Here is a 55,123-nt window from a genome sequence, read left to right on the forward strand (position 1 = left end):
CTTCGATGAGGTCGTCGAGCCGGACGGGATGGGTCTTGCCGACTGGTTTCGCCATAGAGGCAACCCTAGGTTGACAGTAGGGGAGTGTCAACCGTCGGTTGACAGTTCGACAGGCGTCATGATGATCGCCATGACGACGACGAGCGGCCCGACCGCACCCGGCACTCTCACCGCCGACGACCTCCAGCACGCCGTCCGCCTCTCCCTGACCACCCTGCGCGCCGCCGCCGCGACCGGCGCCGCCGACTGGCAGCGCCCGGCCGGCACTCTGACCTGGAGCTGCTGGGAGACCGTCGAACACCTCGCCGACGACCTCTTCGCCTACGCGGCCCAGCTCGGCCCGGACACGCCGCCGCTCGACACCGAGGTGCCCTTCCTCTGGGAACGGCGCCGCGAGGGCGGCCCCGCCAACGTCACCTACGCCGACCCCAAGGCCGGGACGTCCGGGCTGCTCCAGGTCCTGGAGTCGTGCGGTGCGATGCTGACCGCCCTGGTCCGCACGGTCCCCGCGGACCGGCGCGCGTACCACTGCTTCGGGACGTCCGGCGCCGAGGGCTTCGCGGCCATGGGCATCGTCGAGACCCTCGTCCACACCCATGACGTCGCCACCGGCCTGGGTGTCCCGTTCGACCCGCCCGCCGGTCTGTGCGACCGCGTGCTCACCCGGCTCTTCCCCGACGCCCCCACGGACACGGACCGCTGGCCGACCCTGCTGTGGGCGACCGGTCGAGGCGAACTCCCGGGGCGCGAGCGGCTCACGTCCTGGCGCTGGTTCGCGGAACCACAGGCCTGAGGGCCGGGGGTGAAAAGGAGGACGACCGGGGCCGCCACCCCCCACAGGAGAGGCCCCGGTCGCCGTCCGCCGGAGCCGCAGCACGGCCCCGTACTCCCTACAGCGCCATGGATGCGTTTTCTGTCACACCGTCCCGACCCCCTAGAAGGTTGCAGGTTGTACAAAGACCGGACGAACATGGACGCGGCGACGGCGAAGGACGTAGCGTGCTGGTGCGCGCCGGACGGTGCTGCGGTGGTGACCAGCCGTGATGACGAACAGGGTGGGGAGTGCTCGGGGACGACGCGGAGCTGACGGCCGCGGTGCTCGCTGCGCAGAACGGGGACGAGGACGCCTTCCGTACTGTGTACCGCGCCGTGCATCCCCGGCTGCTGGGCTACATACGGACGCTCGTCGGTGACGCCGACGCCGAGGACGTGGCCTCGGAGTCCTGGCTCCAGATCGCACGCGACCTCGACCGCTTCGGCGGCGACGCGGACCGGTTCCGGGGCTGGGCGGCCCGCATCGCCCGCAACCGGGCGCTCGACCACATCCGGATGCGGGGCAGACGCCCCGCCGCGACCGGCGACGAGACCGAACTCACCGACAAGCCCGCCGACTCCGACACCGCGGACGAGGCACTGGAAGCACTGGCCACCGGCCACACCATGAATCTGATCGCCCAACTGCCACAGGACCAGGCGGAGGCCGTCGTCCTGCGCGTCGTCGTCGGCCTGGACGCCAAGAGCGCCGCCGACACCCTGGGGAAGCGCCCCGGCGCGGTACGGACCGCCGCGCACCGCGGCCTCAAGCGCCTGGCCGAACTCCTCGGCGCCGAGGGCGACGGAAGCGGAACCCCGCTCGGGGGCGTACCGCCGCAGCGCGGTCGCAGGCCGGGGGCCTCGGCGCCCGGTGGTGTGACGCAATCGCGTGCGCGGACGCAGAAGGACATGTGATGGCCGACGAGCGGTACCAGTGGCTCGACCAGGAGGCCGCGGAGCGACTGCTGCGCGGCGAGCCGGTCGACGCCGTCGACGATCACACCCGCGAGCAGGCCGAACGCCTCGCCCGGGTCCTCGCCTCGGCCCGGCCCCTGCCCCTTGCAGGTCCGACCCAGGCCGTGTTCCCCGGCGAGGAGGCCGCCCTGGCCGCCTTCCGCAAGGCCGCCGCCGAACGCGGTACCGCCGCGTCCCCGGCCGTCTTCGCACCCACCGCCGCCGAGCTCGACGGGGTGCGGCTCGGGCCGGTGCCCGCAGCCCGGCAGTGGGGACGCTCGCTGCGGTACGGACTGGCCGCCGCGGTCGCCGCCGTCGCCGTCGGCGGGGTCGCCGTCGCCTCCGGCACGGGCATGCTGCCCTTCGACTCCGATCGCCCGACGCCGGCCGGCTCCGTGTCGGCCGTGGAGATCCCCGACCCGGTCGTCTCGGGATCCGCGGACGACGGCTTCGGTACGCGTACGCCGTCGGTGCCGCCCGCGGGCGAGGGCCGGACGCCCGGCGCGTCCCCCTCGCTCACCACGCCCCCGGCCACGGCCGGCTCCGGCGGCACGGACGGTACGGGCGGCGGGCACGACGCCACCCCCGAGGCCGGGAAGGCCACGGACCCCGCGGACCGGACCGGCGCGGACCTCTCCGCCAAGACCGTCAAGCTCTGTCAGGACTTCCGCGCCGGACGCCTCGACGACACCACCCGGCGCCGGCTCACGGAGTCGGTGCGCACCGGCGAGACCGTACAGCGCTTCTGCGACCGCGTCCTGACCGGTGGTACGACCGGCGGAACGACGAGCGGCGCCACCAGGGAGCCGTCCAGCGACTCCTCGGGCGGCAAGGACGACGGCAAGGGCGACGACGGCTCCTCCGGAGAGGGCGAACGAGCGGGCGCCACCGCGGGCGGCGGCAGGGACCGCGGCGACGGGCGCCGCGACAAGCGGGGAGACGAGCGGGGCGACAAGCGCGACGACCGCCGCGACACCGCTCGCGATCAGGGTTCCGGCCGCGCCCATCACGGCGCCGAGGACGGCGCGAAACAGCGGGTGTAACACTTTTCGGCCCGTCGGCGCAGTACTCAATGAGCCGACTGGTCATCGGCCGCGCAGAGAGCCGGGGTTCCCCCCGTACCTTCGGCTCCGCGCACCCGGCGCGGGTGGGACACGTTCCCCCGGTCCCACCCGCGCCTCTTCTCCGCCCCCGCTGCTACCAGTGGACGACGACCTTGTCGCCGACCTTCACCTCGTCGAAGAGCGCCGCGAGCTTCCCCCGGTCCCGGACGTTGACGCAGCCGTGCGAGGCCCCGTTGTAGCCGCGGGCCGCGAAGTCCGACGAGTAGTGCACGGCCTGGCCGCCGCTGAAGAACATCGCGAACGGCATGGGCGTGTGGTAGATCGTCGAGACGTGGTTGCGGCTCTTGGAGTTGACCTTGAACGTGCCCTCGCGGGTCGGGGTGTTCTCGGAGCCGAACCGGACGTCCATCGACGAGACGACCTTGCCGTCGATCATCCAGGCCAGCGTCCGGCTCTCCTTGCTGATGCACAGCACCCGGCCGGTCATGCAGCGCGCGTCCGGCTTGTCCAGCTTGTTGGTGGTGGACGGCTTGAGCTCGTCCGCCGTCGGCTTGTGCGTCATCGCGAGCAGCCGCTGCCAGGTGGTCTCGTCGACCGAGCCGGTCTGCGGCAGCTCCCGCTTCTTCTGGAAGGCCTTGACCGCGCCCCCGGTCATCGTGCCGTAGAAGCCCGTGGGCGCCCGGTCGAAGTAGCCGATCTGCCGCAGCCGCGCCTGCAGCTCACGCACCTGCGCGCTCTCGTCGCCGTCCTTCATCAGGACCTTGCCGACCGGCTGCGCGGAGGTGGGGGAGGAGGAGGGCTTGTCGTCCGTCGTCGGCGTGCCGCTCGGCGAGGCCGAGCCCGACGGCGTGGCCGGGGCCGGCGCCGAGGAGGAGGACGCGCTCGGCGGCGCGCCGGTCGTCGACGGCGAGGTGCCACCGCCGCCCGCCGCCTGCGCCGTACAGCCGGTGGCGAGTGCCACCGCGGCCGCGGCCATGAGTGCTCTGTGTATGACGGACGAACGGCGCATCGGAAGCCCCCCGGAATCAGACTGTGTACCTATTGGATGCTTCCCACGCCCGCTTGGTTGCGCACCCGACGCAAGTACGGAGGATGCTGTGAGGAAGGTCCCAGCGTGCGGCGCTCCACCCGTCGCACGGCCGCCGCTACAGTCCGTCGCGAGGGTCGTTACCGCTGAGTAGGTCTATCGGGAGGCACAGCAGATGGCGCGCGAGTCGGAGTCGGGGCTGCCCATTGAGCCGGTCTACGGGCCGGACGCCCTGGACGGGTGGGATCCCGCCGAGAAGCTGGGCGAGCCGGGCTCGTACCCCTTCACGCGCGGTGTGTACCCGTCGATGTACACCGGCCGTCCCTGGACCATGCGGCAGTACGCGGGCTTCGGCACCGCCGTGGAGTCCAACGCCCGCTACAAGCAGCTGATCGACAACGGCACGATGGGCCTGTCCGTCGCCTTCGACCTGCCGACCCAGATGGGCCACGACTCGGACGCCCCGATCGCGCACGGCGAGGTCGGCAAGGTCGGTGTCGCCATCGACTCGATCGACGACATGCGCGTGCTGTTCGGCGGGATCCCGCTGGACAAGGTCTCCACCTCGATGACCATCAACGCCCCCGCCTCCCTCCTCCTTCTCCTCTACCAACTCGTGGGCGAGGAGCAGGGCGTCCCCGCGGACCAGCTCACCGGCACCATCCAGAACGATGTGCTCAAGGAGTACATCGCGCGCGGCACGTACATCTTCCCGCCCAAGCCCTCGCTCCGGCTGATCGCGGACATCTTCAAGTACTGCAAGGCCGAGATCCCGAAGTGGAACACCATCTCGATCTCCGGCTACCACATGGCCGAGGCCGGTGCCTCGCCCGCGCAGGAGATCGCGTTCACCCTCGCCGACGGCATCGAGTACGTCCGTACCGCCGTCGCCGCCGGCATGGACGTGGACGACTTCGCGCCCCGCCTCTCCTTCTTCTTCGTGGCCCGCACCACCATCCTCGAAGAGGTCGCCAAGTTCCGGGCCGCCCGCCGGATCTGGGCGCGGGTGATGAAGGAGGAGTTCGGCGCCAAGAACCCCAAGTCGCTGATGCTCCGCTTCCACACCCAGACCGCCGGCGTGCAGCTCACCGCCCAGCAGCCCGAGGTCAACCTGGTGCGCGTCGCCGTCCAGGGCCTCGCGGCCGTCCTCGGCGGTACGCAGTCGCTGCACACCAACTCCTTCGACGAGGCCATCGCCCTGCCGACGGACAAGTCCGCCCGCCTGGCCCTGCGTACGCAGCAGGTCCTCGCGTACGAGACCGATGTCACCGCCACCGTCGACCCGTTCGCCGGCTCGTACGTCGTCGAGAAGATGACGGACGACGTCGAGGCGGCCGCGCTGGAGCTGATGCGGAAGGTCGAGGACCTGGGCGGCGCGGTCAACGCGATCGAGCGCGGCTTCCAGAAGAACGAGATCGAGCGCTCCGCCTACCGCATCGCGCAGGAGACGGACAGCGGCGAGCGGGTCGTCGTCGGCGTCAACCGCTACACGATCGACGTCGAGGAGCCCTACGAGCCGCTGCGCGTCGACCCGGCGATCGAGGCCCAGCAGGCCGCGCGCCTGGCCGCCCTGCGCGCCGAGCGCGACCAGGCGGCCGTGGACGCGGCGCTGGTCGAGCTGAAGAAGGCGGCGGAGGGCACGGACAACGTCCTCTACCCGATGAAGGACGCGCTCAAGGCGCGGGCCACGGTCGGCGAGGTCTGCGACGCGCTGCGCGAGGTCTGGGGCACGTACGTCCCGACCGACGCGTTCTGACCTCCGAGATCCTCCGAGATCCTCCGCGATCCTCCGCGCCCCTCCACGATCCTCCGCGATCTTCCGCGATACGAAACAGGCGGGCGGAGTCTCGCACCCCCGTGCGAGACTCCGCTTCATGCTGGGTGTCACCGATCTTCCGACGTATCTCGTAGGCCTCGTCCTCATCATCCTTCTCCCGGGGCCGAACTCGCTGTACGTGTTGTCCGTCGCCGCCCGCAAGGGCACGCGTACCGGATACAAGGCAGCCGCCGGCGTCTTCACCGGGGACGCGGTCCTCATGACGCTGGCCGCGCTCGGCGCGGCCTCGCTGCTCCAGACCACCCCGCTGCTCTTCATGATCGTGAAGTACGCGGGCGCGGGCTATCTGGCGTGGATGGCGTACGGGATGCTGCGGGCGGCCTGGTCGATGTGGCGCAGCCGGAACGAGGCGCGCGACGACGAGACGGCGCAGGCTCCCCTCGCTCCGGAGGAGAACCCGTACCGCCGGGCGCTGATCATCAGCCTCTTCAACCCGAAGGCGATCCTCTTCCTCATCTCGTTCTTCGTGCAGTTCGTGGACCCCGGGTACGCCTACCCCGCGCTGTCCTTCCTGCTGCTCGGCACCCTGCTCGAGATCGGCAGCTTCCTCTACCTCACCATGCTGATCTTCGGCGGGACGCGGCTCGCCGCCACGTTCCGGCGCCGCAGGCGCCTCTCGGCGGGCGCGACCTCCGCCGCGGGCGCGCTCTTTCTCGGCTTCGCCGCGAAGCTCTCCCTCAGCAGCGCCGCTTGACCCTGACACCGTGTGAGGCCGTGTCGTAGGAGTCGTCATGTTCACCATCGGAGACTTCGCCCGGCACGGGCGGGTGTCGGTCCGGATGCTGCGCCACTACGACGCCATCGGACTGCTCCGCCCGGCCCGTGTGGACCCGCACAGCGGCTACCGCTTCTACGAGGCGGACCAGCTCGCGCGCCTCAACCGTGTCATCGCGCTCAAGGAGCTCGGCTTCACCCTCGAACAGGTGGGGTCGATCCTCGACGAGCAGGTCGGCGCGGAGGAGCTGCGCGGCATGCTGCGGCTGCGCCAGGCCGAGCTGGAGACGGCCCTGGCGGAGGCGGCGGGACGGCTGGCGCAGGTCGGCGCGCGGCTCCGAGCCATCGAGAGCGAGGGACACATGTCCACGCAGGACGTCGTGATCAAGAAGGTTCCGTCGGTGCGGATCGCCGAGCTGAGCGGGGTGGCGGCCGGGTTCGGCCCCGGCGAGATCGGCCCGGTCGTCCAGCCGCTGTACGACCGGCTGTGCGCGAGCCTGGAGGCCGCGGGCGTGACAGGGTTCGGCCCGGGGATCGCGTACTACGAGGACGCGGGCGCCGGCGACGGCTCGGTCGTCGTGCACGCGGGAATGAAGGTCCCGGCCGGGACGCAGGAGGTACCGGGTGTCGACGTGGTCGTGCTGGCGGGCCTGGAGGAGGCGGCCACGGTGGTGCACCGGGGTCCGATGGACGACATCCTGCCGACCGCCCAGACCCTGGCCACCTGGATCGACGCCAACGGCTACCGATCGACGGGCTACGCCCGGGAGCTGTATCTGGAGTGCCCGGACGACCGGGCGAAGTGGGTGACGGAGATTCAGGAGCCGGTCGTCCGCGCGTAGGAGGGCCGTAGGCGCTCGTCGCGCCGAGGGGGTGGGCCCCTGGAACCTCTGGCTCCAGGGGCCCACCCCTTCACTCACGTCACCTCGCCAGCGCCCGCTTCAGGCGCAGTGCGCGGCGGGCCAGCCGGCGGACCTGGGGGTGGCGCGGGACCGGGAGGCCGCCCGGGAGACCCAGGACGGTCAGGCGGCGGCGCTTGAAGTAGTGCCGCGTGCGTTCCGCGAGCGGCCCCGACAGATGGCGTACGGCCGTGCTCCGCAGATCCGGCCGGATCTTGGGCTGCATGGCGAAGCCGACCGCCGCGACCAGGTCGGCCAGCGCCGTCGCGTCCGGGGCCTTGTCCGGCGTGCCGCCCTCCAGGTCGGGGACGAGCGTGTCGACGAGGGTGAGCGGGATGCGGTTGCTGTTCTGGTACGGGGTCAGCCGCTCCAGGACCTCCCGGGTGCCGACCCGGGCCACCGGGATCCCGTAGAAGGCGTGCGCCGTCATCAGCGCGGTCGAGAAGCAGCCGACCACCAGCGCCGGCCGCAGCTCCCGGTACACCACCTCGGCGAGCACCGGCCGGTCGAGGACGGTCAGTTCGGCGCCGAGCGCCTCTGCCTCGCGCGCCAGCCTCCGGGTCCACGCGTCCGGCGCCGTCGGATGCGGCTTGAAGACCAGCCGGCGGTGGCCGCGCGCGATCGCGCCGCGGACCATCCGTACGTGCAGCTCCTCCTCCTCGGCCGGGGTGAGCAGCGAGAGCGCCGCCAGGTACTGGCCGAGCAGCAGCGCCGGGCCGTCCTCCTCGGCCGCCGCGGCGGGGTCCGTCCGGTCGCTCAGCTCGGCGACCACCTTCGTGAACGCCTCAGCCGGCACCACCTCGGGGGCCGCCCCGAACTCCGCGAGCAGCAGCGGCGCGAGCCCGGGCACGAGATCGAGGTGGAGCAGCCGGCGCACCCGCTCGCCGACCAGGGGGTCGATCTTGTTGCGGGTCGGGCCGTAGCTCATCAGCCCGTCGGCGTACACGTCGAGCGGGGCCTCGGAGAACAGCCGGGCGATCGTCAGGGCCGGCGCGACCTGCACCGACTCCACGACGAGTTCGATCCGGTCGTCGCCGAGCTCCCACAGCAGGCGCAGATGGCGTTCGAGCAGCGGCAGGTCGTCCGCCCGCGGCGTCCAGCCCGAGGGGTGGAGCGGGGAGATCGCCTCGTTCCACGACAGCACGGCGTCGAACCGGCCGCGCAGCCGCTCGAAGCCGGGCATCTCGTCCAGCGCCGGCGTCGTCTCCGGCACCGCCGCGTTGTTGCCGACCAGCAGCAGACGCCGGTCGGCCGGGCCGAAGCAGCCGCTGTCCAGGGCGGCGGCCAGTGTCGTCGCGCCGTAGAGCGTGGAGGCGTAGAAGATCTGGGTGGTGCGCACGTTCCGGGTGGTGCTCATGCGGCGGCCTCCGAGCCGGTCACGGCGGGCAGGGAGCTCGCGCCCACGCGGCGGCGGCGCAGCTTGCGCAGCACGGCCGCCCGCTGCTCGTCCATCGAGCCCAGCGCCTCACCGAGCACGTCCTGCGGCATCCGTCGCAGGGCGGCCGCACTCATCGAGCGCAATTTCTTCGCCACCGCCGGTTCATATCGTTCGAGGGCCGAAATGTGGTGCGAAATAAGAGCGCAATAGGTGCGGACCGCCTTGGGAAGAAGTCGGTCCGCGTCCACGTCGTTCGCCGTTTCCTCGATCACCTGGTCGAATGCGCGGATGAAATCCAGCTGCCGGACATCGCCGATCTGCGTGAGCGAGGTGGAGACACCGCGGCGATAGAACATCCCGAGCGTGCTCACCGCGGCGAAGGAATCCGCCTCCCGGTGCAGCTTCCAGATCCACGGCCGGTCCTCGGCCGTCCGCAGCCCCGGCGTGAAGTGCAGCAGCCCGCGGTCGAGCAGGCGCCGGTGGTACATCCCCGCCCAGGCGTACGGATAGTCCACCGAGGTCGTCCGGTCGGCGGGCAGGATCGCGTCGCGCGGGCGCAGCACCTCGCCGCGCCGCCCGATCGGGGCGCGCTTCACCGACCGGCCCCGTCCCTTGCACACCACGTGGTCGGTGCGGAGGAAGTCGCAGTCCAGCTCGTCCATGGCGTCGACCAGCCGCGCGAAATGGCCGGGCGCGAGCCAGTCGTCCCCGTCGAGGAAGGCGAGGTACCGGCCGCGGGCCGCGTCCAGGCCGGTGTTGCGCGCGGTGGCAAGCCCCTCGTTCTGTGCGTGTCTGATGAGGACGGCCCCCGGTACCTCGCGTACGGCCCGTTCGAGGAGCTCCGGGGTTCCGTCCGTCGAGCAGTCGTCGACGAGAAGGAACTCGAAGTCCTCGCGGGCGTTCGCGCGCAGGCTTGTGAGGGTGTCGGGGGCATATGTCTGCACGTTGTAGAACGGCACGACGACGGAGAGCTTGACCACCCGGCCGACGCTAGGCGCCGCCCCGGCATTCGTTCTGGCCGACAGAGAGATGTTCGGTGAACACAAAGCGGCGGGCGGCTTAACCGCCCCCGATCCCGTCCATTTTCAGAAGGGGGAAGGGCTCTGTTCACCGTTTGTTGTGGCTCAGTTGGGCCAGCAAACGGAATGCCCTTCTAGCGTCCTCGACGTGCCAGCAAGTACCAAAGAAGCGGTACGCGTCGCCGTACTCGCCGACTCCGACACCCGGTGGAAATGGGGCGCGCTCACCGCACGTCGCATCACGGCCGCCGAGCCCACCGGTTTCGTCCTGCGCGGCCGGGCCACGCCCACCGCGCGCCAACTCGCCGAGACCGGGGTGTCCACGACGCCCCCGCGCGAGGTGACGGGCGCGGAGTTCCTCAGAGAGGTACGGGATGGGGGGTACGACCTCGTCGTCCTCTCCCTCGTCGGCGGCACCGTCCGGGCCGTTCTGCAGGGAATCGCCGAACTGGCCCTCGAACGACGCCCGGTGATCGTCACCGGCTATGTGGGCGTCGTCTACGAGAAGCTCGCCGACGGGCTGCTCCTGCGCCACGGCGCGGACGTCGTCCTCGCCAACTCCCGTCACGACGCCGAGCGTTTCCGCGCGGTGTACGAAGGAGTGGGCGCCGACGCCTCCTCGGTGGTGGAGGCCGCGCTGCCGTTCCTCGGTGGCGCGCCCTACGCCCCCGAGGCCGGCCGGGACACCCTCGTCTTCGCCGCCCAGCCGTCCGTGCCGGTGACCCGCGCCGACCGTACGTACCTGCTCCGCAGGCTCGTCGAGCACGCTCGGCAGCACCCGGGGCGGGAGGTGCTGCTCAAGCTCCGCTCCAAGCCGGGCGAGCACACCACGCACCTGGAGGAGCTGCCGTACCAGAAGCTGGTGCGCGACATGGACACCCCGTCCAACTTCCGCCTGGTGTACGGGCACATGGGCGAGGTCCTGGACCGCACCGACCTGCTGGTCACGGTCTCCTCGACGGCCGCCCTGGAGGCGCTGCACCGGCGCATCCCCACGGCGATCCTCACCGACATGGGCGTGCGCGAGGTCCTCGGCAACCACCACTTCATCGGCTCGGGGCTGCTGACCTCCTTCGACCGGCTCGACAAGGACGTGCGACCCGAGCCGGACGAGGAGTGGCTCGCACGGCAGGGCGTCGCCGCCGGGGGTTCGTACGAGAAGGCCTTCGACGCGGCCCGTGACCGGGTCGCGGATCTGCTCGCCGGGCCCGCGCTGCCCCCCATCACCCCCTACTACACAGCGGAGACGGCCCCCGGCTACCTGCCCGGGATCCTCGCCCGCCACCGCCTGGACGTGACCGCGCCGGAGACCCGCGACAGCGGGCTGCGCCGGATCGTCCGGGAGGCGGCGCGGGGCGCGTACCGCCACGGCGTCCAGCGCGTGGCCCCCGTCATCCGCCGTCTTGGAGAACTCTGATGACCACGACCGTGCTTGCCGTCGTCCCGGCGCGGGGCGGTTCCAAGGGCGTCCCCGCCAAGAACCTCGCCCCGGTCGCGGGCGTCCCGCTGGTCTCCCGTGCGGTCCGCGCCTGCCTCGGCGCCCGACTGGTCACCGACGTCGTCGTGTCCACCGACGACGTCGGGATCGCGGACGCGGCCCGCGCCGCTGGCGCGGAGGCGATCCACCGCCCGGCGGCGATCGCCGGCGACACCGCCACCAGCGAGTCGGCGGTCCTGCACGCGATGGACGCCTTCGAGGCCACGACCGGGCGGCGCGTGGACGTGGTCCTCCTGGTCCAGTGCACGAGCCCGTTCCTCACCTCCGAGGAGGTGAACGGCACCGTCGAGAAGATCACCGACGGTGGCGCCGACACGGCCTTCACGGCGGCCCCGACCCACGGCTTCCTGTGGCGGGAGACCCCCGAGGGCGGCACGGGCGTCAACCACGACAAGGCGCACCGCCCCCGCCGGCAGGACCGGGAGGCCGAGTACCTGGAGACCGGCGCCGTCTACGCGATGGCCGCCGAGGGCTTCCGTACCCACGGCCACCGCTTCTTCGGCCACACCGCCCTCGTCGTCACCGACCCCGCCCGGGTCCTGGAGATCGACGACCCGCACGACCTCGCCCGCGCCCGCGCGCTCGCGCCCCTGCTCGACACCCCCCTCACGCCCCGCTTCGGCGAGATCGACGCCGTCGTCCTCGACTTCGACGGCACCCAGACCGACGACCGGGTCCACCTCGACGCCGAGGGCCACGAGTTCGTCTCCGCGCACCGCGGCGACGGCCTCGGCATCGCCGCCCTGCGCCGCGCCGGCATGCCGGTCCTGATCCTGTCGACCGAGCAGAACGCCGTCGTCGCCGCCCGCGCCCGCAAGCTCAAGATCCCCGTCCTGCACGGCATCGACCGCAAGGACCTCGCCCTCAAGCAGTGGTGCGAGGAACAGGGCATCGACCCGCAGCGCGTCCTCTACGCCGGCAACGACGTCAACGACCTTCCGTGCTTCCACCTCGTCGGCTGGCCCGTCGCGGTGGCGAGCGCGCACGACTCCGTACGGGCCGCCGCCCGTGCGGTGACCCTCACCCCCGGTGGCTCCGGAGCGGTCCGCGAGATCGCGGCCTGGCTTCTCGGGCCCGAGCTCGACACCCCCAACTCGTAAGGAACGGCAAGAATATGAACACGCGCACTCGTACGTTCGGCAGCAAGACCGCCGGCCCGGGCCACTCCGTCTACGTCACCGGCGAGATCGGCATCAACCACAACGGCGAGCTCGAGAACGCCATCGCGCTCATCGACGTCGCCGCCGCCGCCGGCTGCGACGCCGTGAAGTTCCAGAAGCGCACGCCGGAGATCTGCACCCCGCGCGACCAGTGGGACATCGAGCGCGACACCCCCTGGGGCCGGATGACCTACATCGACTACCGCCACCGGGTGGAGTTCGGCGAGGACGAGTACCGCGCCATCGACGAGCACTGCAAGAAGCGCGGCATCGATTGGTTCGCCTCCCCGTGGGACACCGAGGCCGTCGCCTTCCTGGAGAAGTTCGACGTTCCGGCCCACAAGGTCGCCTCCGCCTCCCTCACGGACGACGAGCTGCTGCGCGCCCTGCGCGCCACCGGCCGTACGGTCATCCTGTCGACGGGCATGTCCACCCCGAAGCAGATCCGCCACGCGGTCGAGGTCCTCGGCTCGGACAACATCCTGCTCTGCCACGCCACGTCGACGTACCCGGCGAAGGCCGAGGAGCTCAACCTCCGCGTGATCAACACGCTGACGGAGGAGTACCCGAACGTCCCGATCGGCTACTCCGGCCACGAGACGGGCCTCCAGACCACGCTGGCCGCCGTCGCCCTGGGCGCCACCTTCGTCGAGCGCCACATCACCCTCGACCGCGCCATGTGGGGCTCCGACCAGGCCGCCTCCGTCGAGCCGCAGGGCCTGCAGCGCCTGGTCCGCGACATCCGCACCATCGAGACCGCGCTCGGCGACGGCGTCAAGAAGGTCTACGAGTCGGAGCTCGGCCCGATGAAGAAGCTCCGCCGGGTCCAGGGGCTCGTCGCCGCATGACCGGCCAGCTGGCGTTCGTCGAGAGCCCGGTCCAGCTCCTGAACGTCCTGGAGTGGGCACACGCCCAGTCCCTCACCGTCGGGGGCACCACCGCCCCCGACGGCCCGGGGGCCGCCCGTCCGGCCGCCCCCACGCTCGTCGTGCTCTCGCCGACCGACCCCATGTCGCGCGGCCAGCTGCGCCGGATGGCGCAGCTGGCCCGCGACGACGGGTTCACCGTCCGCTGGCATGAGGCCCGGGACGGCCGCGGCTCCCTCTTCCGCACGCTGCGGGACCTCGCCCCGCTGCTGCGGGCGGCGGAGCGGGTGATCGTCGGGGACCCGTTCTCCCGCTACGTCCAGCTGCTGCTCACCCTCTTCGCCCCGAAGCAGCTGACGGTCGTCGACGACGGCACCGCCACCATGGAGTACGCCGCGCAACTGGCCCGTGGCGAGCGGCTGGTGCGCTGGCACCGGCGCGGCAGCAGCCTCGGCCCGCGCGAACTCGTGCTCGCCCCCGTCTCCGCCGCCGCCCGGCGCAAGCTCGCCCCGACCCGTCGCCGCGCCGTCGAGATCTTCACCTCGCTGCCGGTCGAACCGCCGGCGGGCACCACCGTCACCGAGAACACCTTCGCCTGGACCCGGGCCCGCTTCGGCCCGCCCCGCCTCACCCGGGGCGCGGACCTGGTCGGGACCTCGCTGGTCGAGACGGGCGTCGTCGACCCCGACCGGTACGCGCGGGCCGTCGCCGACCTCGCCCGTACCCACGGCGCCACCCGCTACTTCGCCCACCGCCGCGAGAGCGCGGAGAAACTGCACCGGATCGCGGTGGAGACCGGTCTGGAGATCGTCCGGCCCGATCTGCCGCTGGAACTGATCGCCCGGCGCGGCCCGATCGGCCGCACGGTGGTCAGCTTTCCCTCGACGGTCGTGCACACCCTGCCGCTGGCCCTCGCCGGCACCGGGGTGAAGGTCGCGGTCTGCGAGATCGCGCCCGAGTGGCTCAGGGAGAACGTCTCCCCGCGGGCCCAGGGCTTCCTGGCGGGGGTCGCGGGCACGGCCGCCTTCGAGGTGGACCGGCTCACGGCGCGCGCCGCACAGTCCGCGGAACGGTTCGAATTCGGGTGAGCTTACCCACAAGGGATGGTCGTCATGCCTCGTGAACCCACTTTCTTTCCCCTATCGGGCTGAACTTTTCGTGATCAACGGGCAGTTGATCTCTGAAGGGGCCTACCCTTCAAAAGGTGAACCAGTTGAAGTCCCGTGAGCCCGGCTCCGTCGCCCTGCCCGGAACGCTGTCCGCGTCGCTGCGCGCCGAACTGATCGCCTTCCGCCGCGACTTGCACATGCACCCCGAGCTCGGCAACCAGGAGTTCCGCACCACCGCGGCCCTCAAGGCCCGCCTGGAGGCCGCCGGACTGGCGCCGCAGGTACTGGCGACGGGCACGGGCCTCGTGTGTGACATCGGCACCTGGGACCGCGGACGGCCCATGCTGGCGATCCGCGCCGACATCGACGCGCTGCCCATCCCGGACGTCAAGACCGTCTCGTACCGCTCCACCGTGCCCAATCGCGCGCACGCATGTGGCCATGACGTCCACACGACCACTGTTCTGGGCGCCGGGCTCGTCCTCGCCGAGCTCGACCGGCAGGGGCTGCTGCCCAACGCCGTACGGCTGATCTTCCAGCCCGCCGAGGAGGTACTGCCCGGCGGCGCCGCCGACGCCATCGAGTCCGGGGTCCTGGACGGGGTCGGCCGGATCATCGCGGTCCACTGCGACCCGAAGGTGGACGCCGGCCGGATCGGGCTGCGCCCCGGCCCCATCACTTCCGCCTGCGACCGGCTCGAGGTGACCCTCGACGGCCCCGGCGGCCACACGGCCCGTCCGCACCTCACCACCGACCTGGTCACCGCCGCCGCCCGGATCGCCACCGACGTCCCGGCCGTGCTCGCCCGCCGCGTGGACGCCCGCTCCGGCCTCGCGGTCACCTGGGGCCGCATCGAGGCCGGCCACGCCTGCAACGTCATCCCGCAGCACGCCGAGCTCTCCGGCACCGTCCGCTGCCTCGACCTGCCCAGCTGGCGCGACGCCCCCGACCTGGTGCACGCGGCGATCGACGAGATCGCCACCCTCCACCGCGCCAAGTCGACCATCAACTACGTCCGCGGCGTCCCCCCGGTCGTCAACGACCCGGTCATCACCGAACTGCTCCGCGACGCCATGACCGCCCGCCGCGGACCGTTCGCGATCGAGGACACCGAGCAGAGCCTCGGCGGCGAGGACTTCTCCTGGTACCTGGAGCACGTCCCGGGCGCCATGGCACGCCTCGGCACCCGTACCCCGGGCGACACGACTCGCCGGGACCTGCACGCGGGTGACTTCGACGTGGACGAGCGGTCCATCCAGGTGGGCGTCGAGCTCTTCACCGCAGCGGCCCTGATCGACGCCGCACCGAAGGGCTGACACGCCGGATTCGAGGCCGCGCAGAAGCGCCGACCAGTCGAAAACAGGCCTCGTCCGTTCGGTCAACCCGCCTCATCCGTTCGGTCCAGCGGCCCGCGCGCCGTCGCGCGGGCCCGGCCCGTACCGCGGTACCACGGTGTATAACCGGCCGTGCCGGGTCGGACGCCCTACGTCGTCCGCCTGGCCGGTTCGCGACGATCCGATAACGACTCATGAACGGGTCTTTAACTGACATCTACGCGCGTTACGATCCACGCGAAACCAGCGCCGGAAGAGGCGCTTTCGGTCAGTCTCGAAGGGACCCTCCTCTTGCGCCGGGTATCCAAGATCGTTTCCGCGTCCGTCGTGACCGCGGCCCTCGCTCTCACCGCCACCGCTTGTGGTGAGTCGTCCACCGAGTCCGGTTCCGACTCGGGCACCATCAAGGTCGGTATGGCCTACGACGTCGGCGGCCGTGGCGACAACTCGTTCAACGACTCCGCCGCCCGTGGCCTCGACAAGGCCAAGGCCGACCTCGGTGTCGAGACCAAGGAGCTCACCGCCAAGACCGGTGAGACCCCGGCCGACCGCGAGCAGCGCCTCACGTCCCTCGCCGAGGGCGGCTTCAACCCCGTCATCGGTGTCGGCTTCGCCTACAAGGACGCGATCGACAAGGTCGCGGCCAAGTTCCCGAAGACCACCTTCGGCCTCGTCGACTCGGTCTCCGAGGCGAAGAACGTCGACTCGATCGTCTTCACCGAGGAGCAGGGCTCGTACCTCGCCGGTGTCGCGGCCGCGCTGAAGTCCAAGGACGGCAAGATCGGCTTCATCGGTGGTGTCGACACTCCGCTGATCAAGAAGTTCGCCGCCGGCTTCCAGCAGGGCGTCAAGGACACCAAGCCGGACGCCTCGGTGACGATCCAGTACCTGTCCACCGGCACGGACTTCTCCGGCTTCGGTGCCCCGGACAAGGGCAAGGCCGCCGCCAAGGGCATGCTCGACAAGGGCATCGACGTCATCTACGCCGCCGCGGGCGGCTCGGGTGCCGGTGCCATCGAAGCCGTCGCCGCCAAGCCGGGCACCTGGGCGATCGGTGTCGACTCGGACCAGGCCAAGGACCCGGCCCTGTCCAAGTACGCCGGCTCGATCATGACCTCGATGGTCAAGAACGTCGACACCGGTGTCTTCGAGCTCATCAAGTCCGTCAAGGACGGCAAGCCGATGACCGGCACGCACGTCTACTCGCTGGCCGAGAACGGTGTCTCCCTGACCACCACCGGTGGCCACCTCGCCGACATCCAGGCCAAGATCGACGAGGCCAAGAAGAAGATCATCGACGGTCAGATCAAGGTCAACACGACCCTCTGACGCACGTCGGAGGGGGCCCGGAGAGTGGCTTCGGCCGACACTCCGGGCCCCCTTCACACGTCTGCCCGCGGGCAGTTGAACGATTTTCCAAAAGCTACGCGCGTAGCGTGCGCCGTACAGGGTATTTTTCGCCACCGACAGCGCCTGCGCACCGGCCTCTTCCCCTCCTCACGCTCCCTGCCTAGGAGAGTGCGTCATCAAAGCCTCCAGCCCCAGCAGTCCCAACGCCGTAGAACTCCGCGGCATCACCAAGCGTTTCCCGGGAGTCGTGGCCAACCACGACATCGACATCACCGTGCGCCGCGGCACCGTGCACGCCCTCGTGGGCGAGAACGGCGCGGGCAAGTCGACCCTGATGAAGATCCTCTACGGCATGCAGAAGCCGGACGAGGGCACCATCACGGTCGACGGCGAGCTGGTGACCTTCCACAACCCCGGAGACGCCATCGCCCGCGGTGTCGGCATGGTGCACCAGCACTTCATGCTCGCGGACAACCTCACCGTCCTCGAGAACGTCGTCCTCGGCTCCGAGAAGCTCTACGGCATCGGCGACAAGGCCCGCGCCAAGATCAAGGAGATCTCCGACGCGTACGGCCTCGGCGTCCGCCCGAACGCCCTCATGGAGGACCTCGGTGTGGCCGACCGTCAGCGCGTGGAGATCCTCAAGGTCCTCTACCGCGGCGCCCGCACCCTGATCCTCGACGAGCCGACCGCCGTGCTCGTCCCGCAGGAGGTCGACGCGCTCTTCGACAACCTGCGCGAGCTCAAGGCCGAGGGCCTCACGGTCATCTTCATCTCGCACAAGCTGGGCGAGGTCCTGTCGGTCGCCGACGAGATCACCGTCATCCGGCGCGGCACCACGGTCGGCACCGCCGACCCGAAGCACACCACCACCAAGCAGCTCGCCGAGCTGATGGTCGGCGCCGAACTGCCCTCGCCGGAGACCCGCGAGTCGACGGTCACGGACGTGCCGATGCTGACGGTCCAGGACCTGTCGCTGAGCGCCGTCGACCCCGACGGCGTGGTCCGCGCGGTCCTCGGCGGCATCACCTTCACCATCCACAAGGGCGAGGTGCTCGGCATCGCCGGCGTCGAGGGCAACGGCCAGTCCGAGCTCGTCGACACGATCATGGGCATGCGCAACGCCGACCGGGGTGTCGTGACCCTCGACGGCGCGGACATCTCCGCCGCTCCGACGCGCAAGCGGCGCGAGGACGGCATCGGCTGCATCCCCGAGGACCGCCACCGGCACGGTCTGCTCCTGGAGGCGCCCCTCTGGGAGAACCGCATCCTCGGCCACGTCACCGAGAAGCCCAACTCCAAGGGCGCCGTCCTCGACCTCAAGGCCGCCCGCAAGGACACCGAGCGGATCGTCCGCGAGTACGACGTCCGCACCCCCGGCATCGACGTCACCGCGGCCTCCCTCTCCGGCGGCAACCAGCAGAAGCTGATCGTCGGCCGCGAGATGAGCCACGACCCCAAGCTGCTGATCGCCGCGCACCCCACCCGGGGCGTGGACGTCGGCGCGCAGGCGCAGATCTGGGACCAGATCCGCGCGGCGCGCCGCGAGGGCCTGGCGGTCCTGCTGATCTCCGCCGACCTGGACGAGCTGATCGGCCTCTCCGACACCCTGCGCGTCATGTACCGCGGCCGGCTCGTCGCGGACGCCGACCCGGCGACCATCACCCCGGAGGAGCTGGGCTCGGCCATGACCGGCGCCGCCGCCGGCCACCTTGAGCACCCTGAGAGCCCTGAGGGCACCGACGGCCCGGAGGACGAGGCCCGATGAAGAAGTTCGACAAGGAGCGGCTGCTCCTCGGCATCGCGGCCCCGCTGCTCGCGATCGTCGCCGCCTTCCTGATCACCGCCCTGGTGCTCGCGGCCACCGGCAAGGAGCCGTTCAGCGCCTTCGGCATCATGTTCGACTACGGCATCAAGTCGGACAGCCAGGTCTACATCATCAACAAGGCGACGACGTACTACCTGGCGGGCATCGCGGTGGCCATCGGCTTCCGCATGAACCTGTTCAACATCGGTGTCGACGGCCAGTACCGTCTCGCGGCCTTCTTCGCCGCCGCCGTCGGTGGCGCGCTGACCCTGCCGGGCATCGTCCAGATCCCGCTGATCATCATCACCGCGATGATCGTCGGCGCCATGTGGGCGGGCATCGCCGGTGTCCTCAAGACCACCCGGGGTGTCAGCGAGGTCGTCTCGACGATCATGCTGAACTTCATCGCGACCGCGATCATCGGCTACCTCCTCCAGCCCGGCCGCCTCGGCCACCTGGACGCGGCCGGCACCAAGGTCGCCACGACCCCGCTGCCGGAGTCCTCGCACTTCTTCGAGTTCCCGACCACGCCGACCCCGATCTACGGCTTCGTCGTGGTCGCGGTCATCGCGGGCATCGCGTACTGGTTCACGCTCTCCCGCACCCGCTTCGGCTTCGACCTGCGCACCGTCGGCCAGTCCGACACGGCCGCCGCGGCCAGCGGTGTCAACGTCAAGAAGATGGTCGTCACGTCCATGCTGATCTCCGGCGCCATGGCCGGTCTGATCGGTATGCCGACGCTGCTCAACGACTCGTACGAGTTCGGCGGCGACTTCCCCGTCGGCATCGGCTTCACCGGCATCGCCATCGCCCTGCTCGGCCGCAACCACCCGATCGGCATCGCGCTCGCCGCGATCCTCTGGGCGTTCCTGGAGCGCGGCGGCCAGCAGCTGGAGTTCGAGGACTACGACAGGGAGATCGTCGGCGTCATGCAGGGCGTCATCGTCCTCTGCGTCGTCATCGCCTACGAGGTCGTCCGCCGCTACGGCGTCAAGCGCCAGCAGCGTCAGGTCGGCGAGAAGCTCGCGGCCCAGGCCCGTTCCAACGACACAACGGAGGTGTCGGCGTGACCGCCACGGCGACTTCCACCCCGCCGCCCGCCGCGCCGAAGGCGGCCGGCGGCAAGGGCGGCCGCACCCGCCTCTCCCTCCCCTGGATCCTGCTGATCGTCGCGGGCGGGCTCCTCGCCCTCTCCGCCGTCCGGGCCATCACCGGGGCGCAGGACCTCACCTCGGCCGGCCAGATCAGCGCCGCGCTCTCGCTCGCCGTGCCGATCGGCCTCGCCGGTCTCGGCGGTCTGTGGGCCGAGCGCGCGGGCGTGGTCAACATCGGCCTCGAAGGCATGATGATCCTCGGCACCTTCTTCGGTGCCTGGGCCGGCTGGCAGACCAGCCCCTGGATCGGCATCCTCGCCGGTGTCGTGGGCGGCATGTTCGGCGGTCTGCTCCACGCCGTCGCCACCGTCACCTTCGGTGTCGACCACATCATCTCCGGTATCGCGATCAACATCCTGGCGGTCGGCATCACGACCTACTTCGCCAAGCTGTGGTTCAACTCCGGCGAGGCGGCGGCCAAGGGCGGCAGCCCCAAGCAGTCCCCGCCGGCCGATGAGATCACCTCGGTCACGATCCCGGGGCTGTCCGACTGGCTGGCCGACATCGAGAAGCACCACTGGTTCCTGATCTCGGACATCGCCGGCATCCTCGGCGGCCTGGTCACCAACCTCTCGCTGGTCACGATCCTCGCCGTGCTGCTGGTGATCGGCACGTTCTTCGTGCTGTGGAAGACGGCGTTCGGTCTGCGACTGCGCTCCTGCGGTGAGAACCCGATCGCCGCGGAGTCCCTCGGCGTCAACGTGTACAAGTACAAGTACATCGCCGTGATCGTCTCCGGCGGTCTCGCCGGTCTCGGCGGCGCGTTCCTGTCGCTGGTCACCTCGCACATCTACAACGAGGGCCAGACCGGTGGCCGTGGTTACATCGGCCTCGCGGCGATGATCTTCGGCAACTGGCGTCCGGGCGGCCTCGCCATGGGCGCGGGCCTGTTCGGCTTCGCCGACGCGCTCCAGCTGCGCAGCGGCGGCGAGTCCGTGCACGCGCTGCTCCTGCTGCTGTTCGCGGTCCTCGTCGCGATCGCGGCCTGGAAGGCGTACAAGAAGCGCTGGATCACCTCCTCGGTCGCGACCGTCATCGGTGTCGGCGTGCTGATCTGGTACCTGGGTACGGAGACCGTCCCGGTCGAGTTCGTCAGCGCCACGCCGTACGTGGTCACGCTGCTGGTGCTGTCGCTCTCCGCGCAGCGCCTGCGGATGCCCAAGGCGGACGGCATGCGGTACCGCAAGGGCGAGGGCAAGTGACCACGCCCGTGTCCGAGGCCGACTGGGAGGCCCTGCGCGAGGCGGCGCGGGACGCGATGTCCCGCGCGTACGCCCCGTACTCGGGCTACCCGGTCGGCGTGGCGGCCCTCGTCGACGACGGGCGGACGATCACCGGCTGCAACGTCGAGAACGCCTCGTACGGCCTCAGCCTGTGCGCCGAGTGCGGGCTCGTCTCGCAGCTCCAGGCGACCGGCGGCGGCCGGCTGACGCACTTCGTGTGCGTGGACGGCAAGGGCGAGACGCTGGTCCCGTGCGGGCGCTGCCGGCAGCTGCTGTACGAGTTCGGCGGCCCCGCGCTCGTCCTGGAGACCCCGGCCGGTCGGCTGACGCTGGACGAGATGCTTCCGCAGGCTTTCGGCCCGGACCACCTCGCCAAGTAACACCTCGGAGCGGCCCTTCCGGCACGATGGGAAGGGCCGCTCTCCCTTTCCCCCTCTATGCGCGTAGAAAGAGGCACCACCATGGACGTCATCTCCGTCATCCGCACCAAGCGGGACAAGGGCGAGCTGAGCCCCGAGCAGATCGACTGGGTCATCGACGCCTACACCCGCGGCGAGGTCGCCGACGAGCAGATGTCCGCCCTGGCCATGGCCATCCTGCTCAACGGCATGAACCGCGGCGAGATCGCCCGCTGGACCGCCGCGATGATCGCGAGCGGCGAGCGCATGGACTTCTCCTCGCTGTCCCGCCCCACCTCCGACAAGCACTCCACCGGCGGCGTGGGCGACAAGATCACCCTCCCGCTCGCCCCGCTGGTCGCCGCCTGCGGCGCGGCCGTGCCTCAGCTGTCGGGCCGGGGCCTCGGCCACACGGGCGGCACGCTCGACAAGCTGGAGTCGATCCCGGGGTGGCGCGCGCTGCTCTCCAACGAGGAGATGCTGCACGTCCTCGACACGACCGGCGCGGTGATCTGCGCGGCGGGCGACGGCCTGGCGCCGGCGGACAAGAAGCTCTACGCGCTGCGCGACGTCACCGGCACGGTCGAGGCGATCCCGCTGATCGCCTCCTCGATCATGTCGAAGAAGATCGCCGAGGGCACGGGCTCGCTGGTCCTGGACGTGAAGGTCGGCTCCGGCGCGTTCATGAAGACGATCGAGGACGCCCGTGAACTGGCCTCCACGATGGTCGGCCTCGGCACCGACAGCGGCGTCAAGACGGTCGCCCTCCTCACCGACATGTCGACCCCGCTCGGCCTGACGGCCGGCAACGCCCTCGAGGTCCGCGAGTCGGTCGAGGTCCTGGCGGGCGGCGGCCCGGCGGACGTCGTCGAGCTGACGATCGCGCTGGCCCGCGAGATGCTCGACGCGGCCGGGATCAAGGACGCGGACCCGGCGAAGGCGCTGGCGGACGGCTCGGCGATGGACGTCTGGCGCCGCATGATCCAGGCCCAGGGCGGCGACCCCGACGCGACCCTCCCGGTCGCCCGCGAGCACCAGGTCGTCACCGCCCCGACCTCCGGTGTCCTCACCCGCCTCGACGCCTACGACATCGGCATCGCCGCCTGGCGCCTCGGCGCCGGCCGCGCCCGCAAGGAGGACCCGGTCCAGGCCGGCGCGGGCGTCGAACTCCACGCCAAGCCGGGCGACAAGGTCACGGCGGGCCAGCCCCTGCTGACCCTGCACACGGACACCCCGGAGAAGTTCGACTACGCCCTGAAGTCCCTGGCCGGCGCCTGGGACATCGCGGTCGAGGGCACGGCGTTCACCCCGAACCCGATCGTCCTGGACCGCATCGCCTGATCGTTTGATCGCCATTGGCATGTGCCAGTGGCCCTTTCGGGTGAACGGGACCGGTGGACCTCCGCCGGTCCCGTTCGGCATGCTGGGATCGGTGACGCACCGATAGAGGAGACCGCCATGAGCGCACTCACCGTCGACCACACGGCCCATGGCCGAGAGTGGGACGACCTCGTCCGAATCTGGGAGGAGACGGACGCACCCGAGGGCTGCAAGGTGGAGATCATCGAGGGGATCATCACCGTGTCACCGCCGCCGTCCAACACCCACAACCGGATCGCCGAGAAGGTCCAGCGCCGCCTCTACAGCGTGATCCCGGAGGACTGGGGGATTTACCAGACCCTGGGGACTGCGATTCCCTCGCGGGATAGCCTCTACATTCCGGATCTGGCAGTCGTGCCGGAGGGCATGCTCAGTGAACCGGGCAACTTCGTCCCGGCCGCGGGCGCGGAGCTGGTCGTGGAGGTCACGTCGAAGTCGAACGCGAGCCACGACCGCATCATGAAGGCGGCCGGATATGCCCAGGCGGGCGTACCCCTGTACCTGCTGATCGACTCCTTCGCCCCCGGCGGCCCCACTGTGACCCTCTACGGGGAGCCGAAGGGCGAGGTCTACCGGGTCCTGAGCGCGGTCCCGTTCGGGATGGAGATCCACCTCCCCGCCCCCTTCGACCTCACGATCGACACGCGCACGTTCCCGGTGTAGGCGGCCGGCCCGGCACCACGATCGTCGTCACGCCGGTGTCTCCGATGAGTTCCGGCCGTGGTGCGGGTCTTCCTGGTGTGGACACCAGTCGACCGCTCGTACTGACCCTCGCCGCCCGGGCCACCCCCGAGGAGGTGGCGCGGCTCTGCGCCCTGCTCGAAGGGGCCGTGCCCACCGACGTGATCTGCGACGCCGGCGGACTGGCGCACGCCGACCTCGCCGCCGTCGACGCCCTCGCCCGGATCCGGCTCGCCGCCTTCCGGCACGGCCACCGGCTGCGGTTCCGGGGCGCGGGTCCCGAACTGCGGGCCCTGCTCGCGTTCATGGGCCTCGACGCGGTGATCGACGGTCGCCAGGGCCGACGTTGATCAGCTGTATGCGACGTGATCTCATGAGCGCCGATTGAACAAGGGTGCGATCACGGGGGCTGTCGTCGTCCGTCCGTACCCGATACGGACACCCCCCGGAGGTCCCCCATGACACGCCGTCGGCTGCTGCCCCTCCTCGCTGCCCTGCTGTCGGTCCTGTGGCCCACGTCGCCCGCGAGCGCGGCGGTGACGGCCGACTGCACCGTCCCCGGCGCAGAGACCCGCGGCATCGCCTCGTCGACCTGGGCGGTCACCGGATCAATCGTGCACGAGGGCCGGGCATACGTCGTGAGCCGGGGCCGCAAGCCCGTGGTCCTCGCCGAGTACGACCTCGCACAGAAGCAGGTCGTCCGCGAGACCGTCATCCCGGACGGCCCCGGTGCGGGCGTGATCGAGGGCGGCTACGGCCTCGTGGCGTCCGGCGGCAAGCTGTACATCGGCACGTACGTCGAGGCCGCCCTCTACAGCTACGACCTCGCCACCCACCAGGTCCAGCACCTGAAGACCTTCGGAGGAAGCGGCGACTTCATCTGGAGCCTCGCCGCCGCCCCGGACGGGACGATCTACGCGGGCACCTATGACACCGGCAGGGTGTACGAGTACAAGCCGGCGACCGGCGCGGTCCGGGACTTCGGGGTGCTCGCCACGGGCGAGCGCTACGTGCGCTCCCTCGCCGTCGACGGCACCGACGTCTACGCCGGCCTGCTCGACACCAAGAAGATGGTCGCCATCAACCGGTCCAGCGGCGCCGTCCGCACCCTGGCCCAGGGCGGCACCGGCTTCACCACCGTCTCCGTCGGCCGCACGCGCGTGCGCGGCACCAGCGGCAGCACGCTGTACGACGTGAAGACCGACGGCACCGACCTCAAGACGGTCTCCCTGGGTACGGAGACGGGTGACGCGATGGGCCTGGCCCCCGACTACACCGTCTACCTGTCGACCCGTCCGGACGGCAGGATCTACGAGTACAAGACGGGTTACACGGCCCCGAAGTACCTGGGCACCCCGGTGCCGCAGGACGAGACCCGCGGCCTCTCCCTGAACGGCACCACGCTCACCGGGTTCGCCGGCTTCGGCAAGGTGTGGCAGCTGGACATCACCACCGGACAGTCGGAGTACACCAAGCTCAAGGACGCCGGTCTCAGCGAAGGCGCGGAGCGCCCGCAGTCCATCGTGCGTGCCTCCGACGGCAAGGTCTGGGTCGGCGGTCACTTCATCGTGAACGTCCACGAGACCGACGGCTCCAAGCGCTTCATCGAGATCCCCGGTGAGGCGAAGGCGCTGGTGGAGCGCAACGGGAAGATCTACTCGGCGCTGTACCCCAGCGGCCGCATCATCGCGATCGACCCGGCGACGATCGATCCGGCGACGGGGGAGTACGCGGTCAGTGTCGTCGCCCAGCTGCCCAGCGGTCAGCAGCGGCCGTGGGACATGGAGTACGACGCCGTCCGAGACCGGTTCTTCGTGGCCACCGCACCGCTCGGCACCGGACTGCAGGGCGCGCTGACCGTCTTCACGTTCCCCGAGCCGTCCGCGACGGCGCCGGGGGACCAGCCCGAGTCGTACCCCGTCATCGCCAACGAGAGCCTGATGAGCCTCAGCCTGGACCCCGACGGCAGGACCGTCTACGTGGGCGGTGACGTCCGCGGCGGTGGCGGCGCCCCTTCCACGTCGTGGAACACCGCCGCCAGTGTCGCGGCCTACGACGTCGACCACGTCGCCCCGGACGGCAAGAAGGGGAAGCTCCTGTGGGAGATGGACCCCATGACGGCGGACGGCTACGACACCCTCCAGGACATCACGGTCCACAACGGCGTCCTGTACGGCGTCTACAAGCGCACCCCGACGACCACCAAGCGCTGGTTCGCCATGAACCTGGCCACGCGCCAGATCGTCCACCAGGGCGACCTCCCCGGCTACGGTGAGGTGCAGGTGCACAACGACAAGGTGTTCGCCTCGACCTTCTTCAACGGCGACGTCCACCTGCTGGGCCCCGGCCTGACGCAGGCTCAGCGTCTCGCCACCGCCCTTGACGACGAGTGGTACACCAACCCCCAGCTCGCCTTCGTCCCGGGCACCTGGGAGGCCTGGGGTCTGGTCGGGCGCGACCTCGCCAAGCTGCGGCTGGACCCGTCCTGCCCGCAGGTGACCGGTCCGTACCCCTCCTGAACCGAACGGGCGGGGCCGTCACCGACGGCCCCGCCCCTCGTACGTCCCCCGGGAACGGAAGCGCCTACCCCGCGAGCCGCTCCGGCAGATCGAACAGCGGGAACCACCGCTTGGTGTCCAGGAAGAAGTCCATCCCGCCGACCTTGCCGTCCCGCAGCTCCAGGACGATCAGCGCCCACGGGCTGAAACCGCCCTCCGGGTCCGGGTGGTAGTGCGCGAACGCCGGCGAGCCGTTCGCCACCGTCGGCACCAGCTTCGAGCCGCGGCAGACGTCGCCGACCCCGAGCATCCAGCCCACGATGTCGTCGTGCCCCCGCAGCCACAGGTCGTACGGCGGCATGGACATCGTCGCGTCCTCGTGCAGGAGCGCCGTCAGCGCCTTCATGTCGTACCCCTCGAAGGCGGCGACATAGCGCTCCAGAAGATCCTTCTGCTCCTCGTCCAGCGGGTCCGCCGCGTCCGAGACCGTCGGCTCGTTCTCGGCGATCGTGGCGCGCGCCCGCTGGAGCGCGCTGTTCACCGAGGCGACCGTGGTGTCGAGCAGCTCGGCGACCTCGCTCGCCTTCCAGGCCAGCACCTCGCGCAGGATCAGCACGGCCCGCTGCTTGGGCGGCAGATGCTGCAGTGCGGCGACGAACGCGAGCCGCACGGTCTCGCGGGACACCGCCGTGTCCGCCGGGTCGGCCACCGACGGCAGCACCCGCCCGTCCGGCACCGGCTCCAGCCAGGTGATCTCCGGCCGGGCGTTCAGCTGCGCCTGCGCGACCGGCGTGGCGGCGGTCAGATCCATCGGCCTGGCCCGCCTGTTCCCCGCGTTGAGGGAGTCGAGGCAGACGTTGGTCGCGATGCGGTACAGCCAGGAGCGCAGCGACGAGCGTCCCTCGAAGGAGTCGAAGGACCGCCAGGCACGGACCATCGTGTCCTGCACGGCGTCCTCGGCTTCGAAGGAGGAACCGAGCATCCGGTAGCAGTAACCGGTCAGCTCTGTGCGGTACTTCTCCAGCTGGGAATCCCGGTCCTCGGTCGCCAGGTCACTCATGCGGTCCACCCCACTCGCCCCTCACCGACACCGGTGCTGTGCCGATGAGGGGAAGCTACCGCAGCCCACTGACAGCCGGGGTCAGGTTCCGGGCTTCCGCCCGTAGACGTACACGTCGTCACCGTTCCTGAGCAGGTTCCAGTAGGCCTTGGCGTCGGCCGGACGCATGTTGACGCAGCCGCCCGAACCCGGGGGGTTCCACATGGACTTGGTGGTGGAGTGGAAGGCCTGCCCGCCGTCGAAGAACTGCGAGTACGGCATGGACACGTGGTAGATCGTCGACCAGTGGTTGATGTTCCGCCAGTAGATCTTCTTGGCGCCGGTACGGGTCTCCGTCCCGTCCTTGCCCGTACGGACCGGCACCGGGCCGTACTTCAGCCGGGAGCCGTCCTGGATCCAGGTCAGCTGCCGCGTCAGGTCGACACAGGCGATCCGACCCTTGTTCGTCGGGCACTTGCCGGCCTGGTTGGGGTTCCTGCCGGCCGCCTTCTGCGCCAGCATCGTGCTCATCGTCCGCCAGGTCAGCGGACCGGCGTACCCCATGGTCGGGGTGATGCCGTGCGTGCGCTGGAACGACTGGATGGCCTTGCAGTCGGCGAGCGACTGCCGCCCGTCGACGGTCCGCCCGAGGAACTTCTCCACCTGCTTCTGGTACGGCCCCGTCGTCACGTTGCACGACGCGGCCTGCGCCGTCCCCGCGCCGAGGGCGACCGTCAGCGGCACCACCATCGAGGTGATGCCGAGGACGATCCCGGCCCGCTTCCGTATTCCGTTCATGATCACCAACTCCCCCTTGAGTCCTATGACTTAGGACGACCGGGGGAGTGTTCCGGTTGTACGGATCCGCGAGCGGATCCGGTACGGATTCAGTGCGCCGTACGGAGGTGGATCCGTCGCGCCTCGACCCGGGCGCTGTGGCTGCCGTACAGCGTGATCGACACGACGCCGAGGACCGCGACGAGGCCCAGCAGGACCGTCCCCGCCCAGCCGCCCGAGTGGAAGGCGATCGCGCCGAGCGTGCCGCCCGCGCTGCTGCCGAGGTAGTACGCGGACTGGTAGAGCGCCGATGCCTGCGCGCGGCCGGTCTTCGCGGTACGGCTCACCGAGGAGGAGGCGACCGCGTGCCCGGCGAAGAAGCCGGCCGTGATCAGGACCAGACCGAGCAGCACGGCGGCGACCGTGTCGGCGAGCGAGAGCAACAGGCCGGCGGCCGTCGTGCCGACGGCCAGGTAGAGCGCCCCGCGCCGGCCGAGCCGGCCGACCAGCTTCCCGGCCGCGGCCGAGGAGACCGTGCCGACGAGGTAGACCAGGAAGATCGAGCCGATCACGCCCTGCGGGAGGGAGAACGGGGCCTCGACCAGGCGGTAGCCGATCACCGTGTACACCGCGCCGAACACCGTCATGAACAGCGCGCCGATCGCGTACAGGCGCATCAGCAGCGGGTCGGCGAGGTGGGTGCGGACCGTCGTCGCCAGTGCCTTCGGGTTCAGCGAACCGGGGGTGAAGTGACGGGCCTTCGGGAGGAGGAGACGGAAGACGACCGCGCAGGCCACCGCCATCAGACCGACCGCGAGGAGACCGGCGCGCCAGCCCCACAGCTGGGACGCCCAGCCGGTGACGATCCGGCCGCTCATGCCGCCGATCGAGTTGCCCGCGACGAACAGGCCGATCGCGGCGATCAGCGCCTTCGGCCGTACCTCCTCGGCCAGGAACGCCATGGCGGAGGCGGGCAGGCCCGCGAGCGCCGCGCCCTGGACGGCGCGCAGGGCGACCAGCCACTCCAGGCTCGGGGCGAAGGGGACGAGGAGTCCGACGACGACCGCGACGGCGAGCGAGGCGGTCATCATCGTGCGCCGTCCGAAGCGCTCGGAGAGGGCGCTCAGCGGGAGGACGAGGAGGGCGAGGGCGCCGGTCGCGGCGGAGACCGTCCAGGAGGCCGCGGAGGCGGTGGCGCCGAACTCCGCCGAGATCGCGGGGAGGAGGGCCTGGGTGGAGTAGAGGAGCGCGAAGGCGGCGAGCCCGGCGGCGAAGAGAGCGAAGCTCATGCGGCGGTAGCCGGGGGCACCGGGGGTCAGACGGGTGTCGGCGGCGGCCGTGCTGGTGGCGGCCGCCTTGGTACTGGCGGAAGGCATGCCTCGAACGTAGGACGATCCGTTTCATGCGTCCAATGCACGGAACTGCTGTAATCGTTCCCATGGTGCATGAGTACAGGTCACGGGCGCGGCTGTCACCGAACAGTAACGAAGAAGACATGGGACTGCTGCTCGCGCCACGGCTCGCGTACTTCGCGGCGGTGGCGCGGCACGAGCATGTGACCAGGGCGGCGGCGGAGATGGGCGTCCCCCAGTCCACCCTCTCGCGGGCGATGGTCCGGCTCGAACAGGACCTGGGCGTGGCCCTCTTCGCCCGCAAGGGCCGTACGGTCTCGCTCACCCCGGCGGGCCGCCGCTTCCTCACCTCCGCCGAGCGTGCCCTGGCGGAGGTCGAGCGGGCCGCGGACTCCGTACGCGCGGACGCCGACCCCACCGCGGGCCGGGTCGCGTTCGGATTCCTGCACACGATGGGCTCGGAGACGGTGCCGGGGTTGATCAGGGCCTTCCGGGTGGACCACCCCCGGGTCCGCTTCACCCTCGTCCAGAACTACGGCGAGGCGATGATCGAGCGGCTGCGGGCCGGGGACCTGGACCTGTGCCTGACGTCCCCGGTGCCGGACGCGCCGGACCTGGTGGCGCGCCGCATCGACGAGCAGCGCCTGCGTCTGGTGGTCCCCGACGACCATCGGCTCGCCTCCCGCAAGCGGGTACGGCTCGCGGAGGCCGCGGAGGAGACCTTCGTGACCCTGGAGCCGGGCTACGGGCTCCGCCGCATCACCGACGACCTGTGCGCCGAGGCCGGGTTCAAGCCGCGCGTCGCCTTCGAGGGCGAGGAGGCGGAGACCCTGCGCGGCCTGGTCGCGGCGGGCCTGGGCGTCGCCCTGCTCCCCCCGCCGGCGGTCGCCCGCCCCGGCGTCGTCGAACTCACGGTCACGGCCCCCCGCGCGGTCCGCGAAATCGGCGTCGCCTGGCTCGACGGCCACCCGGACACACCCCCGGTGGCGGCCTTCAAGAAGTTCCTCCTGAGCAAACGCGGCAGCCTCCTGCCGGAGTGACGGCTCCGTCCCCGGGGGCCAGGAACGCAGCCCCCCGGGCCGGCCGGCTGCCTCGCGGGGCGAGTGGCCGCGCTCGGGGGCCCGGGCGCCGCCCCCCTGCTCGCGGCGCGAAGCCGGCGCCCGGCGGGTGTCAGGGGGCGGAGCCCCCGCCTGCCCGCGATCGCCCTGGCGGCGCGAAGCGGCCGCACGTCACGGGTTCGGGGGCGGAGCTCCCGGCCCCCCGGGGCTGGCTGGCTGCCTCGCGGGGCGAGTCGCCGCGCTCGGGGGCCCGGGAGGCCCCGCCCGCCTGCTCGCGGCGCGAAGCCGGCGCCCGGCGGGTGTCAGGGGGCGGAGCCCCCGCCTGCCCGCGATCGCCCTGGCGGCGCGAAGCGGCCGCGCGGCGGGGGTTCGGGGGCGGAGCCCCTGGTCTCGTCAGAGTTTCGGGAAGGGGCGGGGTGGGGGATCCCGCCCCCTACCGCCGCAGCGCGCGGCCGAAGCCCGCCGCGAGCGGCATTCTCAAACCCAGCGGCGGCGGAGCCGCCAGCGCGTCCGCGACCGGGCGGGCGTACGCGTGGGTGAAGAGCGAGCCCAGGACGAAGTCCGAGGCCAGGGCCCGGATTTCGTCGTGGTACTGACGCAGCGCGTGGCCGTCCGAGTGCACCTCGAAGCGGCACGTGTCGCGGTTCGACTTCTTCGCGCGTTCCGCGAGCCGGTACGACAGCTCCGGATCCGTCCGCGCGTCGTTCGTGCCGTGCACGATCAGCACCCGGCGCCCCACCAACTGGCGTACCGGCTCCGGCTCCGCCGCCACGTCGTCCTCCGGCAGCCACGGGGCCAGCGCGAGCACCGCGTCCACCGCCGTGTGCCCGGCCGCCCGCAGCGCGGCCCGCGCGCCCATCCCGTGGCCCACCAGGCAGACCGGGACGTCGCCGTAGCGCCGTACCGCCTCCGCCACCGCCCACGACGCGTCCGCGGCCAACTGGGCGTCCGTGCCGTTCCAGCCGCGCCCCCGGTAGCGCACCACGTGCACCACCAGCCCGTCCCCGCGCCCCGCCGCGGCCAGCCGTCGGCCCAGCGGCAGCAACGCCGCGTGCGCCCGGACCGAGGCGCCCCGCGCGGAGGCCACCTCCCCGTCCGGGAGGAGCAGGACCACACCGCCCACCGCCGTACCGGGGTGCGATGCGCCGACGGGCCGTCCGAGCCGGGGTGTCCGGCTGCCGGCAGTCCCTACGAGTGCGGAGTGCGCCATGGCAGAACAGTCTCAGAAGCCGAGGTGTACGCCATCCGTACGCGCGGTCACTGTTACGTATCGACAAGCGAGTTGAGGAGGGGCGCTCTACGCGCGTAGGGGCTAGAGTGCGCAAATGACGAGCCAGATCCCCAACGTCCCCACCGCGGACCAGATCCGCCGCGCCCCGAAGGTGCTCCTCCACGACCACCTCGACGGCGGACTGCGCCCCGGCACGATCATCGACCTCGCCCTCCAGCAGGGCTACGACAACCTTCCCGAGACCGAGCCCGACAAGCTCGGCATCTGGTTCCGCGAGGCCGCCGACTCCGGCTCGCTGGAGCGCTATCTGGAGACCTTCGCGCACACCTGCGCCGTCATGCAGACCCGCGAGGCCCTCGTCCGGGTCGCCGCCGAGTGCGCGGTCGACCTCGCCGAGGACGGCGTCGTCTACGCCGAGGTGCGCTACGCCCCCGAGCAGCACCTGGAGGCCGGGCTCACCCTCGAGGAGGTCGTCGAGGCCGTCAACGAGGGCTTCCGCGAGGGTGAGCGGCAGGCCAGGGCGAGCGGTCACCGCATCCGCGTCGGCGCGCTGCTGACCGCCATGCGGCACGCCGCCCGCGCCCTGGAGATCGCCGAACTCGCCAACCGTTACCGGGACTCCGGCGTCGTCGGCTTCGACATCGCGGGCGCCGAGGCCGGTTACCCGCCCACCCGCCACCTCGACGCCTTCGAGTACCTCAAGCGGGAGAACAACCACTTCACGATCCACGCCGGCGAGGCCTTCGGCCTGCCGTCCATCTGGCAGGCCCTGCAGTGGTGCGGCGCGGACCGGCTCGGCCACGGCGTCCGCATCATCGACGACATCGAGGTCGCCGAGGACGGTTCGGTGGCGCTCGGCCGGCTCGCCGCGTACGTACGGGACAAGCGCATCCCCCTGGAGATGTGCCCGACCTCCAACCTCCAGACCGGCGCGGCGGCCTCCATCGCGGAGCACCCCATCGGTCTGCTCCGCAAGCTGCACTTCCGGGCGACCGTCAACACCGACAATCGGCTCATGAGCGGGACCAGTATGAGCCGGGAATTCGAGCTCCTGGTCGAGGCATTCGGATACACGCTCGACGACATGGCGTGGTTCACCGTCAATGCGATGAAATCAGCGTTCATTCCTTTCGATGAGCGCCTCGCGATGATCAACGACGTGATCAAGCCCGGATATGCCGAGCTGAAGTCCGAATGGCTGTTCCAGCAGACCGCCGCGACCAGCGGTTCTTCCGCCCAGGCGGAGTGAGGTCGGACCGAGGATGGACTCCGGATGAGGAGTCGGGGCGGTCGGAGGCGTGACCTCCGGCCGCATTTCGGTGTTTGCTCCAGTGTCATGCGATGGCTAGCTTGCAAAGCTGCTTTGCATTCCCGCCCCGCATGTCGCGCATTCCCTGCTTTCCCCGAAGCTCCACCATCCCCAAGATCCTCAAGGATGATTTTCTGATGAAGCAGTCTGCCGCCAAGACGCTCGGTGTCGCCGCTCTCGGTGCCGCTTTCGCCGCTGCCGCCGCCGGCACGGCCACCGCCGCCCCGGCGCTGCCCGCCGCCCCGGACGCGCTCGGCCTGGTCACCTCGACCGTGCCGCTGGGCGACGGCCTCACCGAGCTCCCCGCCGGCGCCGCCGACTCCCTCCTGGGCGGCCAGGCGGCCGTCGACCAGGGTGCCAAGGCCGTGCCGGCCGCCGCCGGTGAGGCCCTGGAGCACGCCCCGCTCGACAGCGCGACCGGCGCCCTCGGCAACACCCCGGTCGGCGGCCTCCTCGGCGGTCTGCCGCTGAACGGTCTGCCGCTGAACGGTCTGCCGATCGGCTGATCACCGCCCCCGTACGCCGATGGGGCGCCCACCCGGACCCGGGTGAGCGCCCCATCGGCGTACGTACGTCCTGTGCCCGTGCCCCTACCAGGCCGTGCTCGCCGACTTCTCCTGCGGGAGCAGCAGCCACAGCGCCAGGTACAGCAGGAACTGCGGACCGGGCAGCAGGCACGAGACGAGGAAGATGACCCGCATGGTGGTGGCCGAGGTGCCGAAGCGCCGTGCCAGCGCTGCGCACACTCCGCCGATCATGCGTCCGTCACGGGGGCGGGCAAGTGCGGCCATGGTGGGCTCCTTCGAGAGGCATCTCCGGGAGCCGCTCCGTCGGGCTCCCTGATGACTCCATGCTCGCCCCGGACCGGGGGACAAAGCGTCGGTCTACGGGGCGATCCCGACCCTGGGAATCGTCGGGGTCGGCCCCTGAGACCCCTCGTCCCGCAGCAGGGCCGAACCCCGGCCCCGCCTGGTCCCCGAGGAGGACCGGCCCGCCCGCGCGTCCCTCCTGCGGCGCAGCCGCGCCCGGCCCGCCGGCACCACCAGCAGATGGGCCAGCGCCACCCCGGCGGTGTTCAGAAGCAGTGAGTCCACGTCCACGACCTGTCCGGGCACGGCGGTCTGCAGCAGCTCGACGGCGAGGGACACCAGTGCCCCGGCGGCGACGGTACGGGCCAGGGACGCCCACGGCGACACGTGGAGCCGGCCGTCGGCCATCGGGAGCAGGACACCGAGCGGGGCCAGGAGCAGCAGCCCCTCGCCGATCCGCCGGAGGGCCTCGGCCGGGCCGAGCACCAGATCCGCCTTGATCCCGGCCAGTGGGGTCAGGTTCGGTGCCGTCACCCAGGCCACGTCGCGTGGGCGGAGCGTCACCCAGGCGACGAGGAGCAGATGCGCGAGGAGGAGGACGAACCCCGCCACGCGGACGACCACGGCGGCACTGCCGCCCGAACCTTGACGCTGCACGCCCCCCAAGACGCGCCCCGTGCCGGAATCGGTTCCGCCGCGCGCACGGTGGCTCGGCTCAGGAGGGCCGAGCGCCCGCACGGCGGCCGGCTCAGGACGCCGACGGCTCCGGCGCGGCCACCGTCGGAGCCGCCGAGCCGGGGCGTTCCCGCAGCTCGTCCGTGCACCGGTAGCGGTGTGGCGGATAGCCGCCGGGACCGCCGAGCACCACCGTGTCTCCGCCCGCGCCGGCCGAGCTCCGCGCGAAGGTGCAGACGATCTGCGCGAGGGCCGTCGGCGTCATGTCCTCCGGCTGCCTGCTGAGGCGCAGCGTGTCCGCGGGATCGCCCTTGTGGCCGCCGGTGACGACCAGCGGCCCCTTCACGGCCGTGGAGAACCCGGCCTCCCGCTCGCTGTCCGACGGCTCGCTCTGCAACTGCGTGAGCAGCGTCGAAGCGATCAGGACCGGGTTCCCGCCGACCTTCTGTTCGGGCAGCGGCGACCTGCGGTCCACCGCCTCCAGCTGCGAAGCACACACCAGGAACACCCGCACCGGCATCCCCGTGGTCTGCGTGGCGACCTCGTCGCCCGACACACTGCACGGCACCCGGGAAGGGGCCGGACCCGCGTCCACGGGCACCGACGTCGTCCGGATCCCGCATCCGGAGGCGAGGGCGGTCACCACCAGGGCGGCGGCCAGCACTCCCGTACGGGCTCCGGTGCGTACTCCCGTACGGACTCCGGTACCGCGAAGCCGTCTCAACTCTCCTCCACTTCGCGCTGCTCGCTGTCCCGCGGAAGGCGCAGCACGAACACCGCGCCGTCGCCGTCCGGCGAGTTCGCGGCGGTGATCGAACCGCCGTGGATCAGCGCGTTCTCCATGGCGATCGACAGCCCCAGACCACTGCCGTCCGAGCGGGGCCGGGACGCGCTCGCCTTGTAGAACCGGTCGAAGACGTGCGGCAGGACCTCCTCCGGGATGCCCGGACCGTGGTCCCGTACCTCGATCACCAGCTCGGGGCCCTCCGTACGGATCGCCACCCGCACCGGCGATCCGCCGTGCTTGAGCGCGTTGCCGATGAGGTTCGCCAGGATGACGTCGAGCCGGCGCGGATCGAGCCGGGCCATGGTCCCGCGCTCGGCGTCCAGCTCCACGGCGTCCAGCCAGGCCCGGGCGTCGATGCACGCGGTGACCTGGTCGGCCACGTCGACGTCGTCGAGGACGAGCCGCGCGGTGCCCGCGTCGAAGCGGGTCACCTCCATCAGGTTCTCCACCAGGTCGTTCAGTCGCCGCGTCTCGCTGACCACGAGCGCCACGGCCGGCGCGATCATCGGGTCCAGGGAGTCCTGCTCGTCCTCCAGGACCTCGGTGACGGCCGTCAGCGCGGTCAGCGGGGTGCGCAGCTCGTGGGACATGTCCGCGACGAAGCGGCGGCTGGACTCCTCCCGCGCGCTCATGTCGTCGACCTTCTTCTGCAAGGACTCCGCGGCGCTGTTGAACGTCCGGGACAGATCGGCCAGTTCGTCCGTGCCGGAGACCCGCAGCCGGGTGTCGAGCTTCCCCTCGCCCAGCTGCCGGGCCGCCTCGCCGAGCCGGTGCACCGGCCGCAGGACGGTCGTGGCGGCGGCCTGCGCGAGCAGCGCGGAGCCGACCAGCGCGAGCGCGGTCGCGATCCCCAGGGACCAGGCGAGCGAGTTCAGATCCGCCCGCTCGGCCTCCAGCGACTTGAACATGTAGCCGGTGGGCCCGCCGCCGTCGATCTTCGTCCCGCCGACCAGGTACGGCGTCTGGCCGCGCTGCGTGCGCTGCCAGAACAGGTGGTAGGGATGGGCGTTGCCCTCCGTGACCGCCCGCTCGGTGTCCACCGCGACCTGCAGCGAGGCCGGTACGTCGGCCAGCGTGAACGTGTCCGGGTTCGAGGCCCCGATGATCGGCTTGCCCGCCGCCCGCTCCCCGAGCAGCAGCACGCTGTAGCCGGCGCTGCCGCTCGCCATCTGCTCGGCCGTGCGCCGCAGGTCCTCCTCGGTGGGGTGCAGCGGCAGCGTCGCGGCCCGGTTCTGCATCTCCTGCCGGAAGTCGTTCAGCGCACCGTCCTGGGTGCGGGTGAGGACCGCCTCGCGGTTCAGCCAGTACGCGATCCCGGAGGCGGACACGGCGGCCGTGAGCGCGACCAGGGCGAAGACGACGACCAGCCTCAGCCGCAGACTGGTGAAGCGCAGTCCTGCGAAAATCCCTCGTCTCACGCAGGGACGTCCAGCCGGTAGCCGACGCCGCGCACGGTGCGGATCAGGGTCGGCGAGGACGGTACGTCCTCCACCTTGGCGCGCAGCCGCTGGACGCAGGCGTCGACCAGACGCGAGTCGCCCAGGTAGTCGTGCTCCCACACCAGGCGCAGCAACTGCTGGCGCGACAGGGCCTGGCCGGGCCGCCGGCTCAGCTCCAGGAGCAGCCGCAGCTCGGTCGGCGTGAGCTGCAGGTCCTCCCCGTTCTTCGTCACCGTCATCGCCGAACGGTCGATGACCAGCGAACCGAACGTCGCCGAGTCGGTGGACTCCCGCTCGCCGCGCCGCAGTACGGCCCGGATGCGGGCGTCGAGGACCCGGCCCTGGACCGGCTTGACGACGTAGTCGTCGGCCCCGGACTCCAGGCCGACCACCACGTCGATGTCGTCGCTTCGCGCGGTCAGCAGGATGATCGGCAGTTGGTCGGTGCGCCGGATGCGCCGGCACACCTCGAAGCCGTCGATCCCGGGCAGCATGACGTCCAGGACGACCAGGTCCGGGCGCTGCTCGCGGAGCAGTTTCAGGCCGTCCTCGCCCGTCGCCGCGGTGGCCACTCGGTGGCCCTGGCGTGACAGGGAGAGCTCGAGGGCCGTGCGGATGGCGTCGTCGTCCTCGATCAGCAACAGGAAAGGCACGGGCGCCATTCTGTCGCATGCGGCCACCTGAGTTCGACTGTGTGGCCGGACCGACCCCTGTGACACGGCTGTGACAGTCGGCGGACACCGCGATGAAGTGGCCCGGGCAAGCTTCTTGGCACAGGGACAGAAACACACTCCAACCGACGGGGGGCGCACGATGAACGCACTGCACAGCACCACCTCAGGCGCAGTTGTCACGCGTCTCCACGATGTCGTCGTGCGGAGCGCGGAGAAGTCCGGCGCGGTGAACGGGCGGGGGTGCGTTCGCAGCGTCGGGCGTCAGCACAAGGCGCCGTACATGGTCGCCGTGGCTGACGGGGGAGCGGCGTACGGGGAGGTCAAGGGGGAGCGGCAGTCGCTGTCGGAGGCGGAGTTCACCGCCTACGTCCAGGAGCGCCGTGCCTCCCTGTACGCCACCGCCTACCACCTGACCGGTGACCGCTTCGAGGCGGAGGACCTGCTCCAGAGCGCGCTGTTCTCGACGTACCGCGCCTGGGACCGGATCAGCGACAAGGCGGCGGTGGGCGGCTACCTGCGCCGCACCATGACGAACCTGCACATCAGCGCGTGGCGCCGGCGGAAGCTCAACGAGTACCCGACGGAGGAGCTGCCGGAGACGGCGGGCGACACGGACGCGATGCGGGGCACGGAGCTGCGCGCGGTCCTCTGGCAGGCGCTGGCCCGTCTGCCGGAGCTCCAGCGCACGATGCTGGTGCTGCGCTACTACGAGGGCCGTACGGATCCGGAGATCGCGGAGATCCTGGACATCAGTGTCGGCACGGTGAAGTCGAGCATCTGGCGCTCCCTGCGCCGGCTGCGCGAGGACGAGGTTCTGAGCTTCGGCCGTGACGAGGAGGAGTCCTTCGGCGAGCTGGTGGCCTGAAGGTACGGGGGGAACAACGGGGGACCGTACGGGGGTACGGGGGAAAAGACGCGGGTCGGACAAGCCGGGGGGGCTTGTACGACCCGCGTCGCGTTTCGCGTTACCGCGCCGCCGGGGTGCGGTGGCGGCCCGCTGCCGCGGCCGCGAGGCGGCCCAGGGCCTCGCCCTTGGCGCAGGGGTGGGCGCCCAGGGCCGTCTGGCGGGCCACGATGGAGCGTTCGGAGCGCATCAGGCGCCAGCCGCGCCGCAGCAGGAACGGGACCGACTTGCGGCCCTCCTTGAGGTCGCGCAGAAGCCGGCGGCGGAACGTCGTCGAGGGGCGGCCCCGCAGGCAGAGCGCGTCGGCGAGCACGTCGAGTTCCTGGCAGCGCTCCACGATCTCCGCCGCGAAGATGCCCTCCGCCACGAACAGCGGTGTCCGTCCGATGTCCAGGGCGTCGTGGCCCACGCGCGCGCTGGTGGCGATGTCGTACACGGGGACGTCCGTACGGCCCGTACGGCACAGCTCCACGATCGCCGCGACGGCGGTGTCCGCGTCCCAGGATTGCGGGGAGTCCCAGTCGATGTCGGCGCTGCCCGCGACGAGCGGGAGCGTCGGGTCGTCGGCCTCCTTGTAGAAGTCGTCGAGGCGCAGGACCGGGAGACCGGTGACGGCGGCGAGGGACGACTTGCCGGAGCCTGAGGGGCCTGCGAGCAGGACGACACGGGTCGGGATCGGTAGGGAACTCACGGGACACCAGTGTGAAGCATTCCCCCGGGCAGGGGACCCCCGAGGGAGGGGGTTGGTATCCAGCATCACACCTCAACTACGCTCGGTGTCTCCGCGATTACTCAACGCTGAAGGACTCTCATGGCGCGTCACAAGCAATCCAGGACCCCCGGCCGCGGCGCCCTGCTGAAGGCCGGGCTGACCGCGACGGCGGCGGGAGCGGCGGTGCTCGGCATGGGCGCCGCGGCGGCGCAGGCGGCTCCGTTGCCGCTGCCGGTCGACTCGCTCGTGGGCAGCGACGCGGCCGCGGCTCTCGGAGCCACCGGCCACGCCGTCGGCCCGCTGACCAGCCTCCAGCTCGACCCGCTGGCGAACACCGGGGTCGACCCGCTGGACAACGGGATCGGCACCCAGGTCGCCGACTTCAAGCCCGTCGGGACGAACCTGGTGACGGACCACGTCACGAAGGGCGGGGCGCTGGACGATCTGCCGGTCGTCGGTCAGGTGACGGGTCTGCTTCCGGCGAACTAGCGGCCCCTTGGCCGGACCCAGGCGCGGTTCGCAGGGGAATCTCCCGTACGAACCAGGCCGCGGCGAAGGCGAGCGCGGCCAGCACGGCCGTTCCCAGGAGCACCCCGTGCAGCCCGCTCGTCACCGCCGCCGCGAACCCCTCCCGTACGGGCTCGGGCAACTCCCTCAGCTGCGCCGGGGTCAGCCGGGTGTCGGCCCCGGCGAGACGGGCGGTGAAGACGGCGCCGAGCATCGCGACGCCGAGCGAGCCGCCGATCGTACGGACGAGGGTGACGGTTCCGGACGCGGCGCCCATGTCGCGCGGGTCCGCGCTGTTCATGGTGATCAGCAGCGTCGACTGCATGAGGAAGCCCATGCCGGCCCCGATGACGAGGGTGAGCGCGGAGGCGGCGGCGGTCGGGGTGTCGACGTCGAGGGCGAGCAGGACGAGCGCGCCGGCGGTCATCAGGGCGCCGCCGAGGATCGGGTAGAGCCGGTAGCGGCCCGTGCGGCCGATGATCCGGCCGGTCGCCAGCTGGACCACGAGCATCCCGAGCATCAGCGGCAGCAGGAGCATGCCGCTCGCCGTGGAGGACTGGCCGCGGGCGAACTGGAGGTACTGCGGCAGGTAGTTCATCGCCGCGAGCATCCCCGCGCCGACGAGGAAGCTGAGGATCTGGGCGAGGGCGAAGTTGCGGCTGCGGAAGAGGCGGGGCGGGATGACCGGCTCCTCGGCCCTGCGCTCGGCGCGTACGAACAGGGCGAGGGTGGCGGCCGAGACCGCGCCCAGGCCCAGGATCTGCGGCGAGGTCCAGGCGTAGGTGGTGCCCGCCCAGCTCGCGAGGAGGGTGAGGGCGAGGATGGTGAGGGTGAGCAGCAGGGCGCCCTGCCAGTCGACGCGGGCGCGGATCCGCTCCGTACGCACCGTGATGCCGAGCCCCACGATCAGCAGGGCGACGAGACCGACGGGGACGTTGACGTAGAACGCCCAGCGCCAGTCGAGGTGATCGGTGAGGAAGCCGCCGAGGAGTGGGCCGCCGACGAACGCGACGGGCAGCATCGCGGCGCTGATGGACTGCACCTTGGCGCTGTCGCGCGGGGCCACGAGAACCCCGATGAGCGCGAACGCGCCGACCATCAGGCCGCCCGCGCCGATGCCCTGGAGCGCCCGGAACGCGATGAGCTGACCCATGGTCTGGGCGAGTCCGGAGAGGACCGAGCCGGCGAGGAAGACGGTCACGGAGGCGAGGTAGCTGCCCTTGCGGCCGTACAGGTCGCCGATCTTGCCCCAGAGGGGGGTGGCGACGGCGGCGGTGAGGAGATAGGAGGTGACCACCCAGGAGAGCCGGTCGAGGCCGCCGAGGTCGCCGACGACGGTGGGGAGCGCGGTGCCGATGACGGTGCCGTCGAGGGTGGCGAGGACGATGCCGAGCATGAGCCCGGAGATCCCGAGGTACGGGATGCGGGTCCGGTCTTCCTGGTTCGTCTGCGGTGTCGTCATGGCTCAGGCCGCGTAGGGCTTCTTGGTGCGGGCCTCGCGCAGGGCCTCGGCCCACCAGGCGAGTTGGTCGAGCATCGACTTGGCGGCGGCGTCGGCGGCCGGGTCGACGGCCTTGCCCTCCTCGTCGAACTGCCCCCAGACACCTTGGAGTCCGACCGCCTCGCGGATGGTGACGGCGTGCAGTTCGGCGAAGACCCCACGCAGGTGCTCGACGGCGCGCAGGCCGGCGGAGAAGCCGCCGTACGCGACGAAGCCGACGGGCTTGGCGCGCCACTCCCTGCCGTGCCAGTCGATGGCGTTCTTCAGGGACGCCGGGTAGCTGTGGTTGTACTCGGGCGTGACGACGACGAAGGCGTCGGCGGCGGCCAGGCGGGGTGAGACGGCGGCGAGGAGTGCGCGGTCCGCCGGGTCGGCGGGGGCCTGGCCGAGCTGCGGGAAGGTCGTGGGCAGCGGGGTCTCGGCGAGGTCGATCAGGTCGACGGCCATGTCCGCGCGGGCGGTGGCGTGCGAGAGCAGCCAGTTCGCGACGACGGGGCCGAGGCGGCCGTCGCGGGTCGAGCCCTGGACGACGGCGAGACGGAGCGGATTCATGGGTCCCCCAGCAGGTGGATGTGTACGGCGTATCCGATCGGTGTACAACGTACACGCGAGTGTGTACAGCGTCCACTCTGCTTACGCTGTACGCGACGAAAGGGAGGCGCCATGGCCAAGAAGGACGAGGAGACACCCGAGGTGTCCCTCTGGGAGCGCCTGGATCGGCCGGCGGCCGCGCCGCGGACCTCCTTGACCCCGCACCGGATCGCGGACGTCGCCATCGGCATCGCCGACCGCGAGGGCTTCGCCGCCGTCACCATGCGGCGGATCGCGACCGAGCTGGGCGTCGCGCCCATGGCCGCGTACCGGCACGTCTCCGGCAAGGACGACCTGTGGGCGCTGATGGTCGACCAGGTCTCGGGCGAGCTGGAGCCGGCGGAGGAGGTGACGGGCTGGCGCGAGACGCTGCGCGCGTACGCCCTGTCGACGCGGGCGACGATGCTGCGTCACCCGTGGCTCGCCCAGCTGCCGGCGCCCCTGTTCGCACTCACCCCGCAGCGGCTGGCCGCGGCGGAGCGCCAGCTGGTGTCACTGGACGGCCTCGGCCTGGACGTCGACACGATGATGGCCGCGTTCCGGGCCGTCAGCGCCTATGTGCAGGGGGCGACCCAGTCGGAGGTGGCGCTGGTCCAGTACATGAAGGAGCAGGGCTGGGAGAGCGGCGACGACACCCGGCGGGGCCTCGCGCCGCAGATGTCGTACCTGATGGAGACGGGCCGCTACCCGACGTACCGCCGCTACACGCGGGGCGCGGCGCGCAAGGACGACGCGGGGTGGCAGTTCGAGACGGGGCTCGAGTGCGTGCTGGACGGGGTGGCCGGGTTGGTGGAGCGGGGCCGGGCATGAAAACGGCCCCCGGGGCACCCGGGGGCCGTTTCCTGCGGTGTCAGTACGCCGAGCCGCTCGCGCCCAGCGAACCCGTCGGGTGCCAGACCGTCTTCGTCTCCAGGAAGGCCGTCATCCGGTCCGTGCCCGGGGACTCCGTGAAGTCCACGGCGCGCGGGCGCAGGACGCGCTTGAGGTTGTCCGCCGCCGCGATCTCCAGCTCGCGCGCCAGATCCGTGTCCGCGCCCGTCAGGTCGATCGCGTTGACGTCCTGGTGGGCCGCCAGGTGCGGGCCCATCTCCGCGGCCTTGCCGGACAGGATGTTCACGACACCGCCCGGCAGGTCGGAGGTGGCCAGCACCTCGCCCAGGGACAGGGCCGGCAGCGGCGCCTTCTCCGAGGCGATCACCACGACCGTGTTGCCCGTCGCGATCACCGGGGCCACGACCGAGACCAGGCCGAGGAAGGACGAGTCCTGCGGGGCGACGACCGTGACGACGCCCGTCGGCTCCGGGGTCGACAGGTTGAAGAACGGGCCCGCGACCGGGTTCACGCCGCCCACGATCTGGGCGATCTTGTCCGTCCAGCCCGCGTACCAGACCCAGCGGTCGATCGCCGCGTCCACGACCGCGCCGGCCTTGGACTTCGACAGGCCCTCCGCGTCCGCCACCTCGGCGACGAACTGGTCCCGGCGGCCCTCCAGCATCTCGGCGATGCGGTAGAGGATCTGGCCGCGGTTGTACGCCGTGGCGCCCGACCAGCCGCCGAACGCCTTGCGCGCCGCGACGACCGCGTCACGGGCGTCCTTGCGGGAGGAGAGCGGCGCGTTGGCCAGCCACTTGCCCTTGGAGTCGGTCACCTCGTACACCCGGCCGCTTTCGGAGCGGGGGAACTTGCCCCCGACGTACAGCTTGTAGGTCTTGAAGACACTCAGTCGCGCATCAGACATCGAGGTAGGCCTCCAGACCGTGCCGACCGCCCTCGCGGCCGAAGCCCGACTCCTTGTAACCGCCGAAGGGCGAGGTCGGGTCGAACTTGTTGAACGTGTTGGCCCAGACGACACCCGCGCGGAGCTTGTTGGCCACAGCGAGGATCCGCGAGCCCTTCTCCGTCCAGATGCCGGCCGACAGGCCGTACTGGCTGTTGTTGGCCTTGGCGACCGCCTCGTCCGGCGTACGGAACGTCAGCACGGACAGGACCGGGCCGAAGATCTCGTCGCGGGCGACGGTGTGAGCCTGCGTGACGTTCGTGAAGAGCGTCGGGGCGAACCAGTAGCCGGCCGCCGGGATCTCGCAGGCCGCCGTCCAGCGCTCGGCGCCCTCCGCCTCGCCCTGCTCCACCAGCGCGGAGATACGGGCCAGCTGCTCCTCCGAGTTGATGGCGCCGATGTCCGTGTTCTTGTCCAGCGGGTCGCCGAGCCGCAGCGTGGAGAGCCGCCGCTTCAGGCTGTCGAGCAGCTCCTCCTGGATCGACTCCTGGACCAGGAGGCGCGAGCCCGCGCAGCAGACCTGGCCCTGGTTGAAGAAGATGCCGTTGACGATGCCCTCGACGGCCTGGTCGATGGGGGCGTCGTCGAAGACGATGTTCGCGCCCTTGCCGCCCAGCTCCAGGGTGACCTTCTTGTGCGTACCGGCGACCGAGCGCGCGATGGACTTGCCGACCGCGGTCGAGCCGGTGAAGGCGACCTTGTTCACGTCCGGGTGCTCGACGAGCGCGGCGCCCGTCTCCCCGTAACCGGGGAGGATGTTGACGACGCCCTTCGGCAGCCCGGCCTGGCGGCAGATGTCCGCGAAGAACAGGGCGGAGAGCGGGGTCGTCTCGGCGGGCTTCAGGACGACCGTGTTGCCGGTCGCGAGCGCCGGGGCGATCTTCCACGCCAGCATGAGCAGCGGGAAGTTCCACGGGATGACCTGACCGGCCACGCCCAGCGGGCGCGGGTTCGCGCCGTAGCCCGCGTGGTCGAGCTTGTCGGCCCAGCCCGCGTAGTAGAAGAAGTGCGCGGCGACCAGCGGGAGGTCCGCGTCGCGCGTCTCCTTGATCGGCTTGCCGTTGTCCAGGGTCTCCAGGACGGCCAGCTCGCGGCTGCGCTCCTGGATGATCCGGGCGATGCGGAAGAGGTACTTGGCGCGCTCGGAGCCGGGCAGCGCGGACCACTTCTCGAACGCCTTGCGGGCTGCCTTCACCGCGCGGTCGACGTCCTCGGCGCCCGCCTGGGCGACCTCGGCGAGGACCTCCTCGGTGGAGGGGGAGACGGTCTTGAAGACCTTGCCGTCGGCCGCGTCGACGAACTCGCCGTCGATGAACAGGCCGTACGAGGGAGCGATGTCGACGACGGACCGGGACTCGGGCGCCGGTGCGTACTCGAATACAGATGCCATGATGATCAGTCCACCGTCACGTAATCGGGGCCGGAGTAGCGGCCGGTCGCCAGCTTCTGACGCTGCATGAGCAGGTCGTTGAGCAGGCTGGAGGCGCCGAAGCGGAACCAGTGGTTGTCCAGCCAGTCCTCGCCGACGGTCTCGTTGACCAGGACCAGGAACTTGATGGCGTCCTTGGTGTTGCGGATGCCGCCCGCCGGCTTCACGCCGATCTGGACACCGGTCTGCGCGCGGAAGTCGCGCACGGCCTCGAGCATCAGGAGCGTGTTGGCCGGGGTGGCGTTGACCGCGACCTTGCCGGTCGAGGTCTTGATGAAGTCCGCGCCCGCCATCATGCCGAGCCAGGAGGCGCGGCGGATGTTGTCGTACGTGGACAGCTCGCCGGTCTCGAAGATGACCTTGAGCCGGGCCTCGCCGGAGGCCTCCTTCACGGCCCGGATCTCCTCGTAGACCTTCATGTAGTTCCCCGCCAGGAACGCCCCGCGGTCGATCACCATGTCGATCTCGTCGGCCCCGGCGGCGACGGCGTCCCGGGTGTCCGCGAGCTTCACGGGGAGGGCGGCGCGGCCGGCCGGGAAGGCGGTGGCGACGGAGGCGACCTTGACGCCGGAGCCCTTCAGGGCCTCCTTCGCCGTGGCCACCATGTCGGGGTAGACACAGACCGCGGCGGTCGTCGGGGTCGTACGGTCGGTCGGATCGGGGTTGACGGCCTTGGCGGCGAGCGCCCGGACCTTGCCCGGGGTGTCCGCGCCTTCGAGCGTCGTCAGGTCGATCATGGAGATGGCCAGGTCGATGGCGTAGGCCTTGGCCGTGGTCTTGATCGAGCGGGTGCCGAGGGACGCGGCGCGCGCCTCCAGGCCGACGGCGTCGACGCCGGGCAGCCCGTGGAGGAAGCGGCGCAGCGCACTCTCGGACGCGGTCACGTCGGCGAATGCAGGTGCTGCGGAAGCAGTGGTGGGCATGGTCACCAGTCGAGCATATCTACGCGCGTAGCGACCTGTACAGCCCCGCAGTTTCGGAAGGGGTCCGCCAGGGGTGATCCACAGGTCTGCGCGGCCGCCCCGCCGGCCGCATCCGCCCGCCCCCGCCCGCCCGCGTCCCGTGAGGCAGAATCGGCACCATGACGACCGAGCCCCCGCAGCCGCCCGCCGAGCCGACCTACGCCGACCGGGTCTTCCGGTCGTCCACGGGCATCGCGGGCGGTGTCCTGCTGCTCGGACTGACCGGATGGTTCTGCGTCGACGCGATGGTCCGCGGGGAGGGGCGCGCGCCGTGGCTCGCCCTGGCGGGTCTGCTGCTCGTCGTGCCGCTCGTCGTGGCCTTCACGATCCGGCCCGCGGTGTTCGTGAACGACGACCGGCTCCGGATCCGCAACCCCTTCCGTTCCATCGTGCTGCCCTGGGCCGTGGTGGCCGACGTGCGCGCCGGATACTCCAGCGAGGTGCTGACCCGCGCCGGGGCGAAGTACCAGCTCTGGGCCGTCCCGGTCTCGCTGCGCCGGCGCAAGGCCGCGGCCCGCCGACAGGCGCGGGCCGCCCACGACGACCCGCACGGCCGCACCTCCGTCCAGGCGAACGTCGCCGACCGGGACCGCCTCGCCCCGGCCGACCAGACGGTCGCCGACCTGCGCGAGCTCGCCGAGCGCTGCGCCTCCCGCCCGGGCGCGCAGGGGGAGCCGCAGGCGCGCTGGGCGTACGAGATCGTCGCGCCGGCGCTCGCGGGGCTCGTGCTGCTGATCGTCCTGCTCGCCACCGGTTGAGTACACCGGTCCCAGGAGGCGAGGGCCGGTGCCCTAGGGGCGTCCTGGGGCCCCGTCGCTCCCGGCGGGACGCACGGGGGATTCACGGTGGGCCGGGCCAGACCAGGAGCATGTACCCGCCCAGCCAGGCCGAGGACAGCGCCGCCGCCGCGAGCACCAGGGCGGCGACGCGGCGGCGGGCCCGACACACCGCGAGCGCGAGCGGCAGCAGCAGCGGGAAGCCGGGCAGCAGGAAGCGGGCGCGGGGGAAGTACACGCCCCCGCTGCCCAGGACCACGAGCAGCAGCACCCCCGCGAAGACGAGCAGCGGCAGCGGCTGGCGGTCCGCGACGCAGAGCAGGTGGAGCGCCACGGCGGCGAGCAGCACCAGCGAGACCACGACCAGGAACAGCTGCGGGTCCTTGTCGTAGACGAGGTGGTTGCGCAGCTGATCCAGCGTCACCGTGCCGCCGTCCCAGGTGTTGCTCCAGGACTCCTGCACCACGAAGTAGCCGTCCCAGCGACCCAGCCGCAGCCCCACCCACCCCACGTATCCCAGCCAGCCCAGGGGAGCGACGAGGGCGGCGGCGAGCGCCCGTCGGCTGCCGCGCCGGGCGGCCAGCAGCCCGGCGACGCTCACCGCCGCCGCGACCGCGACACCGGTCGGCCGGGTCAGTCCCGCCCCGACGGCGAGGCCGGCCGCCCAGGCCCAGCGCCCGTCCAGGGCCGCGTACAGCGCCCAGGCGGCGAGCGCGGTGAACAGCGACTCCGTGTACCCCATCCACTGGACGGCGGAGACCGGCAGCGCGCCCCACAGCACCACGAGGACCGTGCCCACCCGGCGCCCGTACAGCCGGTCGCCGACCGCGAAGATCCCCCAGGCGGCCGCCAGCGAGCAGAGCACCGCGAGCGCGAGGCCGACGGAGGCGCGCGAGCCAGGGGTGACGGCCGCGAACGCCTTGACGAGGGCCGGGTAGAGCGGGAAGAAGGCCATCGTCCGGTGGCCGGCCGGCTCGCCGGGCTCGGGCTCGTAGCCGTGGTCGGCGATCGCGAGGTACCAGCGCGAGTCCCAGGACGTCGCCAGCGTGGGCCAGACCTCCAGGCCCTTGAGATGCGACCAGCGGGTGATCACGAGGAGACCCAGGAGCCGTACGGCCACATAGCCGGCGAGCGCGGGCGCGGCGTGCCGCAAGGTGCCGCGCACCCGCTCCGGAAGGAGCACGCCGGGCGGGGACGGAGATCGCCGGGAGGCGGGAACGGTCGGTCGGGCGGTGAGGACCGGGGGCACTGCGGCGGCTCCAGGGAGGCTCGGCGGACTACCCGGGTCACCCTGGCCGGAACCACCTGATCGCGGGACGCGCGTTGCGCCGGCCGGCGTACCGATTTCACCCGTACGGGAACGGCGTGAGGCCCGCACGGAACCGATTCCGCACGGGCCTCACCCGGACCACGGCCTCACGCTTGACCGCGGGCCGCTACCACGGGCCGCTACAGACCGGCCGCGTCCGACAGGTCGCGCTTGATCGCGGACAGCACCTCGGCGCCCTTCGCGCGGGCCGCCGCGAGCTCGCTCGCGTCGGCGACCGGGACCACGACCTCCAGGTAGCACTTGAGCTTGGGCTCGGTGCCGGACGGGCGAACGATGACCCGGGCCTTGTAGTCGCCCTCCAGGTAGTAGCGCAGACCGTCCGTCGGAGGCAGCGACTCCGTGCCCTTCGTCAGGTCCTCGGCCGTCGTGACCGTCAGGCCCGCGAGCCGGACGGGCGGCCGCTCGCGCAGCGCGCTCATCGCGTTCGCGATGATGCTCAGGTCCTCGACCCGCACCGACAGCTGGTCCGTGGCGTGCAGCCCGTGGGCCACCGCCAGGTCGTCGAGGAGATCGGTGAGCGTACGGTCGCGCTCCTTCAGCTCCGAGGCCAGCTCGGCGACGAGCAGCGCGGCCGTGATGCCGTCCTTGTCGCGGACGCCCTCCGGGTCGACGCAGTAGCCCAGCGCCTCCTCGTAGCCGTACCGCAGGCCGTCCACGCGGGCGATCCACTTGAAGCCGGTCAGCGTCTCCTCGTAGCCGACCCCGGCCGCCTCGGCGATCCGGCCGAGCAGCGAGGAGGACACGATCGACTCGGCGAACACGCCCCGAGCGCCCTTGTGCACCAGGTGCGCGGCGAGCAGCGAGCCCACCTCGTCACCGCGCAGCATCCGCCAGCCGCCCTCGACCGTGCGGTCCGGCACGGCCACCGCGCAGCGGTCGGCGTCCGGGTCGTTGGCGATCACGATGTCGGGGTCCACGGCGCGGGCCGCCTCGAAGGCGAGGTCCATCGCACCCGGCTCCTCCGGATTCGGGAAGGCGACGGTCGGGAACGCCGGGTCCGGCTCGGCCTGCTCGGCGACGAGCGCGGGCGGCGGGAAGCCGGCGCGGGCGAAGGCGGCCGTCAGGACGTCCTTGCCGACGCCGTGCATGGCCGTGTAGACGGTCCGCACGGTACGGGGGGAGCCGGGAGTCAGGACGGCGTCCGTACGGGCCAGGTAGGCGTTCAGGACCTCGTCACCGAGGGTCTCCCAGCCGGTCTCCGGGCGGGGCACGTCGTGCAGCGAGCGCACCGCGTCGATCTCGGCGGCGATCTCCGCGTCGGCGGGCGGCACGATCTGCGAGCCGTCGCCCAGGTAGACCTTGTAGCCGTTGTCGCGCGGCGGGTTGTGGCTCGCGGTGACCTCGACACCGGCGACGGCGCCCAGGTGCCTTATGGCGTACGCGAGGACGGGCGTCGGCAGCGGGCGGGGGAGCAGGGCCGCGCGCAGTCCGGCGCCGGTCATCACGGCGGCGGTGTCGCGGGCGAAGTCGGCCGACTTGTAGCGGGCGTCGTAGCCGACGACGACGAGTCCGCCGATCTGCCCCTTGGCCTTGAGGTACGCGGCGAGGCCGGCGGCCGCCCGGATGACGACCGAGCGGTTCATCCGCATGGGCCCGGCGCCGAGCTCGCCGCGCAGTCCGGCCGTACCGAACTGCAGCGTGCCGGCGAACCGGGCGGCGAGCTCGTCGGTGTCACCGGCCTCGATGAGCTCGGCGAGCTCCTCGCGGGTCTCGGTGTCGGGGTCCTCGGCGAGCCATGCCTGGGCCTTGGCGAGGAGGTCCTGCGTCACGGTGTGTGCCTTTCGGGGGTACGGGGCGGGTGCGGGTGCCGGTCGGGTGCGGGCGGGTTGCCGCTGCGCGGAGCCTTCCCCCACCCCGCCCCTTCCCGAAACTGGGGACAAGCCCCCAGACCCCCGTTGGGGGTCCCCCCACGCCCCAAGGGCGTAGGGGGACTGCGGCCGTGTCCTCAAGCCTCGCCGGCGATTGAGGCGCGGGGTCCGGGGCGGAGCCCCAGTTCGGGAAGGGGAGGGGTGGGGAAGAAGCCCCGCGCAGCGGCCACCCCCGTCGCGTCAGATGCGGTCGAGGACCCGCGTCAGCAGCTCGCCCATCCGCGCCGCCGAGTCCCGCCCCGCCTGGAGGACCTCCTCGTGGTTCAGCGGCTCGCCCGAGAGCCCCGCCGCCAGGTTGGTCACCAGGGAGATGCCCAGGACCTCGGCGCCGGCCTCACGCGCCGCGATGGCCTCGAGGACGGTGGACATGCCGACCAGGTCGCCGCCCATGACGCGGACCATGTTGATCTCGGCCGGGGTCTCGTAGTGCGGCCCGGGGAACTGCACGTAGACGCCCTCTTCGAGGGTCTCGTCGACCTCCTTGCACAGCGCGCGCAGCCGCGGCGAGTACAGGTCGGTGAGGTCCACGAAGTTCGCGCCGACGATCGGGGAGGCGGCCGTCAGGTTGATGTGGTCGCTGATCAGGACCGGCTGGCCGGGGCGCATGCCCTCGCGCAGACCACCGCAGCCGTTGGTCAGGACGACGGTCTTGCAGCCGGCGGAGACGGCGGTGCGCACTCCGTGGGCGACGGAGGCGACGCCCCGGCCCTCGTAGAAGTGCGTGCGGCCCAGGAAGACCAGGACGTGCTTCGCGCCGATCTTGTACGAGCGGACCTTGCCGCCGTGACCCTCGACGGCCGGCGGCGGGAAGCCGGGCAGTTCGGTGACCGGGAACTCGGCCTCCGGAGCGCCGAGCGCGTCGACGGCCGGGGCCCAGCCGGAGCCCATGACGAGGGCGACGTCGTGGTTCTCGACTCCGGTCAGCTCGCGAAGTCGCGCGGCAGCGGCCTCGGCGGCCTCGTACGGGGTGGCAGTTGCGTTCACTGACTCTCTCGCCTCGGGGAGGGGGGTCCGAGGGAGGAGCCCCGGACGGATTTCATACGCGCAGAAGCGTAGCCCGAGAATGCCTACGCGCGTAGATGACGATGCTGACGGACATGCGATCGTTGTCTTGTCGTTTCCGACGAATGGCGTAGCGGGAGCGGCCCGAGACCTTCTGCCAGACCGATACCGCCACGAACCGGGGTCCGTCGCCCGCGAGGGCCGCAATCGTCCTCGGCGCGCCCGGTGCCGCCCTCGGCGCGCATCAGCACGGCCGCTTGCGCAGCTCCATCACGTAGTCGTGCGGCGCGCCCGCCGACTCGGCCGCGTCCGCGATCTCGCCGAGGTAGCGCGCGGAGGGCAGCCCGCCCTCGTACGCGTTCAGGACGTACAGCCAGGCCGGCTCCTCGCCGTCCAGGGTGTGCACCCGGACCCGCATCCGGCGGTAGATGTCGAGGCCGACACCCTCCCAGCGGTCCATCGAGTCCTCGTCCATCGGCGCGATGTCGTACAGCGCGACGAAGACCTGGGACCGCGGTGCCTCGACGATCGTGGCCAGCGCCCCCTCCCAGCCCATCTGCTCGCCGCCGAAGGTCAGCCGCCAGCCGTTGAGCCAGCCGGTGCCGCGCAGCGGGGAATGCGGGGCGCGGCGGGTCATGAGCCGCGCGTCGAGGTTGCCGGCGTACGCGGCGTAGAGCGACATGGGACCGAGGGTACGGGAGGGGAGAGGGTGCACGCGGAAGTCAGTGGTGGGGGCCGTATGGAGGCCCCGGCGCGAGACCGCCCCCGGCGTACGGGACAATGGGGTACGCACTTGAAGCGTGCGGGACAATGGCGTACGCACTGCAGCCCCAGCGGGGGGACCCCCCGGCAGAACGAGAGCGCGAGGCGTAGATCCCTGTGACCCGGATCGTGATCATCGGCGGCGGACCCGGCGGATACGAGGCTGCCCTGGTGGGCGCCCAACTCGGCGCGGAGGTGACCGTCGTCGACTGCGACGGCCTCGGCGGCGCGTCCGTCCTGACCGACTGCGTTCCCTCGAAGACCCTCATCGCGACGGCCGAGGTGATGACCACCTTCGACTCCTCGTACGAGGAGCTGGGCATCATCGTCGCCGACGACACCCCGCACGTGGAGCAGGCCGCCCGCGTCGTCGGTGTCGACCTCGGCAAGGTCAACCGCCGGGTGAAGCGCCTCGCGCTCGCCCAGTCCCACGACATCACCGCCTCGGTCACCCGCGCCGGCGCCCGCGTGCTGCGCGGCCGCGGCCGGCTCTCCGGCCGCCAGGCCGTGGACGGCTCCCGTCAGGTGATCGTGACCTCCGCCGACGGCTCGGAGGAGGCGCTGACCGCCGACGCCGTGCTGATCGCGACCGGCGGCCACCCGCGCGAGCTGCCCGACGCCCAGCCCGACGGCGAGCGGATCCTGAACTGGACCCAGGTCTACGACCTCAAGGAGCTCCCCGAGGAGCTCATCGTGGTCGGTTCGGGTGTGACGGGTGCCGAGTTCGCCGGCGCCTACCAGGCGCTGGGCTCGCGGGTGACCCTGGTGTCGAGCCGCGACCGCGTGCTGCCGGGCGAGGACCCGGACGCCGCCGCCGTCCTCGAGGACGTCTTCCGCCGCCGCGGCATGAACGTCATGGCCCGCTCGCGCGCCGAGTCCGTCAAGCGGGTCGGCGAGCGTGTCGAGGTCACTCTGGCCGACGGCCGGGTCATCTCCGGCACCCACTGCCTCATGGCGGTCGGCGCCATCCCGAATTCGGCCGGAATGGGGCTGGAGGAGGCCGGGGTCAGGCTCAAGGACTCGGGCCACATCTGGACCGACCGGGTCTCCCGTACCTCGGCGCCCGGCGTGTACGCCGCCGGTGACGTCACCGGTGTCTTCGCGCTCGCCTCGGTGGCGGCGATGCAGGGCCGGATCGCGATGTACCACTTCCTCGGCGACGCGGTGGCCCCGCTGAACCTGAAGACGGTCTCCTCGAACGTCTTCACCGACCCGGAGATCGCCACCGTCGGTTACACGCAGGCGGACGTGGACGCGGGCACGATCGACGCCCGGGTCGTCAAGCTGCCGCTGCTGCGCAACCCGCGCGCCAAGATGCAGGGAATCCGGGACGGTTTCGTCAAGATCTTCTGCCGTCCGGGTACGGGGATCGTGGTCGGCGGCTGTGTCGTGGCCCCCAAGGCGAGCGAGCTGATCCACCCCATCTCGATCGCTGTCGACAACAATTTGACGGTCGAACAGATCGCAAACGCTTTCACCGTGTACCCCTCCCTGTCGGGCTCGATCGCGGAAGTGGCACGGCAGTTGCACACCCGAAAGGCGACGGGCGAGGGCTGATCCGCCCTCCCGCCTGGGGAGATCTGGACAACCCCCGGCAAGGCGGGGCATAGAACGATCAACGACGGGGCCTCCCATACCACTTGGGGGCCCCGTCTGTGCGCATCTTCTGCAATTCGGCGCATAGTGCTGAAAAGTATCGGCCGCTCAGGTTACTGTCAGTTTCGTGTTCGCTGCAGAACGTCGTCAGTTGATCCTCGAAATGGTGCGCGCCAATGGAGCCGTGTCGCTCCGTGAGCTCGCCCGCGTCGTCCAGACCTCAGAAGTGACCGTACGGCGAGACGTGCGGGCACTGGAGGCAGAAGGACTCCTCGACCGCCGGCACGGCGGTGCGGTACTGCCGGGCGGTTTCACGCGAGAGTCCGGCTTCCCGCAGAAATCCCATCTCGCGACCGCGGAGAAGACGGCCATCGCCGATGTCGCCGCGAGCCTCGTCGAAGAGGGCGAGGCCATCGTCGTCGGCGCCGGTACGACCACGCAGGAGCTGGCCCGCCGGCTCGCACGCGTGCCCGGTCTGACCGTGGTCACCAACTCCCTGCTCGTCGCCCAGGCGCTCGCCCATGCCAACCGGGTCGAGGTCGTCATGACCGGCGGCACGCTGCGCGGCTCGAACTACGCGCTGGTGGGCAGCGGGGCCGAGCAGTCCCTCCAGGGGCTGCGGGTCTCCCGCGCCTTCCTCTCCGGCAGCGGTCTGACCGCCGAGCGCGGCCTCTCCACGTCCAACATGCTCTCGGCGAGCGTGGACCGGGCGCTGGTGCAGGCGGCGGCGGAGGTCGTGGTGCTGGCCGATCACACCAAGCTCGGCACCGACACCATGTTCCAGACGGTGCCGACCGATGTGATCACCCGGCTCGTCACCGACGAGCCGCCCGCGCACGACGACCGGGCCGCCACGGAGCTCCAGGCGCTGGCCGACCAGGGCGTCCAGATCGCGGTGGCGGGGACGGGACCGGGTGGGGACGCGGTCCCCCCGGGCGGCGGCCGCCCCCGTCGTGACGTCCCGCTCCCCGGCCAGCGGGCCCGGCACCAGCAGCCAGGTCAATTCCGGGGCGCCGCCGCGTTGGCAAGCGAGGTCCTTCAGCCGGAACGGACGGCCCGGGTCGCGGACATGCGCAGGCGCTGAGGGTCCGGCCCCTGTCAGGGGGCCTCGTACGGGACGACCGCGGCGGAGACGTCGTCGATGGTCCTGATGTCCCGGTGCCCGCGAGCGAAGTGCAGCGCGAACTCGACGGACGTGTCGAGCTGCAGTGTGGTGAGAGGTTCCTCGGCGTAGGGCGGTGTCTCCGGGCCTATCCGGTAACCGGTGCGGATCACCTCGTCGTCCGGTCCGCTGTCGTTCACGGTGGCGAAGCCGCCCGTCGCGACGTCCCAGGTGCCGCCGGTCCGCAGGGTGTAGCGGATCTCCAGTACGCCGGGCGTGGGGCAGTGCCAGCGGAACCGGCCGATGCTGAGTTCCGAGGTGATGCTCTCGAAGCGGCTCCAGCCCCGCCCGTCGGGCAGGAAGCCGAGCGCGCTCGTCTCCATCGCGCCCACGTCGAAGGGGGTGCTGCTCCAGTGCCCGACGAGGCGTTCGTCGAGCCTCGTCATGCCTTGAGCCCGCGCAGTGTCAAGGTCAGCAGTCGGTCGGGCAACTCCGGGTCCTCCGGTTTCTGTTCGGCAGCCAGCGCGATCGCGTTCGTCAGCTGCATCAGGTCTTCGATCAGCACGTCGCCGCGGACCTGGCCCGCCCGCACGGCGCGGTCGAGCAACCGCTCCCCGGCCGCGCGCAGCGGCACGTTGCACTGCGCGAGCGCCGAACTCTCGTCCCGGGAGGCCGACATGAGCGCTCTGGCGAACCCCCGGTACTCGCCCGCGTGGGTGATCAGGGCGCGCAGCCACTCCACGAGCGCCGGGCACGGGTCCTCGGCCTCCGCGAGTTCACGGCCCCGCTCGAGCAGCGCGGCCAGTGCCTCCTGGAAGACGGCGTTCACCAGCGCGTCGCGGGTGGGGAAGTGCCGGTAGAGCGTGCCGATGCCGACGCCCGCGCGGCGGGCGACGTCCTCCAGCGAGGCATCCGTACCGTGCTCGGCGAAGGCGGCGCGGGCCTCGGTCAGCAGCCGCTCGTGGTTGCGGCGCGCGTCCGCGCGCATGGG

At 71.5% G+C, this 55,123-nt stretch carries 54 protein-coding genes (1 of these 54 cut by a window edge); 29 read left to right on the forward strand and 25 right to left on the reverse strand.

The window, feature by feature from the left end:
• Positions 1–55, reverse strand: partial view of a Clp protease N-terminal domain-containing protein gene (locus ACFV9D_RS22310; RefSeq protein ID WP_385148807.1) — the 5' portion only. Its footprint begins 680 nt before the window's first position; the window shows 55 of its 735 coding nt (coding positions 1–55); the start codon lies at positions 53–55; its stop codon lies off the left edge, out of view.
• Positions 56–130: 75 nt separating this feature from the next.
• Between ACFV9D_RS22310 and ACFV9D_RS22315 the strand changes: the two genes are divergently transcribed.
• From ACFV9D_RS22315 to ACFV9D_RS22325, 3 genes are all read left to right on the forward strand, one after another.
• The gene (locus ACFV9D_RS22315; RefSeq protein WP_385148810.1) at positions 131–793 is read left to right on the forward strand and encodes a hypothetical protein; all 663 of its coding nucleotides are present in this window, start codon (positions 131–133) and stop codon (positions 791–793) included.
• A gap of 269 nt (positions 794–1,062) precedes the next feature.
• Positions 1,063–1,728, forward strand: a complete 666-nt coding sequence (locus ACFV9D_RS22320; protein WP_385148813.1) for an RNA polymerase sigma factor — start codon at positions 1,063–1,065, stop codon at positions 1,726–1,728.
• A complete protein-coding gene (locus tag ACFV9D_RS22325) occupies positions 1,728–2,810 on the forward strand; it encodes a hypothetical protein (protein ID WP_385148816.1) in 1,083 nt (360 codons plus the stop codon). Before ACFV9D_RS22320 ends, ACFV9D_RS22325 begins: the two co-directional genes overlap by 1 nt.
• Before the next feature lie 154 nt (positions 2,811–2,964).
• On the opposite strand, the gene ACFV9D_RS22330 is transcribed toward ACFV9D_RS22325, so the two are convergent.
• A complete protein-coding gene (locus ACFV9D_RS22330) occupies positions 2,965–3,807 on the reverse strand; it encodes a L,D-transpeptidase family protein (protein WP_385148820.1) in 843 nt (280 codons plus the stop codon).
• Between the two features lie 226 nt (positions 3,808–4,033).
• On the opposite strand from ACFV9D_RS22330, the gene ACFV9D_RS22335 reads away from it, so the two are divergent.
• From ACFV9D_RS22335 to ACFV9D_RS22345, 3 genes are all read left to right on the forward strand, one after another.
• On the forward strand, positions 4,034–5,614 hold the full coding sequence (locus ACFV9D_RS22335; protein WP_385148823.1) for a methylmalonyl-CoA mutase: 1,581 nt from the start codon (positions 4,034–4,036) through the stop codon (positions 5,612–5,614).
• A gap of 118 nt (positions 5,615–5,732) precedes the next feature.
• Positions 5,733–6,389, forward strand: coding sequence for a leucine efflux protein LeuE (gene leuE, locus ACFV9D_RS22340; protein WP_385148826.1), 657 nt, complete (start codon positions 5,733–5,735; stop codon positions 6,387–6,389).
• Positions 6,390–6,426: 37 nt separating this feature from the next.
• Positions 6,427–7,251 carry a MerR family transcriptional regulator gene (locus tag ACFV9D_RS22345; protein WP_385148829.1) on the forward strand — a complete coding sequence of 275 codons (825 nt, stop codon included), beginning with the start codon at positions 6,427–6,429 and terminating at the stop codon, positions 7,249–7,251.
• A 79-nt stretch (positions 7,252–7,330) separates the two neighbouring features.
• Here ACFV9D_RS22345 and ACFV9D_RS22350 read toward each other — a convergent pair whose 3' ends face one another.
• Together ACFV9D_RS22350 and ACFV9D_RS22355 are read right to left on the reverse strand one after the other, a co-directional pair.
• Positions 7,331–8,665 (reverse strand): alpha-2,8-polysialyltransferase family protein, encoded by a 1,335-nt coding sequence (locus tag ACFV9D_RS22350; protein ID WP_385148832.1) that lies wholly within the window; start codon positions 8,663–8,665, stop codon positions 7,331–7,333.
• Positions 8,662–9,666, reverse strand: a complete 1,005-nt coding sequence (locus ACFV9D_RS22355; RefSeq protein WP_385148835.1) for a glycosyltransferase family 2 protein — start codon at positions 9,664–9,666, stop codon at positions 8,662–8,664. The genes ACFV9D_RS22350 and ACFV9D_RS22355 overlap by 4 nt, the downstream gene beginning before the upstream one ends.
• Before the next feature lie 187 nt (positions 9,667–9,853).
• Here ACFV9D_RS22355 and ACFV9D_RS22360 point away from each other — a divergent pair, with 187 nt between their 5' ends.
• From ACFV9D_RS22360 to ACFV9D_RS22425, 14 genes are all read left to right on the forward strand, one after another.
• A complete protein-coding gene (locus ACFV9D_RS22360) occupies positions 9,854–11,122 on the forward strand; it encodes a DUF6716 putative glycosyltransferase (RefSeq protein WP_385148838.1) in 1,269 nt (422 codons plus the stop codon).
• Entirely contained in the window at positions 11,122–12,303 is a 1,182-nt protein-coding gene (locus ACFV9D_RS22365) for a cytidylyltransferase domain-containing protein (RefSeq protein WP_385148841.1), read from the forward strand. The genes ACFV9D_RS22360 and ACFV9D_RS22365 overlap by 1 nt, the downstream gene beginning before the upstream one ends.
• 14 nt (positions 12,304–12,317) lie before the next feature.
• On the forward strand, positions 12,318–13,211 hold the full coding sequence (locus ACFV9D_RS22370; RefSeq protein WP_385148844.1) for an N-acetylneuraminate synthase family protein: 894 nt from the start codon (positions 12,318–12,320) through the stop codon (positions 13,209–13,211).
• The gene (locus tag ACFV9D_RS22375) at positions 13,208–14,317 is read left to right on the forward strand and encodes a hypothetical protein (RefSeq protein WP_385148847.1); all 1,110 of its coding nucleotides are present in this window, start codon (positions 13,208–13,210) and stop codon (positions 14,315–14,317) included. The genes ACFV9D_RS22370 and ACFV9D_RS22375 overlap by 4 nt, the downstream gene beginning before the upstream one ends.
• A gap of 116 nt (positions 14,318–14,433) precedes the next feature.
• Positions 14,434–15,654 carry a M20 family metallopeptidase gene (locus tag ACFV9D_RS22380; protein WP_385148850.1) on the forward strand — a complete coding sequence of 407 codons (1,221 nt, stop codon included), beginning with the start codon at positions 14,434–14,436 and terminating at the stop codon, positions 15,652–15,654.
• Positions 15,655–15,963: 309 nt separating this feature from the next.
• Entirely contained in the window at positions 15,964–17,001 is a 1,038-nt protein-coding gene (locus tag ACFV9D_RS22385) for a BMP family protein (protein ID WP_385148853.1), read from the forward strand.
• 196 nt (positions 17,002–17,197) lie between these two features.
• A complete protein-coding gene (locus ACFV9D_RS22390; protein WP_385149102.1) occupies positions 17,198–18,790 on the forward strand; it encodes an ABC transporter ATP-binding protein in 1,593 nt (530 codons plus the stop codon).
• A complete protein-coding gene (locus tag ACFV9D_RS22395) occupies positions 18,787–19,899 on the forward strand; it encodes an ABC transporter permease (protein WP_385148856.1) in 1,113 nt (370 codons plus the stop codon). Before ACFV9D_RS22390 ends, ACFV9D_RS22395 begins: the two co-directional genes overlap by 4 nt.
• Positions 19,896–21,185: an ABC transporter permease gene (locus ACFV9D_RS22400; RefSeq protein WP_385148858.1), complete on the forward strand. Its 1,290-nt coding sequence runs from the start codon at positions 19,896–19,898 to the stop codon at positions 21,183–21,185. Before ACFV9D_RS22395 ends, ACFV9D_RS22400 begins: the two co-directional genes overlap by 4 nt.
• Positions 21,182–21,586, forward strand: coding sequence for a cytidine deaminase (locus tag ACFV9D_RS22405; protein WP_385148861.1), 405 nt, complete (start codon positions 21,182–21,184; stop codon positions 21,584–21,586). The genes ACFV9D_RS22400 and ACFV9D_RS22405 overlap by 4 nt, the downstream gene beginning before the upstream one ends.
• A gap of 81 nt (positions 21,587–21,667) precedes the next feature.
• A complete protein-coding gene (locus ACFV9D_RS22410; RefSeq protein ID WP_385148863.1) occupies positions 21,668–22,945 on the forward strand; it encodes a thymidine phosphorylase in 1,278 nt (425 codons plus the stop codon).
• A 117-nt stretch (positions 22,946–23,062) separates the two neighbouring features.
• A complete protein-coding gene (locus ACFV9D_RS22415; RefSeq protein WP_385148866.1) occupies positions 23,063–23,647 on the forward strand; it encodes a Uma2 family endonuclease in 585 nt (194 codons plus the stop codon).
• 77 nt (positions 23,648–23,724) lie between these two features.
• The gene (locus ACFV9D_RS22420; RefSeq protein WP_385148868.1) at positions 23,725–24,015 is read left to right on the forward strand and encodes an STAS domain-containing protein; all 291 of its coding nucleotides are present in this window, start codon (positions 23,725–23,727) and stop codon (positions 24,013–24,015) included.
• Positions 24,016–24,123: 108 nt separating this feature from the next.
• Positions 24,124–26,184, forward strand: a complete 2,061-nt coding sequence (locus ACFV9D_RS22425) for a hypothetical protein (RefSeq protein WP_385148871.1) — start codon at positions 24,124–24,126, stop codon at positions 26,182–26,184.
• 64 nt (positions 26,185–26,248) lie between these two features.
• Here ACFV9D_RS22425 and ACFV9D_RS22430 read toward each other — a convergent pair whose 3' ends face one another.
• The 3 genes from ACFV9D_RS22430 to ACFV9D_RS22440 all read right to left on the reverse strand — a co-directional run bounded on the left by ACFV9D_RS22430 (position 26,249) and on the right by ACFV9D_RS22440 (position 29,355).
• On the reverse strand, positions 26,249–27,223 hold the full coding sequence (locus tag ACFV9D_RS22430; RefSeq protein ID WP_385148874.1) for a sigma-70 family RNA polymerase sigma factor: 975 nt from the start codon (positions 27,221–27,223) through the stop codon (positions 26,249–26,251).
• 81 nt (positions 27,224–27,304) lie between these two features.
• Positions 27,305–27,952: a L,D-transpeptidase family protein gene (locus ACFV9D_RS22435; RefSeq protein ID WP_385149105.1), complete on the reverse strand. Its 648-nt coding sequence runs from the start codon at positions 27,950–27,952 to the stop codon at positions 27,305–27,307.
• A 137-nt stretch (positions 27,953–28,089) separates the two neighbouring features.
• The gene (locus tag ACFV9D_RS22440) at positions 28,090–29,355 is read right to left on the reverse strand and encodes an MFS transporter (protein ID WP_385148877.1); all 1,266 of its coding nucleotides are present in this window, start codon (positions 29,353–29,355) and stop codon (positions 28,090–28,092) included.
• Between the two features lie 62 nt (positions 29,356–29,417).
• Between ACFV9D_RS22440 and ACFV9D_RS22445 the strand changes: the two genes are divergently transcribed.
• Positions 29,418–30,371, forward strand: coding sequence for a LysR family transcriptional regulator (locus ACFV9D_RS22445; RefSeq protein WP_385148880.1), 954 nt, complete (start codon positions 29,418–29,420; stop codon positions 30,369–30,371).
• Positions 30,372–30,822: 451 nt separating this feature from the next.
• Here the strand turns inward: ACFV9D_RS22445 and ACFV9D_RS22450 are convergent, their stop codons facing one another.
• On the reverse strand, positions 30,823–31,599 hold the full coding sequence (locus tag ACFV9D_RS22450) for an alpha/beta hydrolase (RefSeq protein ID WP_385148883.1): 777 nt from the start codon (positions 31,597–31,599) through the stop codon (positions 30,823–30,825).
• A gap of 115 nt (positions 31,600–31,714) precedes the next feature.
• Between ACFV9D_RS22450 and ACFV9D_RS22455 the strand changes: the two genes are divergently transcribed.
• Both ACFV9D_RS22455 and ACFV9D_RS22460 read left to right on the forward strand, forming a co-directional pair.
• On the forward strand, positions 31,715–32,869 hold the full coding sequence (locus ACFV9D_RS22455) for an adenosine deaminase (protein ID WP_385148885.1): 1,155 nt from the start codon (positions 31,715–31,717) through the stop codon (positions 32,867–32,869).
• 197 nt (positions 32,870–33,066) lie between these two features.
• Positions 33,067–33,435 carry a hypothetical protein gene (locus tag ACFV9D_RS22460; protein WP_385148887.1) on the forward strand — a complete coding sequence of 123 codons (369 nt, stop codon included), beginning with the start codon at positions 33,067–33,069 and terminating at the stop codon, positions 33,433–33,435.
• An 84-nt stretch (positions 33,436–33,519) separates the two neighbouring features.
• On the opposite strand, the gene ACFV9D_RS22465 is transcribed toward ACFV9D_RS22460, so the two are convergent.
• The 5 genes from ACFV9D_RS22465 to afsQ1 form a co-directional block, all read right to left on the reverse strand.
• Positions 33,520–33,720, reverse strand: a complete 201-nt coding sequence (locus tag ACFV9D_RS22465) for a PspC domain-containing protein (protein ID WP_385148890.1) — start codon at positions 33,718–33,720, stop codon at positions 33,520–33,522.
• A gap of 93 nt (positions 33,721–33,813) precedes the next feature.
• Positions 33,814–34,395: a VanZ family protein gene (locus tag ACFV9D_RS22470; protein ID WP_385148893.1), complete on the reverse strand. Its 582-nt coding sequence runs from the start codon at positions 34,393–34,395 to the stop codon at positions 33,814–33,816.
• A gap of 91 nt (positions 34,396–34,486) precedes the next feature.
• The gene (locus ACFV9D_RS22475) at positions 34,487–35,137 is read right to left on the reverse strand and encodes a hypothetical protein (RefSeq protein WP_385148896.1); all 651 of its coding nucleotides are present in this window, start codon (positions 35,135–35,137) and stop codon (positions 34,487–34,489) included.
• Positions 35,134–36,618 (reverse strand): ATP-binding protein, encoded by a 1,485-nt coding sequence (locus ACFV9D_RS22480; protein WP_385148899.1) that lies wholly within the window; start codon positions 36,616–36,618, stop codon positions 35,134–35,136. The genes ACFV9D_RS22475 and ACFV9D_RS22480 overlap by 4 nt, the downstream gene beginning before the upstream one ends.
• The gene (gene afsQ1, locus ACFV9D_RS22485; protein WP_175439295.1) at positions 36,615–37,292 is read right to left on the reverse strand and encodes a two-component system response regulator AfsQ1; all 678 of its coding nucleotides are present in this window, start codon (positions 37,290–37,292) and stop codon (positions 36,615–36,617) included. Before afsQ1 ends, ACFV9D_RS22480 begins: the two co-directional genes overlap by 4 nt.
• Before the next feature lie 160 nt (positions 37,293–37,452).
• On the opposite strand from afsQ1, the gene ACFV9D_RS22490 reads away from it, so the two are divergent.
• Complete coding sequence (locus ACFV9D_RS22490; RefSeq protein WP_385148902.1) at positions 37,453–38,178, forward strand: SigE family RNA polymerase sigma factor; 726 nt, start codon at positions 37,453–37,455, stop codon at positions 38,176–38,178.
• Positions 38,179–38,278: 100 nt separating this feature from the next.
• On the opposite strand, the gene ACFV9D_RS22495 is transcribed toward ACFV9D_RS22490, so the two are convergent.
• On the reverse strand, positions 38,279–38,974 hold the full coding sequence (locus ACFV9D_RS22495; RefSeq protein ID WP_385148905.1) for a uridine kinase: 696 nt from the start codon (positions 38,972–38,974) through the stop codon (positions 38,279–38,281).
• A gap of 54 nt (positions 38,975–39,028) precedes the next feature.
• Between ACFV9D_RS22495 and ACFV9D_RS22500 the strand changes: the two genes are divergently transcribed.
• Complete coding sequence (locus tag ACFV9D_RS22500) at positions 39,029–39,418, forward strand: hypothetical protein (RefSeq protein WP_385148908.1); 390 nt, start codon at positions 39,029–39,031, stop codon at positions 39,416–39,418.
• Here ACFV9D_RS22500 and ACFV9D_RS22505 read toward each other — a convergent pair.
• Positions 39,348–40,898, reverse strand: coding sequence for an MDR family MFS transporter (locus ACFV9D_RS22505; RefSeq protein ID WP_385148911.1), 1,551 nt, complete (start codon positions 40,896–40,898; stop codon positions 39,348–39,350). The two genes, ACFV9D_RS22500 and ACFV9D_RS22505, sit on opposite strands and share 71 nt — an antisense overlap.
• Before the next feature lie 3 nt (positions 40,899–40,901).
• Positions 40,902–41,489, reverse strand: a complete 588-nt coding sequence (locus ACFV9D_RS22510; RefSeq protein ID WP_385148914.1) for an NADPH-dependent FMN reductase — start codon at positions 41,487–41,489, stop codon at positions 40,902–40,904.
• Positions 41,490–41,600: 111 nt separating this feature from the next.
• Between ACFV9D_RS22510 and ACFV9D_RS22515 the strand changes: the two genes are divergently transcribed.
• Complete coding sequence (locus tag ACFV9D_RS22515; RefSeq protein WP_385148917.1) at positions 41,601–42,338, forward strand: TetR/AcrR family transcriptional regulator; 738 nt, start codon at positions 41,601–41,603, stop codon at positions 42,336–42,338.
• 40 nt (positions 42,339–42,378) lie between these two features.
• Here ACFV9D_RS22515 and ACFV9D_RS22520 read toward each other — a convergent pair whose 3' ends face one another.
• The 3 genes from ACFV9D_RS22520 to deoC are packed head-to-tail and all read right to left on the reverse strand — an operon-like array spanning position 42,379 to position 45,657.
• Positions 42,379–43,266 carry an aldehyde dehydrogenase family protein gene (locus ACFV9D_RS22520; RefSeq protein WP_385148919.1) on the reverse strand — a complete coding sequence of 296 codons (888 nt, stop codon included), beginning with the start codon at positions 43,264–43,266 and terminating at the stop codon, positions 42,379–42,381.
• Positions 43,259–44,695, reverse strand: a complete 1,437-nt coding sequence (locus ACFV9D_RS22525; protein WP_385148922.1) for an aldehyde dehydrogenase family protein — start codon at positions 44,693–44,695, stop codon at positions 43,259–43,261. Before ACFV9D_RS22525 ends, ACFV9D_RS22520 begins: the two co-directional genes overlap by 8 nt.
• Before the next feature lie 5 nt (positions 44,696–44,700).
• Complete coding sequence (gene deoC, locus ACFV9D_RS22530) at positions 44,701–45,657, reverse strand: deoxyribose-phosphate aldolase (protein ID WP_385149107.1); 957 nt, start codon at positions 45,655–45,657, stop codon at positions 44,701–44,703.
• A 158-nt stretch (positions 45,658–45,815) separates the two neighbouring features.
• On the opposite strand from deoC, the gene ACFV9D_RS22535 reads away from it, so the two are divergent.
• Positions 45,816–46,454 carry a PH domain-containing protein gene (locus tag ACFV9D_RS22535; protein WP_385148925.1) on the forward strand — a complete coding sequence of 213 codons (639 nt, stop codon included), beginning with the start codon at positions 45,816–45,818 and terminating at the stop codon, positions 46,452–46,454.
• 82 nt (positions 46,455–46,536) lie between these two features.
• Here ACFV9D_RS22535 and ACFV9D_RS22540 read toward each other — a convergent pair whose 3' ends face one another.
• The 4 genes from ACFV9D_RS22540 to ACFV9D_RS22555 form a co-directional block, all read right to left on the reverse strand.
• Positions 46,537–47,721, reverse strand: coding sequence for a hypothetical protein (locus ACFV9D_RS22540; RefSeq protein ID WP_385148927.1), 1,185 nt, complete (start codon positions 47,719–47,721; stop codon positions 46,537–46,539).
• 200 nt (positions 47,722–47,921) lie between these two features.
• Positions 47,922–49,571 (reverse strand): phospho-sugar mutase, encoded by a 1,650-nt coding sequence (locus ACFV9D_RS22545; RefSeq protein WP_385148930.1) that lies wholly within the window; start codon positions 49,569–49,571, stop codon positions 47,922–47,924.
• Between the two features lie 279 nt (positions 49,572–49,850).
• Complete coding sequence (locus ACFV9D_RS22550) at positions 49,851–50,654, reverse strand: purine-nucleoside phosphorylase (protein ID WP_385148933.1); 804 nt, start codon at positions 50,652–50,654, stop codon at positions 49,851–49,853.
• A gap of 262 nt (positions 50,655–50,916) precedes the next feature.
• Complete coding sequence (locus ACFV9D_RS22555; RefSeq protein WP_385148936.1) at positions 50,917–51,354, reverse strand: gamma-glutamylcyclotransferase; 438 nt, start codon at positions 51,352–51,354, stop codon at positions 50,917–50,919.
• Between the two features lie 197 nt (positions 51,355–51,551).
• Here ACFV9D_RS22555 and ACFV9D_RS22560 point away from each other — a divergent pair, with 197 nt between their 5' ends.
• Both ACFV9D_RS22560 and ACFV9D_RS22565 read left to right on the forward strand, forming a co-directional pair.
• A complete protein-coding gene (locus tag ACFV9D_RS22560) occupies positions 51,552–52,991 on the forward strand; it encodes an NAD(P)H-quinone dehydrogenase (RefSeq protein WP_385148938.1) in 1,440 nt (479 codons plus the stop codon).
• 202 nt (positions 52,992–53,193) lie between these two features.
• Positions 53,194–54,114 carry a DeoR/GlpR family DNA-binding transcription regulator gene (locus ACFV9D_RS22565; protein ID WP_385149110.1) on the forward strand — a complete coding sequence of 307 codons (921 nt, stop codon included), beginning with the start codon at positions 53,194–53,196 and terminating at the stop codon, positions 54,112–54,114.
• A gap of 14 nt (positions 54,115–54,128) precedes the next feature.
• Here ACFV9D_RS22565 and ACFV9D_RS22570 read toward each other — a convergent pair whose 3' ends face one another.
• Positions 54,129–54,578, reverse strand: coding sequence for a hypothetical protein (locus ACFV9D_RS22570; RefSeq protein WP_385148941.1), 450 nt, complete (start codon positions 54,576–54,578; stop codon positions 54,129–54,131).
• Positions 54,575–55,120 carry a TetR/AcrR family transcriptional regulator gene (locus ACFV9D_RS22575; RefSeq protein WP_385148944.1) on the reverse strand — a complete coding sequence of 182 codons (546 nt, stop codon included), beginning with the start codon at positions 55,118–55,120 and terminating at the stop codon, positions 54,575–54,577. Before ACFV9D_RS22575 ends, ACFV9D_RS22570 begins: the two co-directional genes overlap by 4 nt.
• Positions 55,121–55,123 lie beyond the last annotated feature (3 nt).

The sequence above is a fragment of the Streptomyces sp. NPDC059875 genome, assembly GCF_042731085.1.
Taxonomy (GTDB): Bacteria; Actinomycetota; Actinomycetes; order Streptomycetales; family Streptomycetaceae; genus Streptomyces.

What these genes read in the sequence shown, in the direction of transcription:
- ACFV9D_RS22315 (WP_385148810.1), top strand. Translation starts at nt 131, where the DNA reads ATGACGACGACGAGCGGCCCGACCGCACCCGGCACTCTCACCGCCGAC.
- ACFV9D_RS22325 (WP_385148816.1), top strand. Translation starts at nt 1,728, where the DNA reads ATGGCCGACGAGCGGTACCAGTGGCTCGACCAGGAGGCCGCGGAGCGA.
- ACFV9D_RS22330 (WP_385148820.1), bottom strand. Translation starts at nt 3,807, where the DNA reads ATGGCCGCGGCCGCGGTGGCACTCGCCACCGGCTGTACGGCGCAGGCG.
- ACFV9D_RS22335 (WP_385148823.1), top strand. Translation starts at nt 4,034, where the DNA reads ATGGCGCGCGAGTCGGAGTCGGGGCTGCCCATTGAGCCGGTCTACGGG.
- leuE (WP_385148826.1), top strand. Translation starts at nt 5,733, where the DNA reads ATGCTGGGTGTCACCGATCTTCCGACGTATCTCGTAGGCCTCGTCCTC.
- ACFV9D_RS22345 (WP_385148829.1), top strand. Translation starts at nt 6,427, where the DNA reads ATGTTCACCATCGGAGACTTCGCCCGGCACGGGCGGGTGTCGGTCCGG.
- ACFV9D_RS22350 (WP_385148832.1), bottom strand. Translation starts at nt 8,665, where the DNA reads ATGAGCACCACCCGGAACGTGCGCACCACCCAGATCTTCTACGCCTCC.
- ACFV9D_RS22365 (WP_385148841.1), top strand. Translation starts at nt 11,122, where the DNA reads ATGACCACGACCGTGCTTGCCGTCGTCCCGGCGCGGGGCGGTTCCAAG.
- ACFV9D_RS22370 (WP_385148844.1), top strand. Translation starts at nt 12,318, where the DNA reads ATGAACACGCGCACTCGTACGTTCGGCAGCAAGACCGCCGGCCCGGGC.
- ACFV9D_RS22375 (WP_385148847.1), top strand. Translation starts at nt 13,208, where the DNA reads ATGACCGGCCAGCTGGCGTTCGTCGAGAGCCCGGTCCAGCTCCTGAAC.
- ACFV9D_RS22395 (WP_385148856.1), top strand. Translation starts at nt 18,787, where the DNA reads ATGAAGAAGTTCGACAAGGAGCGGCTGCTCCTCGGCATCGCGGCCCCG.
- ACFV9D_RS22410 (WP_385148863.1), top strand. Translation starts at nt 21,668, where the DNA reads ATGGACGTCATCTCCGTCATCCGCACCAAGCGGGACAAGGGCGAGCTG.
- ACFV9D_RS22415 (WP_385148866.1), top strand. Translation starts at nt 23,063, where the DNA reads ATGAGCGCACTCACCGTCGACCACACGGCCCATGGCCGAGAGTGGGAC.
- ACFV9D_RS22425 (WP_385148871.1), top strand. Translation starts at nt 24,124, where the DNA reads ATGACACGCCGTCGGCTGCTGCCCCTCCTCGCTGCCCTGCTGTCGGTC.
- ACFV9D_RS22430 (WP_385148874.1), bottom strand. Translation starts at nt 27,223, where the DNA reads ATGAGTGACCTGGCGACCGAGGACCGGGATTCCCAGCTGGAGAAGTAC.
- ACFV9D_RS22435 (WP_385149105.1), bottom strand. Translation starts at nt 27,952, where the DNA reads ATGGTGGTGCCGCTGACGGTCGCCCTCGGCGCGGGGACGGCGCAGGCC.
- ACFV9D_RS22440 (WP_385148877.1), bottom strand. Translation starts at nt 29,355, where the DNA reads ATGCCTTCCGCCAGTACCAAGGCGGCCGCCACCAGCACGGCCGCCGCC.
- ACFV9D_RS22445 (WP_385148880.1), top strand. Translation starts at nt 29,418, where the DNA reads ATGGTGCATGAGTACAGGTCACGGGCGCGGCTGTCACCGAACAGTAAC.
- ACFV9D_RS22450 (WP_385148883.1), bottom strand. Translation starts at nt 31,599, where the DNA reads ATGGCGCACTCCGCACTCGTAGGGACTGCCGGCAGCCGGACACCCCGG.
- ACFV9D_RS22455 (WP_385148885.1), top strand. Translation starts at nt 31,715, where the DNA reads ATGACGAGCCAGATCCCCAACGTCCCCACCGCGGACCAGATCCGCCGC.
- ACFV9D_RS22460 (WP_385148887.1), top strand. Translation starts at nt 33,067, where the DNA reads ATGAAGCAGTCTGCCGCCAAGACGCTCGGTGTCGCCGCTCTCGGTGCC.
- ACFV9D_RS22465 (WP_385148890.1), bottom strand. Translation starts at nt 33,720, where the DNA reads ATGGCCGCACTTGCCCGCCCCCGTGACGGACGCATGATCGGCGGAGTG.
- ACFV9D_RS22490 (WP_385148902.1), top strand. Translation starts at nt 37,453, where the DNA reads ATGAACGCACTGCACAGCACCACCTCAGGCGCAGTTGTCACGCGTCTC.
- ACFV9D_RS22495 (WP_385148905.1), bottom strand. Translation starts at nt 38,974, where the DNA reads ATGCTGGATACCAACCCCCTCCCTCGGGGGTCCCCTGCCCGGGGGAAT.
- ACFV9D_RS22500 (WP_385148908.1), top strand. Translation starts at nt 39,029, where the DNA reads ATGGCGCGTCACAAGCAATCCAGGACCCCCGGCCGCGGCGCCCTGCTG.
- ACFV9D_RS22505 (WP_385148911.1), bottom strand. Translation starts at nt 40,898, where the DNA reads ATGACGACACCGCAGACGAACCAGGAAGACCGGACCCGCATCCCGTAC.
- ACFV9D_RS22510 (WP_385148914.1), bottom strand. Translation starts at nt 41,489, where the DNA reads ATGAATCCGCTCCGTCTCGCCGTCGTCCAGGGCTCGACCCGCGACGGC.
- ACFV9D_RS22515 (WP_385148917.1), top strand. Translation starts at nt 41,601, where the DNA reads ATGGCCAAGAAGGACGAGGAGACACCCGAGGTGTCCCTCTGGGAGCGC.
- ACFV9D_RS22520 (WP_385148919.1), bottom strand. Translation starts at nt 43,266, where the DNA reads ATGTCTGATGCGCGACTGAGTGTCTTCAAGACCTACAAGCTGTACGTC.
- ACFV9D_RS22525 (WP_385148922.1), bottom strand. Translation starts at nt 44,695, where the DNA reads ATGGCATCTGTATTCGAGTACGCACCGGCGCCCGAGTCCCGGTCCGTC.
- deoC (WP_385149107.1), bottom strand. Translation starts at nt 45,657, where the DNA reads ATGCCCACCACTGCTTCCGCAGCACCTGCATTCGCCGACGTGACCGCG.
- ACFV9D_RS22535 (WP_385148925.1), top strand. Translation starts at nt 45,816, where the DNA reads ATGACGACCGAGCCCCCGCAGCCGCCCGCCGAGCCGACCTACGCCGAC.
- ACFV9D_RS22555 (WP_385148936.1), bottom strand. Translation starts at nt 51,354, where the DNA reads ATGTCGCTCTACGCCGCGTACGCCGGCAACCTCGACGCGCGGCTCATG.
- ACFV9D_RS22565 (WP_385149110.1), top strand. Translation starts at nt 53,194, where the DNA reads ATGGTGCGCGCCAATGGAGCCGTGTCGCTCCGTGAGCTCGCCCGCGTC.
- ACFV9D_RS22570 (WP_385148941.1), bottom strand. Translation starts at nt 54,578, where the DNA reads ATGACGAGGCTCGACGAACGCCTCGTCGGGCACTGGAGCAGCACCCCC.
- ACFV9D_RS22575 (WP_385148944.1), bottom strand. Translation starts at nt 55,120, where the DNA reads ATGCGCGCGGACGCGCGCCGCAACCACGAGCGGCTGCTGACCGAGGCC.